The organism is Streptomyces sp. NPDC030893, assembly GCF_055571535.1.
In genome coordinates, this window is record NZ_JBVIFC010000016.1 from 54520 (window position 1) to 108794 (window position 54275).

Consider the following 54275-nt stretch of genomic DNA (forward strand, 5'->3'; position numbering starts at 1 on the left):
GCCGGACTCACCGCGGCCATCACCGCGGCGGAGGCGGGCGCCGAGGTCACCGTCCACGAGGCCCACCACACGCTCGGCGGCCGCGCCCGCACCGCCGGGGGCCCCTACCGGACGAACGACGGACCCCACGCCCTCTACAACGGCGGCCCGCACTGGACCTGGCTCCGCCGGCGCGGCCTCATCGGCCCGCTCGCCCCGCTGCCGCCCCTGGAGGCGACCCGGCTGCGCCTCCGCCACCGGGGCACCCTGCGCCGCACCCCGCCCCTCGCGATGCTGAAGCTGCTGCGCCGCGCCGCCACCCGGGCCCCCGTCGACACCGACTTCCTCACCTGGGCCACCAAGGTCGCCGGCGAGGAGGGCGCGCGGGCCGCCGCCCACTACGCGGCGGTCGCCCTGTTCCACCACGACCCGGGCTCCCTGTCCGCCGCGTTCGTGCAGGAGCGCCTGCGCCGCGCCACCACACTCCCCCCGGAGGCCCACTACCCGCGCGGCGGCTGGGGCGGGCTCATCGACCGGATGGCCGCCCGCGCGTGGAACCTGGGCGTACGGATGGAGACGCTGTCCCGCATCGACACCGTGCCCACCGACACCCCCGTGGTCGTCGCCACCTCGCTGGACTCCGCCCGCCGCCTCCTCGGCGACACCTCACTGACCTGGCCGAGCGGCCGTACCGTCCTGATCGACCTCGCCGTACGCACCCGGCGCGGCGACGCGTTCGCCGTCTCCGACCTCGACGCCCCCGGCTGGCTGGAACGCTTCACCGCCCAGGACCGCACCCTCGCCCCGGCCGGCGAACAGCTGATCCAGGGCCAGATCCCCATCGCCCCGCACGAGTCCAAGGCGGACGGCACCGCCCGCGCGGAGGAACTGCTGGACCTGGCCTACAAGGGCTGGCGGGAGCGGGTCACCTGGCGGCGGCAAGCGGTCGCGAACGGCCGCACCGGCGCCGTCGACCTGCCCGGCACCAGCTGGCACGACCGGCCCGCCGTCGACCGGGGCGACGGCGTCTACCTCGCCGGCGACCAGGTCGCCGCACCCGGCGTGCTCTCGGAGGTGTCCTTCAACAGCGCCCTGACGGCCGTCTCACTCGCACTCGGCCGGAACACCCTCGACCTCGAGCACGCTTGAGCCCGCACCCTGGAAGCCGCTACGCCGCCCACCGCACACCACTACCGTGCGAGAAGTGATCGACATCCCGGCGGAACTCGCCGCCGCCCAGGAGAAATACAACAAGGAAGCCGGCCGCGCCTTCATCGCCGCCCTCCCCGACCTCACCGCCACCTTCCTGGACCGCTGGAACCTGCGCCTCACCGGCACCCCCATGCACGGCGTCAGCGCCCTCGTCCTCCCCGTCGACCGCGCGGACGGCACACCGGCCGTACTCAAGCTCCAGATCCGCGACCACGAAAGCGAGGGCGAACCCACCGCCCTGCGCCTGTGGAACGGCGACGGAGCCGTCCGCCTCCTCGACCACGACGAACCCACCGGCACCATGCTCCTCGAACGTCTCGACGCCACCCGGATGCTCGCGCACCGGCCCGACGTGCACGAGGGCGTCCTGGTGATCGCCCGCCTCCTCGCCCACCTCCACACCACCCCGGCCCCCGACGGCATGCGCCACCTCCGCGACATCACCGCCTCCATGCTGGAACGCACCCCCGCCGCCCTGCACCGCATCCCCGACCCGGCCGCCCGCCGCATCGTCGCCGACTGCGCCGCCGCCGTGCGCGAAGTCGCCGACGAACCCGGCGACCGCCTCCTCCACTGGGACCTCCACGACGAGAACGTCCTCGCCGCCGACCGCGCCCCCTGGCTCGCCATCGACCCCAAACCCCTGGCCGGCGACCCCGCCTTCGACCTCTGGCCCGCCCTCGCCAACAACTTCGACCCCGACGACATCCTCTGGCGCTTCGACGCCATGACCGACGTCCTCACCCTGGACCGCGCACGGGCACGCGCGTGGACGTACGGCCGCGTGCTCCAGAACTGCCTGTGGGAGACCGAGGACGGCCGCCCGCTGGACGAGGCGGACCTGGAGATCGCACGTCGGCTGCACGGTCGTACGACATGAGGAATCCCGGGCAGGAACGGGTCCCGCCCGGGATCTGATGGAGCCCCCTGTCGGATTCGAACCGACGACCTACGCATTACAAGTGCGTTGCTCTGGCCAACTGAGCTAAGGAGGCACCGCGCGGCGCGCGCGAAGGCTGGTCCACTGTACACAGTGGCAGTTTCGCCGAGCCACGCACTTGTGGGAGTGGCCCCCCTCGCTCACTCCACGTCGTATTCGAAGGTGTACGGCACCTTCGTCTCCCCGTGCCGGTAGGTGAACCCGCCCCTGCCGCGCAGCCCCGTCAGCTCGTCGGTGCCCGAGCCCTCGACGACTTCCAGGGTGCAGTGGACGGTGCCGTCGCTCTCGAAGCGGCCGCGCTCCTCGAGGGCGAAGGTGCCCGCGCGGCCGTCGACGCGGCCGGTGAGGAGTTCCATGCCGGCGAAGCCGCCGGTCGTGTCCGTCAGGTAGCTGATCGAGTAGTCGCACGTCGTGGCCTCGGCCTCGATGCCGCCCGAGAAGGCGTTGGTGACCGTGGCGTGCGCGAGCCGGGGGAGGGTGCCCTCCGCGGTGACGGGCTTCTCCTTCCAGTCGGTGAAGGTGAAGTGGCCGGTGACCCTGGTGGTCGGCATGGGTGTCCCCTTCCGAGGTGACGGATGACGGATGCGCCTGACGGCGTCCCCCACCCTCCCCGCCGTACCTGACACCTTCTGTCAGGTACGGCCGGACAATGGCCCCATGCGTGCCGACCGTCTCCTCTCCCTGCTCCTGCTGCTGCAGAACCGCGGCCGGATGACCGCGCCCGAGCTGGCGGCCGAGCTGGAGGTGTCGGTGCGCACCGTCTACCGGGACATCGAGGCGCTCGGCGCCTCCGGGGTTCCCGTACGGGCCGAGCGCGGGCCGGAGGGCGGCTACCGCCTGATGGAGGGCTACCGCACCCGGCTGACCGGGCTGACCGACACGGAGGCCGGTTCACTGGTCCTGGCGGGGCTGCCGGGAGCGGCCAGGGACCTGGGACTGGGTGCCGTGCTGGCGAGCGCCCAGCTGAAGATGGAGGCGGCCCTGCCGGGAGAACTCGCCGAGCAGGCACGGCGGGTACGCGAGCGGTTCCATCTGGACGCGCCGGCCTGGTTCCGGGACGCCGACCCCGTGCCGTACCTGGAGCCGATCGCGCGGGCGGTGTGGGAGCGGCGGGGGCTGCGGACCCACTACCGGCGCTGGCGCGGCGAGGTGCACAGGGAGCTGGGTCCGCTGGGGCTCGTCCTGAAGGGCGGCCTCTGGTACCTGGTGGCGCTGGCGGAGGACACCGTACGCACCTACCGGGTGTCGCGGTTCCTGGCGGTGACGGACACGGGTGAGGAGTTCGTCCGCCCCGCCGGGTTCGACCTGGCCGCGTACTGGACCGAGTCCTCCCGGCGGATGGAGGCGGCGACACGGCAGGGGACGGCCCGGGTGCGGCTGTCACCGCGAGGGCAGAAGCTGCTGCCGATGCAGTTCGGGGCGGCGGGGGTGCGGGCGCTGGCGGACGCGGGGCCGGCGGACGGGCGGGGCTGGGTGGAGGTGGAGCTGTCCGTGGAGTCGGAGCAGGTGGCGACGGGCGATCTGCTGCGGCTCGGCGTCGAGGCGGAGGTGCTCGGGCCCGAGCGCCTGCGGCAGGCGGTCGCGGCGGCGGTGGCGGTGCTCGCGCACCGGTACGCGGGCGAGCGGTGATCGACCGGGAAGCCGCACGACCACACGCGTGGTCGAAAGTTTTCGCGAAATTCACAGCCCGGGAACTGCTGACAACCAGGTGAACGCCAGGTACCGTCCTGTGCCAGTTCACCCATGTGGACCTCACCACAACGGAACACCCGTCGTGGCATCACCTTCCTACTCGGATCGTCCGGCACGTTCCTGCCGGTAGAAGGGGACCATTCACCATGGCCACTGTCACGTTCGACAAGGCGACCCGGGTCTACCCCGGCTCCACGAAGCCCGCCGTCGACGCCCTGGACATCGAGATCGCGGACGGCGAGTTCCTCGTCCTCGTCGGCCCGTCCGGCTGCGGCAAGTCCACCTCGCTCCGCATGCTCGCGGGGCTCGAGGACGTCAACGGCGGTGCGATCCGCATCGGCGACCGCGACGTCACCCACCTGCCGCCGAAGGACCGGGACATCGCCATGGTGTTCCAGAACTACGCGCTCTACCCGCACATGACGGTCGCCGACAACATGGGCTTCGCGCTCAAGATCGCCGGCGTCAACAAGGCGGAGATCCGGCAGAAGGTCGAGGAGGCCGCGAAGATCCTCGACCTCACGGAGTACCTGGACCGCAAGCCGAAGGCGCTCTCCGGTGGTCAGCGTCAGCGTGTCGCCATGGGCCGGGCCATCGTGCGTGAGCCGCAGGTGTTCCTCATGGACGAGCCGCTGTCGAACCTGGACGCCAAGCTCCGTGTGTCGACCCGTACGCAGATCGCGTCGCTCCAGCGCCGTCTGGGCATCACCACCGTGTACGTCACCCACGACCAGGTCGAGGCCCTCACCATGGGCGACCGTGTCGCGGTCCTCAAGGACGGTCTGCTCCAGCAGGTCGACACCCCGCGCAACATGTACGACAAGCCCGCGAACCTCTTCGTGGCCGGCTTCATCGGCTCCCCCGCCATGAACCTGATCGAGGTCCCGGTGACCGACGGCGGCGTGAAGTTCGGCAACTCGGTGGTGCCGGTGCAGCGTGACGCGCTCTCCTCGACCAGCGACAAGACCGTCACCGTCGGCGTCCGCCCGGAGCACTTCGACGTGGCGGGCCCCGACTCCGACCTGGGTGTCGCGGTCACCGTGAACGTCGTGGAGGAGCTGGGCTCCGACGCGTTCGTGTACGGCACCGCGCGGATCGGCGGCGAGGCCAAGGACGTCGTGGTCCGCGTCGGCGGCCGTGACGTCCCGGAGAAGGGCAGCGAGCTGCACGTCGTGCCGCGTCCGGGTGAGACCCACGTGTTCTCGACGTCGACCGGTGCGCGCCTGTCCGACTGAGACCGGTACCGCTGAGGCGTCGTATTGACGTGAAGGGCCCCGCAGTGCGTCTGCGGGGCCCTTCACGTTGTCGACAAATACCCCGGCAATACGGGCATTTCGAGCGCGTACGTCAACACGCTGCCCGGAATCCCGCGTTCCCCGTCCCCCGTAACGGTGACGGAATGTTTCCCTTCCGCTACCGGGCGCTACCCTCACACGCGTGAAGCACTCCACTAACCCTCAGACGCGTCGCGGCCGGGGCCCTGCCCGTCGGATCGGCCGTTCCCTCGCCCTCGTCCTGCCCGTCGTCCTGGTGCTCTCCGGGACTCTCGCGGTCGCGGGGGTCAACTGGTCGGGAGCCCCCGCGAGTCCGGTGCTCACCTCCGCGGACACCGCCGCGTCCGGCGCCTCGTCGCGGGGCGGTGCCCGTGCCCCGCAGGAGGTCCTGCGGGACAAGCTGCTGGTCGAGCTGCAGAAGGAGAACCCGGGTGTGGCGCTCACCCATCTCCAGGAGGCGGTGAACGACCGTCCGTCCCTGGCGAAGCACTGCGCCTGGATCGCCCGCTCCCTGGGCCGGGCCGCGGTCCGCGTCTACGGCCCCAACCAGGCCCAGTCCTACGCCCGCCCCGTCTGCGACACCTCCTTCGCCACAGGAGTAACCACAGCCAACAACTGACCCCACCCCGCCAAACTCCGGCCCCCCTGCCGCCCCACGGCGGGCCCCAGGCTGCCGCCCCACTGCGGGCAATCGTGCCTCCCCCAGAGGAGGTGCCCCCAGGGCGGCACGGGTGGGCGGTGGGGGCACCTCCCGCTCGAGCGAAGCCGAGAGTGGGGGAGGCACCCCGCCGACGCCGGGCTGCGCAACATCCCCCCGGCCCACCCCGACACCGCGCACCGGCACCACAGACCTCCGCCGGCCCAGCGCCGCGTAAAGTGCCGCACATGACCGACCCACGTGCCGCCACCCGCCCCACGCAAGCCGTCATCCTGGCCGGCGGCCAGGGCTCCCGGCTCCGCCCGTACACCGACGACCGGCCCAAGCCGATGGTCGAGATCCCCGGCACGGGAACCCCGATCATCGGCCACCAGCTCACCTGGCTCGCCGAGGAGGGCGTCACCGACGTCGTCGTCTCCTGCGGCCACCTCGCCGAGGTGCTCCAGAAGTGGCTGGAGAGCACCGAGCTGCCCGTCTCCGTCACCACCGTCGTCGAGACGGAACCCCTCGGCCGCGGCGGCGGCCTGAAGTACGCCGCCGCGCACCTCCCGCACCCGGACGAGCCCTGGTACGCCACCAACGGCGACATCTGGACCCGTTTCTCGCTGCGCGACATGGCCGACTTCCACACCGAGCGGGACGCCGTCGCCACCCTGGCCCTGGCCCGCCCGCGGATCCCGTGGGGTGCGGTGCGCACCGACGGGTTCGGTCACATCACCGACTTCATCGAGGCCCCGCCGTCGACGTTCGAGATCAACGCGGGTGTGTACGTGTTCTCCTCCGCGTTCGCCGGTCTGCTGCCGGACCGGGGTGACCATGAGCGCACCACGTTCCCGCACCTCGCGCGTGAGCGGCGCCTCGCCGGGTTCCCGATCCCCCAGGGCTCCTACTGGCGGGCGATCGACACCGCGAAGGACCTGACGGAGGCGGCGAAGGAACTCGCGGCGCTGGGCCGCTGAATCCTTCCTTCCGCCCCCTCCCACCGCCCAGGCACGACAGTGGGGTCCCGCACGGACACTCCGTGCGGGACCCCACTGTCGTACGCGCCGGAGCGCGTCACCCCAGGAGGCCGCCCACCAGGCCGGGCCTCCCGGAGGAGCCGCCGCCGTCGCCGCCGGGGGCGCCGCTGCCTCCGGAGGTGCCGCCGCCGGAGGTCGGGCCGGTGGTGGTGCTCGGGGCCTGGCCGGCCGGGGAGGACTGCTGCGGCGGGGCCTGGCCCGCGCTGCCCTGGGTCTGGCTGGGCGTACCGGTGGCGGACTCGGCGCCCTGGGTGGCGCCGGGGGTGGTGGTGTCGGCGGACGGGCCGGCGGAGCCGGAGGTGGCTCCCTGGGTGGGTGAGTCGGAGGCGGACGGGCTCTCCTTCTCCTCCTGGGTTTCGCCGGAGTCCTCCGGCAGCGGTGATCCGGGGAGTTCGTTGCGCGGGGCCTCGCCGGGGCCGGGGACGACGACCCGGTCGGCGTCGCGGACGGCTCCGCCGAGGAGTGAGCCGACGAGCATGCTGAGTCCGCACACCATGAAGGTGATGAGGACGCCGCGCCGCAGGACGTAGCTCCGCAGGTCCCAGATGTCGGCGCGGGGGCCGAGGCGGCGCCAGGCCGCGCCGGCGAGGCGGCCGTCGACGGAGTAGACGGGGGCGCCCGCGATGATCAGCGGGGACCAGGCGGCGAGGTAGATGATGTCGGGCGTCTCGTAGACGGGGACGCTCTTCCAGCTGACGGTGACCAGCAGCGCGGCCGAGAGCGTAGCGCCGACCGCGGCGGCCAGGCGCTGCCAGCAGCCGAGGACGGTCAGGACGCCGACGACGATCTGGGCGAAGGCGATGGCGAGGCCGGAGCCGATGGGGTGTTCGAGGGCGAACTGGCGCAGCGGCTCGGCGGCCTCCCAGGGGTGCAGGGTGTGCAGCCACTTGACCATGGAGCCGCGGGTGCCGCCCTCGAAGTAGAGGGGGTCGCAGAGCTTGCTCATCCCGGCGTAGATCGAGATGCCGCCGAGGAAGACGCGCAGCGGGAGGAGGACGACGCCGAGGTTCATCCGGCGGCCGGGGTAGTAGGCGTGCCGGGCCGGGTCGTCGCCGTGCCGTCGGGCGCGGCGGCCGGTGGGCTCGGCGTCGTCGTCGGGGAGGGGTTCGTCGTAGCCCTGGTAGGGGTGGTCGTAGCCGGGTTCCTCGTAGGCGCTGCCGGCCTGGCGCATGGGGGGCAGCAGGGGCCCGTCGGGGTGGCGGCGCTGGGCGCCGACGAACGGGGTCTCGATGGGCTGGGTGTCGGGGCCGTCGTCGTAGCCGTATCCGGTGTCCGTGTGGGGCAGGAGCCGGGTGGCCGCGGAGTCGGTGAACAGGTCGTCGGCGTGGCGGACGCCTTCGTGCTGCCGCACGGCCTGGAGCAGTCGGTGGGCGCCGGTGTCGTCGGGGGCGGACCGGCCGCTCCAGACGACGGGGCGGCGGCGGGCGGCGGCCGGTCCCGGCGCGCCCATGCTGGTGACGACGGGGATGCGGGCGGTGTCCTCGGCGGCGCCCGCGTACCGTGCGATCCGCGGCGAGGAGGCGCGCCGCGCCGAGACGCCCAGCTGCACGCGGAAGCTGGCGTGATTGACGATGACCTGCGCCGGATCGCTCGGCACCTTCACCATGCTCAGCGCGGGAGCGTCGTCGAGTCCCGACGAGCGGTCCCCCGTGGGAGTGCGGGGTGTTCTGGTGTCCACACTCATCTAACCGAGTGACATGGCGTTAGGACACTGCCTTGACCCGCCGGATGTGTCCGGACCGCGTCAAGCCGGTCCGGACCGCCCGGAATCCTCCATCCGGGTGACATGACCGTACACCCGTTCGCCCCCCGCCGTGGCGTCGGCGGTGCGTGCTCACCCGCGCCGGCGGGCCGCCTCGTACAGCACGATCCCCGCCGCGACACCGGCGTTGAGCGACTCCGCGCCGCCCGGCATGGGGATCCGGACGCGGACGTCGCAGGTTTCGCCGACCAGGCGGGACAGGCCCTTGCCCTCGCTGCCGACGACGATGACGACCGGGCCGTCCAGGGCCTCCAGCGCGCCGAGTTCGGCCTCGCCGTCTGCGGCCAGGCCGACGACGGTGATCCCGGCCTTCTTGTACGCCTCCAGCGCGCGCGTCAGATTGGTGGCGCGGGCGACGGGCGTACGGGCGGCCGTGCCCGCGGACGTCTTCCAGGCGCCGGCGGTCATCCCGGCGGCCCGCCGCTCGGGCACGACGACACCGTGGCCGCCGAAGGCCGAGACGGAGCGGACGACCGCGCCGAGGTTGCGCGGGTCGGTGACCCCGTCGAGGGCGACGATCAGCGGGTCCTGGCCCTCGTCGTGGGCGTTCGCGACGAGGTCCTCGGGGTGCGCGTACTCGTAAGGCGGGACCTGGAGGACCAGGCCCTGGTGGTTCAGGCCGTTGGTCATGCGGTCGAGTTCGGGGCGCGGCGCCTCCATGAGGTTGATGCCGCCGCGCTCGGCCGCGAGCTGGAGCGCCTCGCGCACCCGCTCGTCGTTGTCGATGAACTGCTGGACGTACAGCGTGGACGCGGGCACGCCCTCGCGCAGCGCCTCGACGACCGGGTTGCGGCCGACGACGAGTTCGGACGTGGAGCGGCCCCCGCCGCGCCGCGGCTGCGGACGGCCGCCCTGGGCGCGCCGTGCCTTCGCCTGGGCGGCGCGCTGCTTGGCGTGCCCCTTGCGCATCTCGGCGGGCGGCGTGGGCCCCTTGCCTTCCAGGCCCCGGCGCCGCTGGCCGCCGCTGCCGACCTGCGCGCCCTTCTTGCCGGACATGCGGCGGTTGTTCGCGGCCATGAGGTACCCGTCTCCTTGACTCCTCCCCCGGCTGAATCAGGGGGATTGCTGGCTCACGCTGCCTGCGGATCAGCGACCCGGCAGGTCTTCCACGATCAACACCAGCCGGGTTGAAACCAGCCCGGTTCGATACCGCAAAGCGTGGAGGTGCATGTGCTGTCCTGGCTCTCGATCAGCACGGTGTACGCGCTTGGCTCTCGCGACGCACAGCACTCACCCTACTCGATCGGGCGGACCGCGTTTTCCCGCGAGGGGAAAACACCGGGACCGGCAGGGGCCGGTCTCAGCGGGGGCCGAGGCTCCAGCGCGGCCCCTGCGGGCTGTCCTCGATCACCAGGCCGGACTGGCCGAGCTGGTCGCGGATGGCGTCCGCGGTGGGCCAGTCCTTGCGGGCGCGGGCGGCCTCGCGCTGGTCGAGGACCATACGGACCAGGGTGTCGACGACGCCGTGGAGGTCCTCGCCGCCGTCGCCGTCGCCGGCCCACTGCGGGTCCAGCGGGTCGAGGCCGAGCACACCGAGCATGGCGCGGACCTCGGCGAGCCGGGCGACGGCCGCTTCCTTGTCGTCGGCGGCCAGCGCGCTGTTGCCCTGGCGGACGGTGGTGTGCACGACGGCGAGCGCCTGGGGGACGCCCAGGTCGTCGTCCATCGCCTCGGCGAAGGCGAGCGGCACCTCGTCGGCGGGCTCGACCGGCCCTCCGGCGAGTTCCACGGCGCGCTGCACGAAGCCCTCGATCCGCGCGAACGCGGACTCGGCCTCGCGCAGGGCCTCCTCGCTGTACTCGATCATCGAGCGGTAGTGCGGGGTGCCGAGGTAGTAGCGCAGCACGATGGGCCGCCAGCGCTTGACCATCTCGCTGACCAGGACGCTGTTGCCGAGCGACTTCGACATCTTCTCGCCGCTCATGGTGACCCAGGCGTTGTGCACCCAGTAGCGGGCGAACTCGTCGCCGTAGGCCTTGGCCTGGGCGATCTCGTTCTCGTGGTGCGGGAAGATCAGGTCGAGGCCGCCGCCGTGGATGTCGAAGGCGCTGCCGAGGTACTTGTGCGCCATCGCCGAGCATTCCAGGTGCCAGCCGGGGCGTCCGCGGCCCCACGGCGTCTCCCAGCTCGGCTCGCCGGGCTTGGCCGTCTTCCACATGGCGAAGTCGCGCGGGTCGCGCTTGCCGGTCTCGCCCTCGCCGGAGGGCTGGAGCAGGTTGTCGAGCTCCTGGTTGGACAGCTTCAGGTACTCGGGGAACGAGGTGACGGCGAAGTACACGTTGCCGTCGGCCTCGTAGGCGTGTCCGCGCTCGATGAGGCCGCGCATCATCTCGACCATCTCGGTGATGTGGCCGGTGGCGCGGGGCTCGTAGGTCGGGGGCAGGCAGCCGAGGGCCCGGTAGCCGTCGTTGAAGGCGCGCTCGTTCTCGTAGCCGATGGACCACCAGGGGCGGTGCTGCTCGGCGGACTTGGCGATGATCTTGTCGTCGATGTCGGTGACGTTCCGGACGAACGTCACCTCCAGGCCGCGGTACTCGAACCAGCGGCGCATGATGTCGAAGTTCAGGCCCGAGCGGATGTGCCCGATGTGGGGTGCCGCCTGCACGGTGGCACCACACAGGTAGATCGAGACGCAGCCCGGCCGGAGCGGGGTGAAGTCACGGATCTGCCGGGCGCTGGTGTCGTACAGGCGAATGGTCACGGCACCAGGGTAGTAGGCGCGGGGGTGTGCGGTGCGCCTCTGGCGGTTTGGACGTCGTATGTCACGCGCGGGCCGGAGGGGGCTTGTCGCGCCCACGCGGCGGAGCCGCATATCGACACGGCCCCGCGCCCCTGTCAGGTCGGACGGCTCACCCTTCTTGCAGGACCAGCGCTGTTGCCACTGCCATGAGGCCTTCCCCCCTCCCCGGGAAGCCCAGGCCGTCCGTCGTGGCGCCGGAGACCGAGACCGGGGCCCCCGCTGCCTCGGAGAGGAGCTTCTGGGCCTCTTCCCGGCGCTTGCCGATCTTCGGGCGGGGCCCGACGACCTGCACGGCGATGTTGCCGATGCGGAAGCCGGCGTCACGGACGATGCGGGCGGCCTCGGTCAGCAGGGTGACGCCGGAGGCGCCGGACCACTCGGGGCGCCCGGTGCCGAAGTGCTGCCCCAGGTCCCCGAGGCCGGCGGCGGAGAAGAGGGCGTTGCAGGCGGCGTGGGCGACGACGTCCGCGTCGGAGTGGCCGGCCAGGCCGGGGCCCTCGCCGTCCCACTTGAGGCCGGCGCACCACAGTTCGCGGCCGTCCTCGAAGGCGTGGATGTCGGTGCCGATGCCGACCCGGGGCAGGGGGTACGGCTCAGAAGCCATCGTTGAGCCTCCTGCGGGCCAGGACCGCCTCGGCGAGGACGAGGTCGAGGGGACGGGTGACCTTGAAGGCCTCCTCGTGCCCGGGGACGGTGACGACGGTGAGGCCGAGCTGTTCGACCATGCTCGCGTCGTCGGTGACGTCGTCCTTCACGCTGTCGTGGGCGCGGACGAGGGTGGCGCGGTCGAATCCCTGGGGGGTCTGTACCGCGCGCAGCAGGGAGCGGTCCGGGGTGGCGACGACGGGTTCCGGCTCGCCGGGTTCGCCGGCGGGCTCGACCTGCTTGACGGTGTCGGCGAGGGGCAGCGCGGGGACGACGGCGGGCGCTCCGTCGCGTACGGCCTCGATGACGGCGTCGACGGTGTCGACGGGGACGAGGGGGCGGGCCGCGTCGTGCACCAGGACGATGTTGTAGCCGGGCGGCAGGGCGTCCAGGCCGAGTTTCACGGACTCCTGGCGGCTGTCCCCGCCGGGGACGACGACGAAGTCGGTGCGGTCGGGCAGCGCGTGCGCGTCGAGCAGCGTCCTGACCTCGGCGGCGCCGTCGGGCGGGGCCACGACGACGACCAGGGAGACGGCACGGGAGTCGGCCATCGCGCGGACGGCGTGGATGAGCATGGGCGTGCCGCCCAGTGCGCGCAGGGCCTTGGGGGCGCCCGGTCCGAGGCGCACTCCACGGCCGGCGGCCGGGATCACGGCCGCCGTGCGGGTCGCCGGGCGGCCGGTGGCGGGGTTCGGGGACGGCGGAGGGAGCGGATCGGCAGACATCGGTTCCTGTCAGGTTTGTGTGCTCGGCCTACGTGGGTATGGCCTGGGCGTACCCCCTGCTCCCGGAGCGGGGGGAGTGCCGGGCGTGACGCCTTGACCAGCCCCTTCCGTGACTCTGGTCGAGTCGACCGCCCGGGCCCGGCACGCCAGGGGTGGGACGTGGGTGATGCCCCGTCCCTCACCACGACGCAGGAGCAGCGTACGTACGGTGTCGGGGTACGAAGATGCCGCAGCGCCCGGCGACATTCATGACGTCATCGGGCACCGCGGCATTCCGGTGTGCTGAGGGTCGGCTGCTGCGCTCCGCCGAGCGCGCGAAGCCGTGCCTCAGGAGGCCGGCCTCAGGAGGCGAGAACCTCGTCGAGCAGGGCCTCGGCCTTGTCCTCGTTGGTGTTCTCAGCGAGGGCGAGTTCGCTGACCAGGATCTGACGCGCCTTGGCGAGCATGCGCTTCTCACCGGCGGAGAGTCCGCGCTCGCGCTCGCGACGCCACAGGTCACGCACGACTTCCGCGACCTTGATGACATCGCCCGAGGCGAGCTTCTCGAGATTTGCCTTGTAGCGGCGGGACCAGTTCGTGGGCTCCTCCGCATACGGTGCGCGCAGCACCTCGAAGACCCGGTCCAGCCCGTCCTGACCGACCACATCACGTACGCCGACGAACTCCGCATTGTCCGCTGGCACACGTACCGTCAGGTCACCCTGGGCGACCTTCAGCACCAAGTAGGTCTTGTCCACGCCTTTGATCTGGCGAGTTTCGATAGCCTCGATCAGCGCGGCCCCGTGATGGGGATAGACCACGGTGTCGCCAACCTTGAACGTCATGTGACAGGTACCCCTTCCGTGGCTATCCAGGGTAACACGGATACGGCGTCTTCTGAATGGCGTTTTCGCAGGTCAGGGCCATTCTCGGGGCTTGACAACTGCAACAGGAACGTGCTGCGGGCGCCTAACGGAAGCAGGTATTCGCAGGTCGGAGCGGCTGTTCGGCGTGAGCGAATCGCGCATGTCACACGCTTCCGGAGCCCCGCGCAGGCGGTTGAACGTCCCTGTATGTCCGGTTCCGCGTCTTCGAGTTCCGCTACTCCGTTCGGTGAGCCCGGCCGGGTTCCGGCCGAATCCGGAATTGATCACACGGTGTGAGGATCGACGCCCCGGTGATCAATTCCGCGGCCGTCCGCTCATTCCTTCACGGGAAATCCGGGACGGGCCGAATGAAGGTGTAGTGGCGAGGTTTACCAATGAGTCACTTGTGGCTCATGGGGCTGATGGGACGCGACCCGACGCGACCCCGATGTGACGGGACCGGCCGGGCCGCGGCGACCGGTGATCGGGTGACGGCGCCGGCCGCGCACACGGCTTCCCGGGCTAACCCGCGCCGCTCGGGGAGGGTCGGGTGCGGCACCGCGGGGACGGCTCGGTAACCTGAGGCCGCTGACAGACACTTAGGGCGGCTTTACCCGAGTCGCCAAACGCTCGAGTCAAGGAGTTGCCGCCGCCGTGAGCAGCAGCCTTCGACGCGGCGCACTCGCCGCCGCCGCCATCGCGTTCTCGATCGCCTCGCTCTCCGCGTGCGCGGCCGGCAACAACGCCCAGACGCTCCAGATCCAGCCGGACAACGCATCGACGACCGTCGGACCCATCAAGGTCCAGAACGCCATGATCGTCACCCAGCCCGACCTGGAGTCGACCGGTCCCGCCGTCATCGCCGCAGCCCTCTTCAACGAGGGCCGCACCGACCAGACGCTGGAGTCGGTCACCCTGCCCGGCACCGGAAAGACCGCCGAGCTGTCCCCCGCCGAGGGCGGCAGCCTCACCATCCCGGCCGGCGGTTCGCTGATCCTCGGCGGCGAGGGCAACGCCTCGGCCGTCCTGCCCAGCAGCCGTGAGGCCGTCCAGGACGGCAACGCGCAGCGGGTCACCTTCACGTTCAGCGAGACCGGCGAGGTGAGCCTGCGCGCCATCGTCTACCCGGCCGAGAGCTTCTTCGAGAAGTGGGGCCCGAGCGACATCCCGGCCGCGCCGGGCGCCTCGGAGGAGTCGTCGGAGAAGCCCTCGGACGAGCCGTCGGCGGAGTCCTCCGACCAGCCGGCCGACGACAGCACGGACGACGGCCGGACCTCCGACACCGACACCCCGACGGACGCGGCCTCGGCCAGCCAGTCCTCCGACCACTGACCAACCCCCCACACCAAAGGGCGGGCCCCCACCGGGGACCCGCCCTCCACATTTCCACACCGCCGCGCCCGCCGCGCCTCCGCGTGCCTCGCGCCGCCGCGCCCGCCGCGTACCCCGCGTGCCTCGCGCACCCCGCCTGCCGCGCCTCCGCGCCCTCGCGCACCCCGCCTGCCGCGCCGCCGCGGCCTCCGGCCCCCCGCGCCTCCGCGCCTGCCGCGCCTGCCGCGCCAGCCGCGCCAGCCGCGCCAGCCGCGGGCAATCGTGCCGCAGGGCGGCACGGGTGGGCGCGACGGCACCCCGCAAACGCCGGGCTGCGCAACACCCCCCGCCCGCACCCACGACTACGGGCAGCCGACGCACACCACGGCCCGCGGCCCAAGGCCCAGACCGCGGCCACGGCCTACGGCTCGAACTTGTACCCCAACCCCCGCACCGTCACGAGATACCGCGGCGCCCCAGGATCCGGCTCGATCTTCGCCCGCAACCGCTTCACATGCACATCGAGCGTCTTCGTGTCACCGACGTAGTCCGCCCCCCACACCCGGTCGATCAGCTGCATCCGCGTCAGCACCCGCCCCGCGTTGCGCAGCAGCATCTCCAGCAGGTCGAACTCCTTCAGCGGCAGATCCACCTTCGTGCCACCCACGGTGACCACATGCCGGTCGACGTCCATCCGCACCGGCCCGGCCTCCAGGGCCGCCGGCGCCACCTCCTCCGGCTCCCCCCGCCGGCGCAGCACCGCGCGGATGCGCGCGACCAGCTCCCGGGAGGAGAACGGCTTGGTGACATAGTCGTCGGCGCCTATTTCCAGCCCGACAACCTTGTCGATCTCGCTGTCCTTGGCGGTCACCATGATGACGGGAACGTTGGAGCGGCCGCGCAGCTGGCGGCAGACCTCGGTGCCCGGCAGACCGGGCAGCATCAGGTCGAGGAGGACGAGGTCGGCGCCGTTGCGCTCGAACTCGTCGAGTCCGTCGGGCCCGGTGGTCGCGACGGCGACCTCGAAGCCCTCCTTGCGGAGCATGTACGACAGGGCGTCGGAGAAGGACTCCTCGTCCTCGACGACGAGCACACGGGTCACGGAAGGACCTCCGGGGAGGGAAGCGTTTCGTACGCGGATGAATCGGAAGAGTGGGGGGATGAGGGTGACGCCCGCCGGGCCTCGGCGTCGAGGCCTTCGTGGTCGTCGTCCCGGTGGGACATCTCGTGGTCGCGGTCGCGGGCCGCACGGCCCTCCGGCAGCCGCAGGGTGAACGTGGAGCCCTGGCCCTCGGCGCTCCACACGGTGACTTCCCCGCCGTGCGAGGCGGCCACGTGCTTCACGATCGCGAGGCCCAGTCCCGTACCGCCGGTGGCACGGGAGCGTGCGGGGTCGACACGGTAGAAGCGCTCGAAGACGCGCTCCTTGTCCTTGTCGGAGATGCCGATGCCCTGGTCGGTCACGGCTATCTCGATCAGGTCCCCGCCGGGCTGGGCGACCGTACGGGCCGCGATGCCCACGCGGGTGCGGGCGGGTGAGTAGTTGACGGCGTTCTCGACGAGGTTGCCGAGCGCGGCGGCGAGCTGGCCCCGGTTGCCCCAGATGCGCAGGTCGTCGGCGCCGGCCGCGGCCATCGTGATCTCCTTGGTGCCCGCCGCGTGCCGGCAGCGGTCGATGGCCTCGGCGACCAGTTCGTCGACGCGGATGGGTTCGGCGTCCTCCAGCGGGTCGTCGTTCTGCACCCGGGAGAGGTCGATGAGCTCCTGCACGAGGTTGGTCAGCCGGGTCGCCTCGATCTGCATGCGGCCGGCGAAGCGCTGTACGGCCTCGGGATCGTCGGAGGCGTCCATCACGGCCTCGGAGAGCAGCGAGAGCGCCCCGACGGGGGTCTTGAGCTCGTGGCTGACGTTGGCGACGAAGTCGCGTCGTACGGCCTCGATGCGGCGGGCCTCGGTGAGGTCCTCGACGAGCAGCAGGACGAGCCGGGAGCCGAGCGGCGCCACCCGCGCGGACACCGCGAGGGCCTCGCCGCGTCCGGTCCCCCGGCGGGGCAGGTCCAGCTCGACCTGGCGTATCTCGCCGTCGCGGCGGGTGTCGCGGGCCATCTTCAGCATGGGCTCCACGGCGAGCTTGCCGCCGCGGACCAGGCCGAGGGCGTACGCGGCGGAACTGGCCTTGACCACCGCGTCGGCCTCGTCGAGGACGACGGCGGAGGAGCGCAGCACGGACAGTACGGTGTCCACGCCCGGCGGGAGCACCGGGTCGGTGTGCAGGGAGGTGCGCGTGGGGCGCCGCTGTTCGCGTTCGCTGAAGCGGACCGCGAGCATGGCGATGACGCCGGTGAGCACTCCGGCGATCGCAGCCACTGCGGCGACCGCCGCGTTCACGTCCATGAGTCCAGGTTAGGCATGGGGCGGCCGGTGCCCACAGCCGTCGGAGGGCGAGCTCGAACACTCGTCGCCCAGAGTTCACCTTGGCGCCAGGGGTGGTTCATTCCGGGTGACGGAACCGGACGCGTAAGGGGCGGAACGTGGCACCGTGGGCAGGAGCCCGGGTCCCTGAAGCCCGGACGGACGTACGAGAGGAACCCTGATGCGGGACGCGTACCACGAGGAACTGGATTCGATCGGCGACGGTCTGGTGGAGATGGCCCGGCTGGTCGGCTCGGCGATCGGGCGCGCCACGACCGCCATCCTCGACGCCGATCTGAAGCTGGCGGAGAGCGTGATCGAGGCGGACCAGAAGGTCGACGACCTCCAGCACGACCTGGAGGCGCGGGCCATCGCCCTGCTGGCACGCCAGCAGCCGGTGGCGACCGACCTGCGCATAGTCGTGACCTCCCTGCGGATGTCGGCCGACCTGGAGCGCTCCGGCGACCTCGCCCAGCATGTGGCGAAGCTCGCGCGGCTGCGCTACCCGGAGCGCGGGGTTCCGCGCGATCTGCACGCGACGATCCTGGAGATGGGCCAGCTCGCGCAGCGCCTGATGGCGAAGGCAGCCGAGGTGATCATCACCAAGGACGTGGACCTGGCGCTCCAGCTGGAGCAGGACGACGACGCGATGGACCTGCTCCACCGCACCCTCTTCCAGCACCTGATGGACGACCGCTGGAAGCACGGCATCGAGACGGCGGTCGACGTCACGCTGCTGGGCCGCTACTACGAGCGTTTCGCCGACCACGCGGTCTCGGTCGCCAAGCGGGTGGTCTACCTGGTGACGGGCGAGCACGCGGACGAGATCCAGGCGGACCTCCAGACGGAGATCCAGACGGTGCCGGGCACGGAAGGCGCCTGACCGCCGGCGGCTCGACGGCCGTACGCGGGCCGGTCCGGGCGCGTTCAGCGGGCGCGCACGGGCCGGCCGGGGCCCGTACGAGCCCCAATGCGCCGTTGATGCGCCCGGCGGGGCGGGCATGCAATGGGCACAGGTGTGCGCAGGCCCCAGCCCCGAGGAGGGACCCATGGCCGAAACCCCCGGCACGACGCCCGACCCCGCGCAGGAGCGCGAGACCGAGCGGCCGGCCGAGATCAGAAACCTCACCCTGATCGCCGCCTGCGGCTGCGGCTCGGGCTGCGGCTGCGGCTGCCAGTCGGGCAACCCGTGCCAGTGCGGCTGATGACGCGAGACGTCACCTGAGGTGAGACGTCACCGAAGGCCCCGGCGCCGTCGCTCTTCCGGCCGCCGGGGCCTTCTCCGCCCTGCCTCCTGCCTTCCTGCCTCAGGACGCCTTCACCTCGGGCGCCGCCGTCTCCACCCGGTGCGCGACCGGCTGCTCGCCCGCTCCCGGCAGCCGGCGCATCAGCAGCCCGTACCCCAGAGCCGCCACCGTCCCGACGACGGCGCACAGCCCCCACAGCCACTCGGCACCCCAGCGGTCGATGACGAACCCGGACATCAGCGGGGCGACGAGGGCGGCGACCGCCCAGGACATGGTGTACATGCCCTGGTAGCGGCCGCGCCCGTGCGCCGGGGAGAGCATGACGACGAGCCCGGTCTGGGTCGGCGCGTTGACGATCTCGGCGAGGGTCCACACGCACACGGTGAGGGCGAAGACGGCGACCGACCCGGCGAAGGCGGTGAGCCCGAACCCGTACCCGGCCAGCAGGGACGAGGCGATGAGCAGCTGCCGCGGGTCCCGCTTCTCGATGAACCGGGTGACGGGAAGCTGAAGGACGACGATCAGCACACCGTTGACGGCGATGGCCATACCGAAGTCCGCGGGCGAGAACCCGGCCTCCCCCATCGCGACCGGCAGCCCCAGATAGCCCTGCTGGAAGACGAGGGCGACGAGGAACGACAGCCCGACGACACCCATGTACCGCCCGTCCCGCAGCACGGTCCCCAGCGAGACGGACTCGCCCTCCGCGGAGGCGGGCCCCGAGGCGTCCTTCTCCGGCCGGGACTCGGGCAGCTTGACGAAGACGAGGACGGCACAGACGAGCGTCATGACCGCCTCGATCAGGAACCCGGCGAGATAACTGACCTCGGCGATGAACCCGGCGCCCGCGGAGGAGATCGCGAAGCCGAGGTTGATGGCCCAGTAGTTGAGGGAGAAGGCGCGGATACGGTCCTCGGGCCGCACGATGTCCGCCATCATCGCCTGCACCGCGGGCCGGGAGGCGTTGGAGGCCATGCCGACGAGGAAGGCGACGGCCGCGATGGCGGCGGGGTCCTTCATGAAGCCGAGCAGCGCGACGGACAGCCCGGTGGCGGTCTGGGAGACGAGCAGCGTGGGCCGCCGCCCGAGCCGGTCGGTCATCACTCCCGCGCCCAGCGACGAGATCACCCCGCCGAGCCCGTGCAGCGCGACGACGAGTCCGGCGTAGGAGGCGGAGTACCCGCGGTCCAGCGTCAGGTAGAGCGCCATGAAGGTGGCGACGAACGCGCCGAGCCGGTTGACGAGGGTGCTGGTCCACAGCCACCAGAACGCGGGAGGAAGCCCCGAGACGGACTCGCGCAGGGCACCTCTGACTCCGGCGACCGACATGGAAGACCCCCGTGGATGTAAGCGGCTGATACGGCGAGCACAACTTACAAACCCGGCGATCCGGGAGGCCACCCGATTAACAGATCCCGTCAACCGTCCGCCCATCGGGCGGGGCGCGCGACGCCCGCACGGCGTCGATTACGCTCGGGCGCATGGCCGACGCACCGTACAAGCTGATCCTCCTCCGCCACGGCGAGAGCGAGTGGAACGAGAAGAACCTGTTCACCGGCTGGGTGGACGTCAACCTCACCGCAAAGGGCGAGAAGGAGGCGACGCGCGGCGGCGAGCTGCTCAAGGACGCCGGCCTGCTGCCCGACGTGCTCCACACCTCCCTCCAGAAGCGCGCGATCCGCACCGCGCAGCTCGCCCTGGAGTCCGCCGACCGCCTGTGGATCCCGGTGAACCGCAGCTGGCGCCTGAACGAGCGTCACTACGGCGCCCTCCAGGGCAAGGACAAGGCGCAGACCCTCGCGGAGTTCGGCGAGGAGCAGTTCATGCTCTGGCGCCGCTCCTACGACACCCCGCCGCCGGCGCTCTCCAACGACGCCGAGTACTCCCAGTTCTCCGACCCGCGCTACGCGACCCTCCCGCCGGAGCTGCGCCCGCAGACGGAGTGCCTCAAGGACGTCGTCGTCCGGATGCTCCCGTACTGGTTCGACTCGATCGTCCCCGACCTCCTGGCCAACCGCACGGTCCTCGTCGCCGCCCACGGCAACAGCCTGCGCGCCCTGGTCAAGCACCTCGACGGCATCTCGGACGCCGACATCGCAGGCCTGAACATCCCCACGGGCATCCCCCTCTCCTACGAACTCGACTCCGACTTCAAGCCCCTCACCCCGGGCGGCACGTACCTCGACCCGGAGGCCGCGGCAGCGGCCATCGAGGCGGTCAAGAACCAGGGCAAGAAGAAGTAGCCCCGCAGCCACAGGTCCCCTCCTGCGGTTTTCCGCCGGTAGGGGACCTGTCGTGTGCGCTGAGACGGAGGTCCCGGGCTGCGCGTTCTGTCTGCCCGTCGTCTCAGCGCCCGGCATGCTCCTGGCTGGTCGGCACGGGTGCGGCCGGACGGACGGCGGTGAAGAGGTCCTGGTACTCGTCGCGGGTGGCGGAGAGCAGTAGCAGCCATTCGTCGCAGCCCTGCCACGGAGAGAGGTCGCCGCCGCCTCCGCGCACCACTCGCGGTCCGTCGCCGGTGCGGGGGCGTGCGTCGGTGGGCGCGTCCGTGAAGTGCGGGATCCACACGTCGGCGCAGATTTCGCTCGCCGACCCCATCGCGGCCGGCCCGAAGGCGTTCTCGGCCGCGGCGGTGCGCTTCTCGTCGGAGAAGTCGCCGAGCACGTGGTCCTCGTCCGGTCTGCCGTTCCCGCGGAAGGTCAGGGTGGTCGTGCCCGCCCGGGCCGCGTACTCCCACTCCGCCTCGCTGGGCAGCCGGAAGGGAAGTGTTCCGAGCAGGTCGTCCACGTCGTCCTCGAGCCGGGCCGTGCTCGTGTCCGTTTCGGCGAAGCCGTCCTCGTACTCGGGCAGCCAGTACCGTACTTGCGCCACCGTGAGCGGATGCCGGGCGATCAGGAACGGCTCGACCCGCACTTCTCGTACCGGCCGGGCCTGGACGGCCCATGTGAAGAACGATTCGAGGTCGTCGTCGTAGTCGCCGGCTCGCTCGATGGCGCGAACGGCGTCCAGTTCCTCGTCGGACAGACCCATCCGGAACGTCCCGCCGGGGACAGCCCGGAAGACCACTCCGGAGGGGGTGTGCCGCCAAGCCGGTCGGCCGGCCACCGTCTCCTGAGCCCACATGGCGCCGGACGCTAGCAGTCGTGCGGCCTCCATCGGTGGGGTCGGGCTGCGTCGGGTATCCGTTCTCCGGCCGTCCTAGCGATCGCTAGTCATCCTTTTCGTGAGCTGCGCGGCAGTCCGAGATGTTGTCCGGGCGGCGCTCCTCAGACTTCCTCTACCTCTGCTTCTCTGCTTGATAGGTCGTCACTCCACTCGCGTCGCCAGTGTTGACGCCCTTCTCCGGCCCTTCTACGTTGACCTAGCGCTCGCTAAGTAGAGGCGAGTCCTCAGGCACGGACACCGCACCGAGGAGAGACCATGCGCAGAGGCAGCTGGGTTCTGACCGGATCGGCCGTGGTCCTCGTGGCCGCCTCGGCCGTCACCCGGTTCACGGTCTATCCGGCCATGCACCAGATACCGGACGACACCAAGACCACGTTCCGGTTCGAGGGCACCGCGACGCTGCTGAACCCGGCGGCCCTGGAGAAGGGCGACTTCGGGCAGGCGTTCATGGCGGGCCTGCCGGTGCATCTGGACCGGACCGTCGAGGTGCGGGACACCGACGGCGGGACCGCCGTCATCTCCGACAGTGCCGCGCTGGCCGGGCGCGACGGCACGAAGCTGAACACCACCGAGAGCGTCTGGGCGGTGGACCGCCGCGACCTGACGGAGCGGCCGGCTCCGAAGGGGTCCGGTGCGGCGAAGCACGAGGGCCTGGTCGTCTCCTGGCCGCTGGAGCCCGAGCGGCGGGACTACCGGTTCTGGGACACCGGCACCCAGAAGGCGGTCCCGGCGACGTACGAGCGGACGGAGACCGTGGAGGGCCGGGAGACCTACGTCTACGCCGTCGAGGCCTCCGGCCCGCTCGCCGACCCCGCCACCGTCGAGTCCCTGCCTCCCGCGCTGCCCCGGCAGGCCGTGGCGGGCCTTGTCGCCGCGCTGCCCGCGGACCAGCAGCCGCCCCCGGAGGCACTGGCCGCCCTGCCGGAGACCGTGCCGCTCACCTACACCTCCACCACCGAGCGGACCGCCTGGATCGACGCGGACACCGGTCTGTCCCTCAACGGCGACCTGCACCAGACGGTGGTCGCCCGGACCGCGGGCGAGGGCGGGCCGGTGACGCTGTTCCCCGTGACCGACGTCGAGGTCCAGGGCGCGAAGGCGTCCGTGGAGAAGCAGGCCGACGAGGCCGCCACCACCGCGCGCCTGCTGTGGCTGCTGAGCACCGGCGGCCCGGTCGGTCTGCTCGTCCTGGCCCTGCTGCTCGGTCTCCTCGCGGTCCGCAGCGCCCGCCGCGGCGGCGGCCCGGCCGGCGACGGCGGGCGGTCCGGGCAGGCCCCGTCCGCGGAGCCCCGGACACACGCGGGCTGAGGGGGGCCACCGGCTCAACGGCCGTGGGTGGAGCGGTTGTTCTATTCTCTCGGCGTGAACAGACGGTGGGTGTCGATGCGGGCGGTGGACCGGGCCCTGGGTGGGCAGGAGCCGCCGAGCCGGTTGCAGCGGTGGGCGGCCCGGCATCCGGTGCGGGCGGGGCTCTGGGCCGGCGTTCCCTTCGGGGTCTTCTTCGCGGTGATCGGGCCCGGGGAGGCGGCCGACGGGCTGTGGGCCGCGCTCGGCGGGCTGGTGATGGCGTTCTGCTTCGGTGGCTTCGCCTACGTGGAGCGGCTCCGGCAGCGGCGGCTCTCGCGGCCGGGCGCGGGGGAAAGAGCCTGAGCGGGTGGGGCGGCGCGTCTCCTGGGGTGAGGTCCTGCTCGTCGTGCTGGTCTGCTGGCTGGTCAGCTGCCTGGGGTACGCCGTGTTCGCCGCGCTGGACGAGCCGGGGCTCGCGGTCGCGCCGTTGCTGGGGGTGGGACTCGTGCGGTGGTTCTGGGCGCGCCACCGGGACGTGCCCGCCGCGGTCGCCGCGGCCTGCGCGGGGGTCGTGGTCCTGTTCGGGGCCGTCGACGTCCTGCGTCCGGACCGGGGACGGTACGTCGGCGACGCGCTGGCCACCGGACTCGGCGCGACGGCGGCCCTGGTCGTCTTCGCCCTGGTCTGCCGCGTCCGCGTGCGCCGCGGTGGCCGGAAACGCTGAACCGCCGGGGAAACGGTGTTTCACTGACGTACATGTCGACGACTCTCGGTGTGTCCACGCCCGACCAGGCCTCCTACATGCTGCGCGCCGCCGCGGGTGACGCCGGCCGGGCGTACAAGGGACGGATGCTCGACCTGCTGGACATCCGAGCCGGGCACACCGTCCTGGACGCGGGGTGCGGTCCCGGTACCGACCTGCCGGCGCTGGCGGAACGCGTCGGGGACGGGGGCACCGTCATCGGTGTGGACCGGGACCCGGCCATGCTGGACCGGGCCCGGGTGCGCACGGACGGTCTGCGTCAGGTGGAGCTCCGTGAAGGGGACGTCCACGCGCTGCCCGTCGCGCCGGGGACGATCGACCGGGCGAAGGTCGACCGCGTGCTCATGCACGTCGACGATCCCGCGGCGGCGCTCGCCCAGCTCCACCGCGTCACCCGGCCCGGGGCCCGTATCGGGCTGGCGGAACCCGACTGGGACACGCTGATCGTCGACGCCGGGGACCTGGAGACCAGCCGCGCCTTCACCCGGTACACCTCGGCGGAAGTGGTCCGCAACGCGACCGTCGGGCGGGGTCTCGCACGCCTTGCCGAGCAGGCGGGCTTCCGCGTCGAGACCGTGTACGCCACGACCCCCGTGTTCCGCGACTTCGAGGACGCGGACCACACCCTCGGTCTCGGCCGCAATCTGCAACGGGCCATCGACGACGGGCACATCGACCGGGACCGCGGCCGTGACTGGTTCGCCGGTCTGTCCCGGGGGAACGGGGGGACCGGGCCGGACGGGGGGCCCGGGGGGCCCGGGGGGCCCGGGGGGAGCAGGGGGGCCGGGGCCTTCTACGCCTCGTTCACGCTGATCAGCGTGGTCTGTTCGCGTTGACGCGCCGCCCGGGTGCCCCGGACGGCCATCGGGCCACGCGTGCATCGTGGCGCCCTTCAGGCCTTGCCCACCGCGTTCCTCGGACCGTGGACGGCCAGGCCGGTCACTCCGGGGCGTTACCGGGCGACGGGCGCTGCAGCAGGTGGGTGAAGGCGTCCAGGTTGCGGGTGGATTCACCGCGTGAGACGCGCCAGTCGTACTCCTTGCGGATCGCGGAGGCGAAGCCGAGCTCCAGGAGGGTGTTGAAGCTGCCGTCGGCGGCTTCGAGGACCTGGCCGAGGAGCCGGTCGAGTTCCTCGGCGGTGACGGCGGCGAGGGGCAGGCGGCCGGTGACGTAGATGTCGCCGAGCGGGTCGACGGCGTAACTCACGCCGAAGAGCTTGAGGTTGCGCTCCAGGAGCCAGCGGTGGACGCCGCTCTCGTTCTCGTCGGGGTGGCGGATGACGAAGGCGTTGAGGGAGAGCGTGTGCCGTCCGGCGATGAGGGAGACGGTGGTGGAGAGCTTGCGGGTGCCGGGGAGCTTCACGACGTACGAACCGGGGTCGGGGTTCTCCCACTCCAGCTCGGCGTCCTTCAGGACGCCCTCGATGACCCGCGTCGCCTCCGTCACCCTGTCAGCCATGGTGCGAGCGTACGGCACGGCGGTGGGCCTGGGTCGCGGCCGTGTAGACGTCGGCGGTGGCGGCGGCCGCGGTGTCCCAGCCGAAGGACTGGGCGTGCCGGGCGGCGGCCTCGCCCATGCGGTCGGCGAGGTGCGGGTGGTCGGCGAACTCGCGCAGCACGCGCGCGTAGGCGCCGGGGTCGTGGCCCTGGACGAGGAAGCCGGTGCGGCCGTCCCGTACGGCGACGGGGAGGCCGCCGACCGCGGCGGCGAGCACCGGGGTGCCGGCGGCCTGCGCCTCTATGGCGACCAGCCCGAAGGACTCGCTGTAGGAGGGCATGACGAGCACGGACGCCGCGCGGAACCAGTCCGCGAGCTGTTCCTGTCCGACGGGCGGGTGGAAGCGGACGACGTCGGCGATGCCGAGCCGCGCGGCGAGCTTCTGCAGGCCCTCCGGCTTGGCGAGGCCGCTGCCGCTGGGGCCGCCGACGACGGGGACGCAGAGGCGTGAGCGCAGCTCGGGGCGTTCGTCGAGGAGGGCGGCCACCGCGCGCAGGAGCACGTCGGGGGCTTTGAGGGGCTGTATGCGTCCGGCGAAGAGGGGGATCAGGGCGTCGCCGGGCAGGCCGAGGCGGGCCCGCGCGGCGGCGCGGCCGTCGGCGGGGCGGAAGCGGCCCAGGTTCACGCCGGGGTGGACGACGGCGACCTTGCCGGGGTCGGCGGCGTAGTGCGTCACGAGTTCGCCGGCCTCCTCGGCGGTGTTGGCGATCAGCCGGTCGGCGGCCGTGACGATCTGGGTCTCGCCGATGACGCGGGCGGCGGGCTCGGGGGTGTCGCCGTCGGCCAGGTTGGCGTTCTTGACCTTGGCCATGGTGTGCATGGCGTGCACCAGCGGGACGCCCCAGCGCTGCGCGGCGAGCCAGCCGACGTGGCCGGAGAGCCAGTAGTGGGAGTGGACCAGGTCGTAGTGGCCGGGGCGGTGTCCGGCCCAGGCCTGCATCACGCCGTGGGTGAACGCGCACAGCTGAGCGGGCAGCTCCTCCTTGGCGAGGCCCTCGTAGGGGCCCGCGTCGACGTGCCGGACGAGGACGCCGGGGGCCAGCTCGACGGTGGGCGGGAGGGCGGCGGCGGTCGCGCGGGTGAAGATCTCGACCTCGATGTTGATCGCTGCGAGGCGCTGCGCGAGCTCCACGATGTAGACGTTCATGCCGCCGGCGTCGCCGGTGCCCGGCTGGTGGAGCGGGGAGGTGTGCACGGACAGCATCGCCACGCGACGGGGCCTGCGGTGCAGGCGCAGCCGCGCCGGGGCGGTGGGGGAGCGCCGCCCGAGCCTCGCGATGTACTGGCTCACGTGCGTTCCTCCTCGCCTGCGGACATGGCTGTCGGAGGGTCGTGCGGGCCCTCCGGTGAGCCTCAACGCCGGAAGGTTCGGTTCCCATTTCCGGCGGGGCTGCCCGGTTCCGGTCTTTGCCGAATCATTACCGACTGTCGCTCAACCGTTCGAGGCGCGGGGTGTGTGGCGGCCGCGCACCCGTCCCGGCACCCCGCGCGGGTACCCCCTTACCCTCGTCGGTATGACTGTCCGCGCCGCCTCCCGCCCCGTCGTGGGCACGGTGACGCGCGGGACCACCAACCCCAACCGGCTGCGCCGCATGGACCGCTGGATCGCGGCCACGCACGGCGCGGAACTGCGCCGCGCGGGAGATCCCCTCGCCGTCGACCTCGGGTACGGCGCGGCGCCCTGGACGGCGGTCGAGCTGCTGGACCGGCTGCGCACCGTGGCGCCGCGCGTGCGCGTGACGGGCGTCGAGATCGAACCCGCGCGGGTCGCGGCGGCCCGGCCGTACGAGCGCGAGGGGCTGTCCTTCCTCCGCGGCGGATTCGAGATCCCGGTACCGGGGCGGCCCGTGCTGGTCCGCGCGGCGAACGTGCTGCGCCAGTACGACGAGGCCGAGGTGGCCGCCGTGTGGGGGAGGCTGTGCGCGCGGCTCGCGCCGGCCGACCCGGCGGCGGGCACGCGCGGGGGGCTGCTGGTCGAGGGCACGTGCGACGAGATCGGGCGCCGGCACGTGTGGGTCGCGCTCGGGCCGGAGGGCCCGCGCACCGTGACCTTCGCGACCCGGCTGGGCTCGCTGGAGCGCCCCTCGGACCTGGCGGAACGGCTCCCCAAGGCGCTCATCCACCGCAACGTCCCCGGCGAACCGGTGCACGCCTTCCTGCGCGACTTCGACCGCGCGTGGGCGGCCGCCGCGCCCTACGCCTCGTACGGCGCACGCCAGCGCTGGATCCGGACGGTACGGTCCCTCACGCCCGACTGGCCGGTGACGGACGGCCCGGCACGGTGGCGGCAGGGAGAGATCACGGTGCGCTGGGAGGCACTGGCACCGCGCGACTGAGGGGGCCCGCCCCGGCGGACACCGCTGACACCGCACGGCTGAGCGGGCAACACCCCGACGGGCACCGCTCCCGACGGTCGCCGCTCCGCCCGGCCCCGCCCACCGCGTGCCACCTCCCAGCACCCCTGCCGGCAGGCGCCACCCCGCCGATAGCCCACCCGGCAGGCGCACCCCCGACGGGCGCCACTCACCACGGACCACCCTCCCGGCGGGCGCCACCCCGGCAGCGCACCCACCGCAGGCGGCCCACCCGCCCCGGAGGGCGACCCACCCGGCGGCTGCCCTTCCCAGCAGACGAGGCCCCGCCCGGCGAGCGCCCCACCGCAGGCGACCCACCCCACCCCGAAGGGCGACCCACCCGGAGGCTGCCCCACCCAGCAGACGAGGCCCCGCCCGGCGAGCGCCCCACCGCAGGCGACCCACCCCACCCCGAAGGGCGACCCACCCGGCGGCTGCCCCACCCAGCAGGCGACGCCCCGCCCGGCACGCGCCACCCGGCGAGCACCCCACCCGCAGTGCACCCCCGGCGGTTGCCGCGCACCCCAGACGTCCCTCCCGGCGGGCGCCACCCCGGCAGCACCACCCACCGCAGGCGGCCCACCCGCCCCCGGAAGGCGACCCACCCGACGATTGCCCCACCCAGCAGCCGACGCCCCGCTCAGCAGGCGCCACCCGGCGAGCACCCCACCCCGAAGGGCGACCCACCCGGCGGCTGCCCCACCCAGCAGACGAGGCCCCGCCCAGCAGGCGCCACCTGACGAGCACCCCACCCGGCAAGCGCACCCCCGACGGGCGCCACTCACCACGGACCACCCTCCCGGCGGGCGCCACCCCGGCAGCGCACCCACCGCACGCGGCCCACCCGCCCCCGGAAGGCGACCCACCCGGCAAGCACACCCCCTGCGGTGCACCCCCGGCGGGCGCCACCCCGGCGGGCGCACGGGCGCACCCCCGGCAGGCGCCACCCCGGCAAGCGCACCCCCGGCGGTTGCCGCTCGCCACGAGCGGCGCTCCCGGCGGATGACCGCCCCGGCGGGGAACGATCTCCGTGAGTCGTTCGTCACATGGGCGGGGCGATCGTCGTGCCGGGGAATGGCGGGTGGGGAGGGGCGGGAAGTACTCCCTCTGTCGTTTCGCGCGCCGGCATGGCAGCATCCCCCTGGCGACCAAATGTTACTGACGGTTAATCAGGCGGGGGTGGCGTCATGGGGGCAGGCAAGCGCGGGTTGCTCACGGCGGCCGTGACCGTGGTCTGCGCGGTCACCGTGCTGGCCGCGCCGGGTACGGCGTTCGCGGCACCCGCTCCCCCACCGCCCCCGGGCGCGACCGCGAGCGTCACCGTGGTCGTCACCGACAAGGACCTCGAAGACGTACGCAAGAAGCTCGAGAAGCTCTACCGCGCGGCGGCGGTGGCCACCGAGGAGTACAACACGGCCGAGGAGAAGGCGCGGAAGCAGTCCGCCGAGATCGTCCGGCTGGCGGAGAAGATCGCCGAGGGCCGGGAGAGGCTCGACGACCTGAAGGACCGCGCGGGCGCCGCGGCCGCCGCCCAGTACCGCGGTGGCGGGCTGCCGCCCGAGGCCCGCCTCATGCTGAGCGACAGTCCGCAGGCGTTCCTCGACGGCGCGGACCGGGTCCGGCGGGGCGAGCACGCGGCCAAGGGGCTGCTCGGGGAGATGACCCGCACCCAGCAGGACCTGGAGCAGTACGCGAAGGACGCGGACGCCCAGTGGAAGAAGCTGGAGGCCGGCCGCAAGGCCAAGGCCGAGGCCCAGAAGAAGATCGAGAAGCAGATCGAGGCGGCCGAGAAGGTCGAGTCCGAGCTGGAGCAGGAGGAGAGGGAGCGCCTGGCCCGGCTGGAGCGGCAGGCCGCCGACCGGGCCCAGGCCAGCTGGCTGGGCTCCGGCATCCTCGACGAGATCGACGGCAAGGCGACGCCGCAGGGCAAGAAGGCCGTGGCGTACGCCACCGCGCAGATCGGCAAGCCGTACCAGTGGGGCGCCGAGGGCCCCAACACGTACGACTGCTCCGGACTGACCTCGCAGGCCTGGATATCGGCCGGACTGGCCATGCCGCGCACCTCGCAGGCGCAGTGGCAGCAGTTGGAGCGCGTCGCCGTGAAGGACATGCGGCCCGGTGACCTCATCATCTACTTCGGCGACGCCAGCCATGTGGGGATGTACGTCGGCGACGGCGTCATGGTGCACGCCCCGCGCCCCGGACGGTCGGTGACGCTCGCGGGAGCCGGTTCGATGCCGATCCTCGGGGTCGTACGGCCGGACGCGACGGCGGAGTGAGCCACGCGACCGCGCGCCGCCCCGTGCCGTTCCGCACCACCCCGCGCCACCGCTCTTCCGCTCAACACCCCGACACCCGGGGCAAAGTGACCCAAAGCACGTCGATCTTGCGGCCGGGCGCCACGCGGACGTGACGTTCGTCATCCGCGCGGCGTCTCCGTCCTGTCCAACTGCGGTAGCAAACGCGGCATATGACAGCGGCCGACGGCGCGGCTGCGTGGTCCACGGCATTCCGCTGCGGCGCCGTCAACCGCTATCGTCCCCGTTCGAAGGGGCGTCCCCTGCTCGCACACCGAGCTGAGAGCCGGGGACAGGGCCGAGGCCCGTCGCCCCCGCCATGCCCTCGGGGGGAGGGAAGGAACCCGGAACAATGCCCGCACCCGTACCGCGGCAGAGAGCGATCCCGGCCGCGGAAGGTGGTCAGGCGCCGGCCGCTGCACAGCACACAGGCTCCGCCCAGGACTCCTCGGAGGCCAGGACGGCGGTCCCCCGCGCGGCCGCCCCGTCCGAGAGCGGCGCCACGGTCCGGCCCGGCACCGCGCCGGACCGGCCCGGGACGGCCGCGCCCACCAACCTCACACTGCTGCTGATCGAGAACGATCCCGGCGGCTCGCCGATCGTGCCGGATCTGCTCGACCAGTCCGGCAGGCCGATTCGCATCCGCACCGCCCGCAATCTCACCGAGGCCGAGCGGCTGCTGACCGACGACGTCCACTGCATCCTGCTGGACCTCGCGCTGCCCGCACCCGGCCGCGCCGGTGACGGTGACGGTGACGGCGACGAGCTCGCCGTGCTCGAGCACGTGCTGGAGCTCGCGCCCCGGCACGCCGTCCTCGCCCTCACCGGCGCCGACGACACCGAGCGCGGCGCGGAGGCCGTCCGGGTGGGCGCGCAGGACTACCTCGTCCGTGACGAGCTGGACGGCCGGCTGCTGAGCCGGGCGATCCGCTACGCGGTGGAGCGCAAGCGGTCCGACTCGGCCGAGCGGCGGCTCGCCGAAGGCCGGGTGCGCGCCCAGGAGAACCGCCGGCTGGAACGCGGGCTGCTGCCCACGCCGCTGCTGGACGGCTCCTCGCTGCGCTTCGCCGCCCGTTACCGGCCGGGCCGCTCGCGCGCCCTGCTCGGCGGCGACTTCTACGACGTCGTCCGCACCCCGGACGGCACCGTGCACGCCATGATCGGCGACGTCTGCGGGCACGGCCCGGACGAGGCCGCCCTCGGCGTGGAGCTGCGCATCGCCTGGCGCGCGCTGACCCTGGCGGGACTCTGCGGGGACCAGCTCCTCGGCACCCTGCAGGAGGTGCTGGAGCACGAGCGCTCGGACGAAGAGATCTTCGCGACCCTGTGCACCGTCGACATCGCCCCGGACGGCCGCCGGGCGGGCCTGTGCCTGGCCGGTCACCCCTCACCGCTGATCGCCCGCCCTGGGATGCCCGCGCGCCTGCTGCCGCACGACAACAACGGCCCGGCGCTCGGACTGCTGCCGCGCGCCCGCTGGCCGCGGACGCAGGTGGAGCTGGGGGCCGAGTGGAGCCTGATGCTCTACACCGACGGCCTGATCGAGGGCCGGGTCGGCGACACCGGCGAACGGCTCGGCCAGGAGGGCATGGTCGACATGATCCGCAGGCAGCTCTCGCAGGGCCTGAGCGGCGAGGAGCTGCTGCGGACCGCCGTGAACGAGGTGCGGGACCTCAACGGGGGCGAGCTGACGGACGACGTGGCGGTCCTGCTGCTGGACCGGGGCGTGTGAACCGGCCCCCGCGCCGTCACCCGGCGCGGGGCCGGCCCGCCGTGGATCAGCGGCCGCCGTTGTACGGGCCGTAGGGGCCGTCGCTGCTGGAGCCGCCCCTGCGGCCCGCGCGGCCGCCGCCGGGCAGGCCGCGCAGGGCCGGGCGGACGTCGACCATGTACACGATGGTCGCGATCAGGCCGATGATCGGCAGGAACGACAGGATGTTGAAGATCAGGTTCACCACGAAGGCGAGGGCCAGAATGATCAGCCAGAACGGCTTGGTCTTCTTGTCCGCCGCACGGTAGGCGTCCTCACGGCGCGTGGCGGCGTCGATCAGCGCGAAACCGCTGAACACGATCAGGGCCATGCTCAGCAGCCACATGAAACCCGCGAAGCCCTGCATCAGCACTACGTCCACCACCCGACTCGGCTCGTCATCTACGCCGTCACCGTACCCGCATCCCCCGGCCGGCTATCCGGACAACGGGCCGGGCATCCCGTAAGTGCCCGGCCCGTCCCGTCCGTCCCGCCCTGCCGCTACTTCGCGGGCGGGGTCGTCTTCTTGGCGGTGGTCCTGCGCGCCGGGGCCTTCTTGGCGGCGGGCTTCTTCACCTCGGTCGCCCCGGCCGCGGCCGTGGCGGGCTTGCCGTTGCTGACCTCGACGGGCTCGGGCCGGGGCGAGGCCGCCTTCGGCTCGGTGACCGGCTCGGGAGCCGGCTCGACGGCCACGGCGATGTCCTCGATGCCCTCGGCGGCCTCGCCGCGCCAGGTCTTCACGGTCTGCTCACCGCGCTCGGCGACCTTCTCGTACGTCTCCCGGGCCTTGACGGCGTACTCGGCGGCGATGCCGACGCCCCGCAGGGCGAGGTCCTGGGCGTTCTCGCCGAGCTTCTTCAGGTCGGTGTCGATCGAGCCGATCAGCTCGCCGACCTTCGCCTGGAGGCTCTCCTGCGTCTCGCGGACCCGGACGGTCGCCCGCTCCTGGACGGCCTTGGGGTCGGTGTTGCGCACGGCCTCGATACGGGCCGGGGCCTCGGTGCGCAGCTGCTCCACCAGGGCGGGCACCTTCCTGGCCTGCTGCAGCGCCAGGTCGGCGGTGCCGGCGGCGAAGTAGAGCGGGGTCGGGTCGCTGAAGGTCTTGCGCAGGTCGTCGGTGATGGCCATGGTGATGGTCCTCCCGGATGTCGTTTCGGCTGAGGGTTGTGTGAGTGATCCGCGGTGGGCGGCCGGTGCCCTGGTCCGGCTCAGCCGGCCGACCGCCGCGGATCGCTGTCGCTGTCGCTGTCGCCGGCCGCACGGGGCCGGCCCTTTCCGGACGCACCGCCGCGGGCCGTACGGCTCCGGCGTATCACGGCATCGCCGTCCGGGACGTCCACCGCGCGGTCGCTCCCGTCGACGCCCCCGGACACCACCCCGGCCGCTTCCGCCGCCCCGGGGTCCCCCGTCGCCTCACCGTCCTCGGCACCGCCAAACCCGTTCTCCTTGCGGAAGGACTCGTAGATCTGGAGCAGCACCTGCTTCTGACGCTCGGTCAGCGTGGGGTCGGCGAGCAGCGCGGCGCGGGTCTCCACCTCGTCCCGGTCCCGCTCCGCGTCGAGGATGCCGGCCCGGACGTACAGCGTCTCGGCGGAGATCCGCAGCGCCTTGGCGACCTGCTGCAGCACCTCCGCGCTGGGCTTGCGCAGCCCGCGCTCGATCTGGCTGAGATACGGATTGGACACCCCGGCGGCGTCGGCGAGCTGCCGCAGCGACAATTGCGCGCTGCGCCGCTGCTCGCGCAGGTACTCACCGAGATTGCCGACGTTGAGCGATGCCATGCCTCCACCGTGCCCCACCCCGCTAACTTTTGCAAGCACCCGCTTGCAAAAGTGCACCGCGCCACACGAGCGACACCCGGAAGGCCGAGCAACGCACGAGCCGCCCCCGTCCGCCCGGCACCCGGCCGGTGTTCCGGAAGCCGCCGTCGTCCGACAGCGGTTAGCGTGACGGCAGTTGGCCGGGGGATGCGCCGGCCGCCGATTCGTCGGAGGGGAACCATGACGGACGTTCCGCCGCCCCGCGGACTCGAGGAGAGACTGCGGGACACGTACGCGAGGCTGGAGCACGACGTCGACCTCTGGGTCGCGACGTCGGGCACGCCGGGCGGCGCGCACCTGATCCCGCTGTCGTTCCTCTGGGACGGGACCGCGTTCCTGGTCTCCACGGCGCGCGCCTCGGTCACCAGCCGCAATCTGCTGGCGGACCCCCGGGTACGGCTCAGCCTCGGACCGACCCGGGACGTCGTCCTCGTCGAGGGCACCGCCGAGCCGGTGGAAGTCGCCGAGCTGGGCGCCGCTACCGGCGACGCGTTCGCGGAGAAGACCGGGTTCGACCCCCGCCGGATCGACGAGCCCTACCAGTACTTCCGCATCCGGCCGCTGCGCGTCCAGGCCTGGCGCGAGGTGAACGAGCAGGCCGGGCGCTTCCTCATGCGCGACGGCCGCTGGCTCGGCGGGCCGACGACGGCGGACGGACGCGTATGAGCGCCGCGGCCGGCACCGCCAAGTCCGACCTGCACCGCTATCTCCAGGAGGCCCGCGACGCCCTGCTGTGGAAGCTCGAGGGCCTCTCCGAGTACGACATCCGTCGCCCGATGACACCGACCGGCACGAACCTGCTGGGCCTGGTGAAGCACGTGGCCGGTATCGAGCTGGGCTATCTGGGCGACACCTTCGGCCGCCCGTCCGGCGAGGACCTGCCCTGGCTCGCGGACGCCGCCGGGACCAACGCGGACATGTGGGCCACCGCCGGGGAGTCGCGCGCGTTCGTCGTGGAGCTGTACCGGCGGGCGTGGGCGCACGCGGACGCCACGCTCGACGCCCTGCCGCTGGAGGCGACCGGCAGGGTGCCGTGGTGGCCGGACGGCAGGGACGAGCTGACCCTGCACCACGCCGTGGTCCGGGTGATCGCCGACACCCAGCGCCATGCCGGCCACGCGGACATCCTCCGCGAGCTGTTGGACGGCGCCGCGGGCGAGCTGCCGAGGGCCACCAGCGTGCCGTCGGCCGACCCCGCCTGGTGGGAGGCGTACCGGGAGCGCCTGGAGCGTACGGCACGGGAGGCCGGGCGGCAGGCGTGACGGGCGCGGCGACACCGGTGCCCCCGCCCTTACTATGGGCACGTGCGTTCGAATAGAGAGACCCGACCGGAGCCGAGCCCGGCGCTGACCGGCGACGAGCTGGCCCGCTGGTACTGGACGCTGGCCGAGCTGACCGCGCTCGCCCGCGAACTCGGGGTGCCCGCGGGAGGCGGGAAGACGGCGCTGACCGAGCGGCTGCGGGCCGCGCTGGACGGCGCCGCCCTGCCGGCCGCGCCTCCCACCAGGCGCGCCCCCGGCCGTCAGCTCAGCGCGCCGGTGGACGGGTCCACCGTGATTCCCGAGGGCCAGCGGTGCAGTCAGGTGCTGCGCGCGTACTTCCGTCGCGAGATCGGCCCCGGCTTCCGCTTCGACGCCCCCATGCGGACGTTCGTCGCCGAGGGCACGGGGCGCACCCTGGCCGACGCCGTTGCCCACTGGCACGCCACGCGCGAGGCCGCCGCCCGGCCCCGGGAGATCGGCCCGCAGTTCGAACTCAACCGCTTCCTGCGCGACTGGCACACCGCACATCCGGCCGGCACCCGGGCCGAAGCCCTCGCCGCCTGGCGCGCTCACCGCGACCGGCCCCGTGGCCCGGCCACGGGGTGACCGCGACCGGACCCGACGACCGCCCCGCCGGCCGCACCCCGCCGGCCGGAGCCGCGCCCGTCACCCCTTCACCGCCCCCGACGTGAGCCCCTGCACGACGTGCCGGCTGGCGAAGGCGAAGAGGATCATCGTGGGGAGGATGGTGAGCACGGCCGCCGCGGACATCGAGCCCCAGTCGATGTTGAAGCTGGAGATGAAGCCGTTCAGGGCCGTCGGCACGGTCTTGTTCTCGTCGCTGTTCATCAGCGTCACCGACAGGAACAGCTCGTTCCAGCAGTTGACGAAGTTGAAGATGAACGCGGCCACGATCCCGGGCCGCATCACCGGCAGCAGCACCCGGATCAGCGCCCCGAGCCGGGACAGGCCGTCGATCATGGCGGCCTCCTCCAGCGCGTCCGGGATGTTCGCGAAGAAGCCGCGCAGCATCACCGTGCAGAAGGGGATGCACACGGCGATGTAGACGAGCATCAGGCCGAGCCGGTTGTCGACCAGCCCGAGGTCCGTCATCAGCAGGTACAGCGGGCCCAGCGCGATGAAGGACGGGATCATCTGCGTGACCAGCGCCGCCATCAGCAGCGCGGACTTCGTACGGAACTCGAAGCGCGCGAGAACGTACGCCGACAGCGTCGAGATCGCCGTCGCGACGACACCCGCGACGGTCGCCACCACCAGGCTGTTGACCAGGTACGTCCCGAAGTCCGCGGTGCCGAACAGGCCCTTGTAGTTGTCCAGGGAGAACCGCTCGGGCCAGTAGGCGAGGGGGAAGGTGAAGATGTCGCCCGGCGCCTTGAGGGAGGTGACGGTGATCCAGTAGAGGGGGAAGAGGGAGAAGACCAGCCACAGGCCCAGGAAGGTGAACTTCGTGGCCCGTCCGGCCGTGGTTTCCTTGCCGATCACGCCCGTACACCTCGCTTTCCGGTGCCCCGCGCCATGCCGGTCCGGTCCCGCGTCGCCAGCAGGAAGAACACGGCGAAGACCAGCAGGATCGCGACGACCAGGAGGCCGAGGGCGGACGCCTTGCCGTAGTCGCCCTGCTGCGTGATCTTGATCATCCAGGTGGTCACGATGTGGGTCTCGTCGTTCGGCCCGCCGCCGGTCATACCGAAGATCAGGTCGGGGAAGTTGAAGATCCAGATGACGCGCAGCAGCACGGTGAGCGCCAGCGTCGTACGGATGGAGGGGATCGTGATCCGGAAGAGGGTCCGCGTCCGGCTCGCGCCGTCCAGCGCCGCCGCCTCGTACAGCTCGTCGGGGATCGACTGGAGCGCGGCCAGGATCATGATCGCGAAGAAGGTGACGCCGTACCAGACGTTGGCGATCAGCACGGCGATCATCGCGGTGTCCGGGTCGGCCAGCCAGGCGATCGGCGCGTCGATGAGCCCCGCCTTCTGCAGCAGGTCGTTGACGACGCCGAACTCGCTGTTGAACAGCCAGCGGAACAGGATGCCGATGAGGAACCCGGAGATCGCCCAGGGGAAGAAGATCAGCGCCTGGTAGAGCCCGCGGAACCGGAACCGCCGGCGCAGCCACAGCGCGATCGCGAACCCGATCACCAGTTGCGGCACGATCGAACCGGCCACCCACAGCAGGGTGTTGCCGAGCACCGTGCCCCACGCGGGGTCGGTGAAGACGTCGCGGAAGTTCTTCAGGCCCACCCACGAGGTGTCGGTGAGGTCGGTCAGGTTCCAGTTCCGGAACGCCATCTGGCTGCCGGCGACCATCGGGTAGTAGGTGAAGATCGCCACGAAGACGGCGGCCGGTGCCATGAAGGCGGCGACGACCAGGCCGCGCCGGGTGGTGAACTCCCGCCGCCGGCGCCTTCCGGGCGGGGCGCCCCCCTTCCGCGCGGGGGGCGCCTTGCGTACGCCGGACGGGGGCGTGGACGTGGACGTGGTGGACATCGCTACTTCTTCCACTTCTCGGTCCAGTACGCGTCCCAGCCCGCCAGCAGCTCCTTCGGCGTCAGCTTGCCGAGGACCATCTTCTGCACGTCCGTGTCGGCCCGCTGCTGCCACTCCGCCCACCAGGCGACCCCGCGCGGCTGCGTCACGACGAGGTACTGGTCCGGGTTCTCCGTCATGGTGACGTAGCTGGCCCACGGGCCCGTCCGGTAGAACTCGTCCTCGGCCGCCGACTTCAGGATCGGCACCAGGCTGTTCCTCTTGCTGAACTCCGCCGACGCCTCCCCCTCGGAGAGGAACTCGACCAGCTTCACCGCCGCCGCCTTGTTCCTGCTGCCCTCGGCCACACCCCACCCGGCGGTGGCCAGCGGCTGCACGGTCTTCCCGCTGGGCCCCGCCATCAGCGGCGCGGTGCTCCACTGCTCCGGCCGGATCGACTTGGACTCCGAGACGGTGGCGATGACCTCGGGGTCCTGGAGCAGGAAGGCGGTGGAGCCGTTGGAGAAGCCCTCGACCATCTCCGGATAGCCCCACGCCACCGACGACTTGGGCGAGGCCTCCTCGAACAGCTTCAGGTAGGTCTCCATCGCGTCGAGCGCCTCGGGCGCGGAGAAGATCGTGCTGCCGTCCTTCAGCCGGTAGCCGTTGGCCGGGTCGATGTCGTCGGCGACGTACGCCTCGATCGCGGCGGTGGCGTTGCTGTGCGCGTTGGCGCCGCCCCGGAAGGCATAGCCGTACCGCCGCTCCGACGGGTCGTGGATCTTCGCGGCCTGCTCGAGGAGTTCCTCCCAGGTGGCCGGGGGCTTGTCGAAGCCGGCCTCCTCGATCAGGTCGGTGCGGTGGAAGAGGCTCAGCCCGTAGAAGCCGTAGGGGACGAAGTACGTCCTGCCCTCGCCGTTTTCGGAGGCCTCGACGGCGTTGTCGGTGAGGGCCTGCCGGCCCTTCCAGTCGGCGAGGTCCTTCTTCATGTCGTACAGCCAGCCGTTGTTGGACCACGGTCCGACGGTGATGTCCCGCACCTCCAGGACGTCCACGCCGCTGCCGGACTGGAGCATCTGCTGGATCTTCTGGTCGGCCTGCTCGGTGGGCGGGGAGACCAGGTTGACCTTCGTCTTCGGGTTCCGCTTCTCGAAGTCGGCTATCAGCTCCTTCAGCAGGTCGGTGCGGGCGGGGTTGGTCAGGCTCTCGACCATGTTGAGGGTGACTGTTCCGCTCTCACCGGGGCTCATGGTGGAACAGCCGGTGAGGACCATCGCGGCGGCGGTGCCGAGCGCGAGGGCTGCCGTCCTTCTTCTCATCGTGCTGACCTCTTCCTTGGGTGTACGGGGATGCGGCCGGCCGTGCCTCAGGCGGTGCGGTGCCGCTGTGCGCGCGCGGCGCGGGCCCACTCGCCGAGCGCGGGAACGCACCGCTCGGCGAAGTACTCGTAGTCCTCGGCGGTGTTGTAGACATGCGCGGACAGGCGCACGTAGCCGAGGCCGTCGAAGCTGGTGAACGCGGCCTCGACGCCCAGTTCGGCGGCGGCCCGGTCGCGCAGGGCGTCGGCGGCCAGGCGGCTGTCGGCGAGGCCGTCGGGCAGCCGCACCAGCCGCATCCCGGGCACCGGCATGCCGACGTCGACCGAGGCGTCCTCGCCGGTCAGGGCGGTGAGCGCGGCGCCGACGACCCGCTCGGCGTACCCGGCCAGGTCGTCCATGTAGCGGCGGGCGGCGGGCCAGCCCCAGGTGGACTCGACGAAGTCGAGGGAGGTCTGCGCGGCCAGGTACTGGGTGGCGTCCACCGTGCCCTGCTGGTCGAAACGGTCCGGGTAGGGATCGTGGGCGCCCCAGGAGTCGATCAGCGGGTACAGGCCGTCCCGCAGCGGTCCGCGGGCCACCAGGGCGGCCGTACCGCGCGGCGCGCAGCCCCATTTGTGCAGGTTCCCCGCCCAGAAGTCGCAGGTCAGCCCGTCGAGCGGGGCGGCGATCAGGCCGGGCGCGTGGGCGCCGTCCACGAGCAGCGGGATCCCGCGCCGCCGCAGCTCCGCCCCGATCCGCTCCACCGGCAGCCGGCGGGCGGTCGCCGAGGTGATCTGGTCGGCGACGACGAGGGCGGTGCCCTCCCCCACCTCCGCCGTCACGGCCTCGTACGCCCGCTCCTCGTCCGCGTCCAGCGGCACCCTCGCCGTGCGCACCCGGCCGCCCCAGCGGCGGGCGAGCCGCTCGGCGCCCATCGTGACGGCGCCGTAGCCGTGGTCGGTGACCACGATCTCCCCGGCTCCGCGCCGCTCCAGCCCGGCGTACACGGCGCTCACCCCGGCGCTCGCGTTCGGCACCAGGGCGAGGTCGCCGGGGTCCGCGCCGAGGAACGACGCGAGGCCGACCCGGGCCGCCGCGAGCCGCCCCGGCAGCTCGGGGAACCACACCACCGGGGCGCGTTCCATCTCCGTACGCAGCTCCCGCTGCCGCTCCTGGGCGGCCAGCGGTACGGCGCCGAAGGAGCCGTGGTTGAGGTGGCGCAGGGCGGGGTCCAGCGACCACGCCCCGGCCGCCGGCCGGCCGTCGGCCAGCAGCAGGGGACGCGGTGCGGTGGTGACCTCGGTCTCGCTCACATGACTCCCATCCGCGAGGGACATCAGACCCTCAGGCCGAGACGTATGATGAGTCGGGATGGTGCCACGCGTTTTTCGGCCAGGACAAGCCCTCTGCGGCGAAAGAAGTCGGATGACTTATGGCCGACACATGCGAGACATCCGATGACCTGCCTCGCTACAGTGCAGCGAGGGCCGACGGCGCCGCCGGCTCCGTCAGGGGAGGAAACGGATGTCCGCAGTCGACAAGGCGTTCCACGGCCTACGGCACATGATCGCGACGGGGCGGCTGGGCGCCGGGGAGCGCATGCCGCCGGAAGCGGATCTCTGCGAGGAGCTGGGCGTCTCGCGCGGCTCACTGCGCGAGGCGGTGCGGATGCTCGCCGCCCTGGGCGTGCTCGAACCCCGCCACGGCTCCGGCACGTACGTCTCCCCGCTCCGGCCGGAGGACCTCATCGGCAGCCTCTCGCTGACCCTGCAACTCCTGCCGCTGCCCGGCCTGCTGGAGCTCTACGAGATCCGGCGCGTCCTGGAGGCCCACGTCGCCGCCAAGGCCGCCGCCCGCGCGACGCCCGGCACGATCGAGACGCTCTTCTCCCTCATCGAGGCGATGGAGGCCACCGAGGACCCCGCCGAGGCCTCCGAACTCGACCACCGCTTCCACGCCGAGATCGCCCGCGCGGGCGGCAACCCCACCCTCGCCTCCCTGCTCGCGGTCTTCCGCGCCCGCTCCCGCAAGTACCAGGTCTTCACCCTCCCCGAGGGCCCCGAGCTGCGCCGCAGGAGCGACGCCGACCACCGCGTCCTGGCCACCGCCATCGCCGACCGCGACCCCGGCGCGGCAGCGGGCGCGGCCGAGGCACACGTCGCCCAGACGGAACGCTGGCTGCGCGCGCTGATGCCGCCGGTCGAGGAGGACGACACCACCACCGCCTGACCGGACCGGCGCGCGCCGGGGCCCGGGGCCGGCCCCCTACACCAGCGCGCGGGCGAGGTAGGGGTTCGCCGTGAAGCGGACCGGCAGGCCCAGGGCTCCCGTGGCGACGACCAGGGTCACCGCGTAGGAGTCCACCGCGCGGCGGACGTTCGGCGCGTCCAGGCTCGCCCCGGTCGCGATCCGGTACAGGTCGATGTACGCGGAGCGGACCACTTCCAGGCGCCGGTACACCTGCCAGTCCTCGCGCCAGTCACGGGTGTGCTCGGACGGCAGCCGCCGCTCCCAGCGGCGGAACATCCGGTCCCGGATCTCCGGCCGGGTCGGGGTGAGGTGCATGTGCCGGACCAGGTCGTACAGGGGGTCGCCGATCAGGGCCATCTCCCAGTCGATGATCGTCAGCGCGTCGGAGTCGTCCCGGCGCACCAGGTTCCAGGGGTTGAGGTCGCCGTGCAGCAGGGACGGCGCACGGTGACTCACCTCCTGCCGGGAGAGGATCTGGTCCAGACGCGCGGCGTCCGGCAGCCCGAGCTGCCGGGCCAGTTGCTGGGTCTTCCTGGGCAGCTCGCCGACCAGGCGGACGAGCTTGTCCTTGAGCCACAGGTAGAAGCCCCGCTCCCCGGCCAGCGGATCGAGCTGCCGGTAGTCCACCCCGGACAGCGCGCCGAGCTGATCCACGAGTGCGTCCGCCTCGTGCGGCAGCAGGCCGTTCACGGGGTGGTCGGGAAGGCGGTTGACGTCGAGCGGTCCCTCGTAGGTGTGGATGGCGAACCGGTCGTCCGGGTAGGTCTCGCCCAGCGCCAGCGCCCTCGGCGCCGCGACGGCCACGGACGCCTCCTCGATGGCGCGCAGCACCGCGTGTTCGCTGAGGAAGCGGGGCTCCCGCCGGCAGACCTCGGGGAGTCTGCGCCGTACGACGACGGGGTACTCCACGCCCGGTACCCGCACCACGGTGTTGAGGTGGGCGGTGCCCTTGAAGACACGGCCCGCCGGAGCCGCGCCCTCGACCGCCAGGGCGCCGAGCACGGCGGACTCGGGGAAGTCGCCGGGCAGCGACAGCCGGCGGTCCGGCTGCCAGCCGACCGCCAGGGGGCCCGGACCGCGGCCCCGGTCCCGGCGGGACGTCAGCCAGCGGAACAGGGCCCGCTCGATCTCCTGTTCACCGGGCACGTTCCTGAGCCGCAGCGGCGGGGCGGCCGCCTCCAGCGCCCGGCTCACCTCCGCCGTCGCCTCGTCCAGGTTCTTCTGGGAGAACGATTCCTCCAGGGACCGCGCCGCCCTCATGACGTCCGGATAGACCGACTGCGCACGCTCGAAGGCCAGGTAGTGGCCCAGGTCCTTCGCCAGCCCGTTGACGGCGGCGGGCCGGATGCGCCGCATGGCCTCCTCCCACGCGTCGATCACCTCGGGCCACTGGTGGGACGGGTACCGCATCCGCACCAGATGGGTCGCCAGATCGTGGAGCGGGTCGCCGTAGGTCGCCAGCTCCCAGTCGACGCAGATGAGCGGGAGCGCGCCGCCGTAGGAGACGATCAGATTGTCGCGGTGCAGGTCCGCGTGGAGCAGGCTGTACGGCCGCCGCGCCATGACGGGCACTCTCCCGGCCAACCCGGCCAAGGCGTCCTCGGGGATGCCCAGGGCCGCGAACAGTCCACCGAAGGCAGCCCAATTGGGCTGACGGATCTGCTGGTCCGCCAGGTGCGCCAGCGTCCGCAGAAAGCCCTGGCTGTCGGTGTCGTTGCGGGGCCAGAGCGCCGGCAGGGGCGGCAGCGCGCTGCGCCGCACCTGCGCCATCTGGGCGAGCAGCCCGGCCAGCGCCTTGATGAGCAGCGTGTCCAGGGGCTTGCCGTTCCCGCAGACGGCGGAGAGCGGTACGCCCTCCACATAGCTGTGGATCGCGAAGCCGGGTCCCTTGGCGAGGCACTGCGGCACATGCTGCAGGATCCCCTTGACCGCGCCCAGGATCTCGTCCTCGTTCTCCCAGGTCCGGATCACGACCGGCAGCGCCTCGGCCCGGCGGATCCGCACCGTCACGGAGGTGCCCGCCTCCCGGCCCAGCAGGCGGGCCGGCTGCTCGGTCAGCGGCAGCACGTAGTTCTGGTTGTGGTGGCCGCTGCTGGTCTGTCCGCGGCGGGTCGCGAGCTCCACGAACTGCCGGAGCGGATCGGGCGCGGTGGGTGGTCCCCCGAGGGCCGTTCGGGGAAGAGCTGGTGCGCCCACGGGCCGCTCCGGGAGGTACGAGGGGAGTCACAACTGAAGGTAGGCACGCAGCCTCCTCCCCCGCGCGCGGAGTACCGCATGCGGGGCCGCGTCGGGCACGGTGTCACCCGTCTGCCTGAGGTTGCGGAAGCCCGTTCGAGTTGGCTGATGTGCCCCTTGATACGAACGGAGGTGAGCGCTTGCTCAATCGGTGCGCGAATGCTACAGCATGCCGTTCCGGCCGGAAGCGGACCTCACCGGAGAGCGGTAACGGGTTCTCGTTGCCGAGCAGCTTCTCCTTGCCGAACGGCTTCTCCTTGCCGAGCGGCTCTCACTCCGGCATCGGGCTGTCCCCCGAGAGCAGGTTCCACACCGAGTCGAACCACTGCTGCATGGAATCGACGAAGACCGATCCCGGAGCGGTCGGCGTCGCGGTCTTCACATGGTGGGTGAGGGTGGCGCCGAGGCCCAGGACGTCCAGGGCCCGGACCACCTCGCCGCGTTGCAGGGCCAGCGGCCGCTCGATGACCTCGTACATGCCGTGGAGCACTTCCACGGCGTTGAGCAGGTAGAGCTTGAAGGTGGGCGTGAGCGGGGTGTGCCGGATCCGCACGTCGACCGAGGGCACCAGGCCCTCCGTCCGCAGGTCCGTGAGCGCGCCCACGAGCGACGCGGTGTGCGACTCCGTGATGGTGCGCAGCCGTTCCCGCAGGCGGGTGTCGCTCCGGTCGTCCTTGACCCGGGGGTAGGGCAGCGGGAGCGAGGCGTCCGGCAGGAGCATGCGCAGGGTGATGCGCTGGGGTGCGATGAAGCCGCCGCGGATGCGTTCCGACTGGAGCCGGATGTGCGCGTCGAGCGACTCGGACGTGAGCGTGTAGACGTCCAGGGTGACTTCCGGCCGCTCGAAGGCCTCACTGATGAACGGGGCGAGCGTCACCTGTCCCCGCAGCCGCGTCGCCTTGGCGGCCGAGGACTGAATGTGCTGGGTCTTGATCACCCGCGAGCCGCTGCCCTGCCGGGTCCGGATCCAGCCCTCGTTCTCCAGCTCGCGCAGCGCCCGTTGCAGCGTGTCGCGGGATACTCCCAGCTCCTCGGCCAGGGCTCGCTGTGCGGGCAGGTAGGAGCCCAGCGGATAGGGGCCCCCTATCCGCCCGCGCAGCTCGTCGACGACCCGCTGGAACTCCCTGCCGCGGCCTTCGCCCGCCCGGTGTCCTGCCACGAGCGGAACCTACCGCTTTCGGTCCGCCAGCAAACCAGCATGTCAGGCCAACCAGGCGGGCCCGTACGTTCCCGTGGGTTAAGGGATCAATCGGGCCGGGCAGACCACCATCAGCACAACCAGTCCAATTGGACTGCAAGTTGAGCACTTACGGAGAAGTGGAAGGCGGCGGGTCGGAATGCCCCTGTTTCGCGTGCTCATGACCTTCGGTGATCCGGCCCTCGGCCTGCTCGCCCGGACGTCGGCCCCCGTGGTCCTGGTACTCCTGATGCTGATCGCCCTGGGGATACGGATCAGGCGCGAAGGGCTCGCCGTCGGGGCGGCGGTGGTGCTCACCGTGCTGATGATTCAGGCCTGATACAGGTCCCGCACCAGCCGGAGCAGCGGCTCCAGGGACTCCACGACCGTCTCGGCACCGGCGTCGCGCAGCAGCTTGCCCTTGCGGTCGTTGCGGGCGTAGCCGAGGAACGGGACGCCGGCCGCGCGGGCGGCGAAGAGGTCGGAGGGGGTGTCGCCGATCATGAGGGCGGTCGTGGGGGCGGCGCCCATCGCGTTCAGCGCGCGGTGGATGCAGTGGGGGTCGGGTTTCAGGTGGTTCAGCTGCTGGGTGCGGCCGTAGAGGTGGGGGGCGAAGCACGGGAGGAGGCCGCGGGAGGCGAGGTACTCGCGCACCACCCGGGGGGAGTTGTTGGTCGCGATGGCCAGGCGGGCCCCCACCGCGGTCCAGGTGCGGACCAGCGGGTCGGCGTAGGGGGTGGGCATGGCGGAGGCGGTGGCCTTCAGCTCCTCCTGGGTGAGGCGTTCCTCCAGCTCCGCGACCAGGTCGCTGCCGGGGTGGCGGCGGTCGACGGCGCGCAGGACGACGTGCGGGTCGAGCGACTCGCGTTCGTCGTCCGTGAGCAGACCGCGCAGTCCCCTGCCCTCCAGCCAGGACGCCAGGTCGTGCGCCACGCGTTCCGCCGAGTGCCCGGCGAACAGGCGGCAGACGGGGCCGTCGAAGTCCCACAGCACGACACGGGCGTCCTCGATCAGCTCCCGCAGCGCATGTGGTTCCGTCCCGGTCCCGGCCGTCGCCGCGTCAGTCTGTGTCGTCTCAGAAGTCACTAGGAGAGTGTCAGGTCCGTCGTGATGGTTTCCCAGAGGGCGTCGAACCACTTCTGGGATTCCTCCACGAACGCCTGGTCCCGCTGTCCCGCCTGCCGTGCGAAGGAGAAGAGCAGGGACGCCGAGCCGAGGACGTCGTACATCTCCAGGTTCTGGCTCTCCCACTCCTCCTCGCGCCGGGTCAGCATGTAGTAGCCGAGCAGCGCCTCCTCCGCGTTGAGCAGGTACAGCTTCACCGGCGGGGTGAGGGGCAGCGCCCGGAACGACACCCGTACGTCGATGCCGTGGGTGGCGCGCAGGGCGAGGAGGTTGTGCTGGAGGACGCGGGCCTGGGCGTTGCGCATCGCCAGCCAGCGCTCGTGCACCGGGTTGTCGCCGGCGCCGTCCTCCTCGACCGGGACCGGGAAGGCCAGGTTGATGTTCCGTGACGGGAGGAGGAGGCGGACGTCGACGGCCTCGGGACGGATGCGGCCCTCGTGGATGTGGCGGAGCGGCTCACCGAGCGCCAGCATGAGGCTCTCCGAGGTGAGGCACACCGCGTCGATGCGGACCCGCTGCCTTTCGAAGGCGTCCGTCAGGCGCGGCGCCAGCCCGACCATGGTGGGCTGGGGCTCGTCCCGGGCCGGCGCGGGGGCGGGTGCGGCGATCCTCGGCGGGCTGCCCTTGCTGACGTTGCTGAGCAGGCCGTCGTCCTGGAGCGCGCGCAGCGCCTGGCGGACGGTGCCGCGCTCCACGCCGAACTCCTCGGCGAGTTCGGCCTGGGTGGGCAGCCGGTCGCCGGCCTTGAGCTCGCCGGCCCGGATGCGTTCCCGCAGGATGTCGGCGATCTCCTGGGGCGAGTGCCTGCTGCTGCCGTTCACTGCCGCGTTCTCCTGGGTCACGACCAAACGCTACAACTTTGATCCATCTAAGGGGAGTTGTTTGGAAGTTGTTTATGGATAGCAACCAAGTGGGGACAACTCTTTCAGAGTTGGTTGCCAACTTTCCCGAGTTGGCGTTCCTGCCAAGGGGGAAACACCATGCAGTTCCTCGCTCTGTTCTCCGCCGTCCTCGTCATCTCCGTCCAGCAGCTCGTCGAGTGGAAGTTCGGCGTGGCCGGCCTCGTCGGCCTGCTGCTGCTCACCATAGGCATCAGGGCCAACAGGCCGGGGATCAGCTCCGCCGGGGCGGTGCTGCTCGCGCTGCTCGTGGCGAGGCCCGCCCTGTGAGGGGCGGCCCCCGGGCCGATGGACCGCGGAGGCGTCAGCTCGTGAGCACCAGCTCCGAACTGATCGTCTCCCACAGTGCGTCGAACCACAGGTGCGACTGCTCCACGAACATGGTGTCCCGCAGGCCCGGGCCCTGCTGGAAGGGGAAGAGCAGGGACCGTATGCCCTGCGCGTCGTAGGTCTCCAGGCTCTCCTGGTCGATCTGCGCCTCGCTGCGGGCCACGGTGTAGTAGGCGAACAGCGCCTCCTCGCGGTTGAGCAGATACAGCTTCACCGGCGGGGTGAAGGGCAGCGCCCGGAACCGCACCCGCACGTCGATGCCGTGCGTGGCGCGCAGGGCCTGCAGATTGTGGCGGAGCACCTGGCCCTGGGCGTTGCGCATCGACAACCACCGCTCGTGCAGCGGGTCCTCGGCGTCCTCGCGCCCCCCGACCGGCACCGGGAAGGCGAGGTCGATGTGCCGGCTGGGCAGCAGGACCCGGACGTCGACCTTGGCCGGTTTCAGTCGCCCCGCGTGGATCTGGCGCAACGGCTCCCCCATGGCGAGCGTGAGGGAGACGGCGGTCAGGCAGACGGCGTCGATCCGGACGTGCTCCGCCTCGAAGGCGGCCGCGATCCTGGGCGCGAGGCCCGCCGTGGTGGGCAGCGGCGGGGCCGCGGCGCCGGTCGGGGGCCCGCCGGGCCGGGGGGCGACGGTCGCCGGGGCGCCCTTGGAGACGTTGGTGAGCAACTGCTCGGACTGCAGGATCCGCAGCGCCCGGCGGATGGCGGGGCGCTCCACGCCGAACTCGGCGGCGAGCCGGGCCTGGGTGGGCATGCGCTCGCCCGGCCGCAGCGCACCGGTCCGGATCCGGGCGCGCAGCTCGTCGGCCACCTCGCGATGTGTCCTCTGTGGCCGCTGCGGCTTCTCCCGCCCATTGACGGAGGCATGTTCCGGGTCCACAGCCGAACACTACAACTTTTCGCCATCTTCCGGCAGTTCACCGAAGGGTGGTTATAAGCCTCTTCCAAGTGGAGATAACTAAGAACAAGTTGGTCACCAACTCGCACAACCTGGTCGCTCGACAAGGAGGTTGGCCACCAGGGAAGCGGTGGAGGCCACGGACAAAGGGGGACCGCCATGCCGCTCATCGCCATCGCCCTCGCGGCCCTGGCCATTGGATTCGAACAGCTGGTCCAGTGGAAGTACGGCCCGATGGGGATCATCGCCTTCGTCGCCCTCACCGTGGGCATCAAGGCGCGGAGCACCATGATCAGCGGCATCGGCGCGGTCATCCTCGTGATGCTGTTCGCCCAGTCCGGCTGAGCAGCACCGCACAGGCCGCCGGCCGGGCTCCCCTCCGGAGGGGAGCCGGGAGCCCGCCGGCAGAGCACCACCCGCACAACAACCACAACTGAACAGCTCGCTACGGATGAGCGCTCACCCGTCGTCGGCGGAAGGAGACAGCAGCAGGGCGCGCACGCGAACCGCGCTCAGAAGATGTCCGGGCACCACGGTCGCCTGGACGTACGCAGCAGGGCGTCGGCCTGACGGGCGGCGCCCGCTCGTTCTTCCCGCACCCGGCCCAGCGCCGCCAGCCGCACCGCCGACTCGTCCCCCAGCCACAGCACCGCCAGCTCGGCCACGTCCAGCGTCAGATCGGCGCTGTCGGTGGTCGGCACACAGGACCCGGCCCCGTCCACCGAGGCCTCCAGCCGGAAGCGCCCGCCGGTCAGTCCGGCGCCGTCGGCCACCTCCAGCACCAGCGAACCCGCCGCCTGGTACGTCCGCGCCTCCAGCGCCCGTACGACGTCCAGGATCCGCACCCAGAGCCAGTCCGCCTGGGTGGTGACGGCCGCGGCGCGCGGGTCCGGCAGGAAGTGCGGAAGCAGATCGTCGGGGGCCCGCCAGCCACTGCGCACCCGCACCACCCAGTCGACCGAGCACAGGTAGTGCCACAGCGCACGCTCGGCGGCCGGGGTCACCCCGATCAGCCACTTCACCCGCGCCGTGTTCAACGGCTGCTTGGCGTCACCCCAGTTGTCGTCCGCCGTGTAGGCGACCATGCCCTCGACCTCGCCGCCGGCCGACCGGTACACCGCGTGGAACGGCTCGTGGAACGCCGGATGGAAACGCACGGCCCCGGTGGCGGTCCGCCACCACAGCTCGTCCCGGTCGACGGCGCCCGGCTGGGCCCGCCGCAGCCGCTCGTGCAGCTCGGGGCCCAGCTTGCGGACCTCCTCCCCGTCCACGAGATCGATCCGCCCGCCGTCCTCCGGCCCGGCCCACCGCGGGTCGAGACCGGCGCGCGGCACGTCGATCGTCCACTCGGTCGCCGAGGTCGCCGGGCCGAAGCCGTAGCGCCCGTAGATCGGGTACTCGGCGGCGATCAGCGTCGCGACGACGTCACCCCGCTCCTTCGCCGCGGCGAGGTCCCGCTCCATCATGCGGCTGAGCAGCCCGCGCCGCCGGTGGGTGGGGGCGACGGTGACGTTGGTGACGGCGTCGGCCGGCACCGTCGCCCCGCCGACCACGGTCAGCTCCTGCGCGAAGGACCGGAACGTCGCCACACAGCGCCCGCCGTCGAAGGCCCCCGCCGTCCGGCCGGGCGTGAACTGCTCCCGGCGCGCGTCGACGATCTCCTGGGGGAGCGTGGGTTCGCGCAGGAACCCGATGTTCATGGCCCGGGTCCAGTCGGCGATCTCGGACTCGGTGATGGGCCGTACGTCGATGGCGGCGCGGGAGGTCATGGACACACGGTAGGTCGGCCGCGCACCGGGTGTCGACGAGGTTTCCCCCTTCCCCCCGCCCCGCCGCGACTCACGCCAGCAGGTCCTCCACCTGCGCCTCCCCCTCCCGGTACCGGCGCGCGATCTCGGCGCTGCACTCGTCGGCCGTACGCTGCAGGCGCTGCCGCCGCCGGGACACCTGCTGCTCGTACCGCACGAGCCGCCCCATCGCGGTGTTCAGCTCCCCGTCCGTGCGGGCGCCCAGATCGGACAGCTCCACCTCGCCGAGCATCTCGGCGGCCAGCCGCCGGTACTCCTCGCCGCGCGGCGTCCCCAGCGTCACATGACGGGCCGAGGAACGGTGCCGGGCCGGACCGTCCCGCAGGATCTCCGACAGCCGCGCCACGACGGACGCGTCCCCCGCCGCGACGACCGGCGGCACGCCCCCCGGCACCCGCCGGGCCAGTTCCGCCCGCAGGATGTCGATCCGTCCCTGGAGCAGCCGCCGCACATAGCTGAGGTCGGCCTCGTCCCGCTGTGCGTCACGGCGCACCGCGCGCAGCTCCGGCAGACCGAGCACGCTCAGCTCCGCCGCTCTTCTCTCCTCGGGCAGCACCGGACTGTCGGTGCGCTGTGTGGGCGGCCGGTGGAACTCCCGCTCCCCGATTCCCGCTTCGGCGGGCGGAACAGCCGTGACCGGCTGCCCGCTTCCCGGTGTGCTCATGTGCCTCAACCGTCCCCTCGACCGGCATGTGCCAGCATCGTGTCACCCCATGCGGCCGCTATGTGAGCGAGTGTCCCCGATCCGCCCCAGATGGGCGCTAAGGAGTAAAAATAGCCCGACCGGGGTCCCGCGCGGGCCGCCGTCGGCCACCTGTTCGCCGACCGGCATGATGGCCGTATGCGTGCAGTGGTGCAGAGGGTCGACGGCGCGAGCGTCGTCGTGGACGGCGAGACGGTGGGCGCGATCGAGGGCGAGGGACTGTCCGTCCTCGTCGGCGTCACCCACGAGGACACCAAGGAGCAGGCGGCCCGGCTCGCCCGCAAGCTCTGGTCGATCCGGATGCTCCAGGACGAGCGGTCGTGCAGCGACATCGGCGCCCCGCTCCTGGTGATCAGCCAGTTCACCCTTTACGGCGACGCCCGCAAGGGCCGCCGCCCCACCTGGAACGCCGCCGCCCCCGGCGACCTCGCCGAACCGCTGGTCGACGAGGTGGTCGCCCACTTGCGCGCCCTGGGCGCGACGGTGGCGACGGGCCGCTTCGGCGCGAAGATGAGCGTGTCGCTGACCAACGACGGCCCGTTCACCGTCCTGCTGGAGATCTGACCGGGCTGGAGATCCGGCCGGGCTCAGGGCTCGACGACGGTCTCCTGCGCGGCCGCCGTGTCCCCCGCGATGAGCGGCGCGTCCACCGGTACGTTCCGCTTCACCAGCGCCAGCGCCACCGGACCGAGTTCGTGATGCCGTACGGACGTCGTCACGAAGCCGATCTTCCGGCCGTCCGGGCCGTCGTCCGCCAGCCGCAGCTCCGTGCCCGGCACCGGCAGGTGCACCTCGCTGCCGTCGAGGTGCAGGAAGACCAGCCGCCGCGGCGGCTTGCCGAGGTTCTGCACCCGGGCGACCGTCTCCTGCCCCCGGTAGCAGCCCTTCTGCAGATGCACGGCACCGCCGATCCAGCCCAGCTCGTGCGGGATGGTGCGGTGATCGGTCTCGAACCCGAGCCGCGGCCGCTGCTGCTCGACGCGCAGCGCCTCGTGCGCCAGGAGCCCGGCGGGCGGCCCCGCCTTCTCCGCGTACGACTCCAGGTCCGCGCGGGGCAGGAACAGCTCCCGCCCGTACGGCGTCTCGCGCACCACGACGCCCTCGGGCACCTCCGTGATGGACCCGGCCGGCAGCTGCACCACCGCGAAGTCGGCGGTGCGGTCGGCGACCTCCACCCGGTAGAAAAACTTCATCGACTCCAGGTACGCGATCAGCGCCTCCTGGGTGCCGGGCTCGACGTGCGCCCAGACCGTCTCGCCGTCGTCGACGAGGTACAGGGCGTGCTCGATGTGGCCGTTGGCGGAGAGGATCAGGGCCTCGGTGGCCCGGTGCGGCGGCAGATCGCTGACGTGCTGGGTGAGCAGCAGATGCAGCCAGCCGAGCCGCTCCGGCCCGGTGACGGTGACGACCCCGCGGTGGGACAGGTCGACGAAACCGGTGCCGTCGGCGAGGGCGCGCTGCTCGCGGAACAGGTCGCCGTAGTGGGCGGCCACGCCTTCGTCCACGCCCTCGGCGGGGACGGCGCCGGGCAGGGTCAGCAGGGGGCTCTTCATACGCCCAGCCTACGTCCCGGCGGCCGAGGCCTTCCGGGCGCAGTCCTCGCACCGGCCGAAGATCGCGAAATGCTTCAGGTCGGTGTCGAAACCGAAGGTCTCCCGCAGCTTCGCCGTGAAATCGGCGGCCACCTCCACGTCCGCCTCGATGACGTCGGTGCAGTCACGGCAGACCAGGTGCAGATGCTGGTGCCGGTCGGCGAGGTGGTAGGTCGGGGCGCCGTGCCCGAGGTGGGCGTGGCTGACCAGGCCCAGCTCCTCCAGCAGCTCCAGCGTGCGGTACACGGTGGAGATGTTGACCCCCGAGGCGGTCTTCCGCACTTCCGCGAGGATGTCGTCGGGGGTCGCGTGCTCCAGGGTCTCCACGGCTTCGAGCACGAGTTGACGCTGCGGCGTCAGCCGGTAGCCGCGCTGCCTGAGATCACTCTTCCAGTCGGTGCTCACCACACCACGAGTCTAGGCCGTCCGTGGAAGCGGGCCGGAATCACTTGAAGAACGCGATCCCGTCGTCCGGCATGTCGTCGGGCAGGGCCTTCGCCCAGCGCTCGACGTCCTCCGGCGTGACGACCTTCTTCAGGTGCGCCGACATGTAGGGGCGCAGCTCCACCTCGGGGGTCTGCTTCTCGCCGACCCACATCAGGTCGCTCTTGACGTACCCGTACAGCCGCTTGCCGCCGCTGTACGGGGCCGAGGCGGCGGTGCGCGCGACGGCGTCCGTGACCAGGTCGATCTGCGGCTTGCCCTCGGCCATCTCGCCGTACCAGATCTCGATGACGCCGTCGTCGCGGGTCATCGTCACCTCGACCTTGCGGTCGGCGTCGATCCGCCAGAAGCCGTGCTCGGACTCCAGGGGCCGGACCTTGTTGCCGTCGTTGTCCAGCACCCAGGTGTGGGAGCTGTACTCCAGGAAGTCCCGGCCGTCGTGGGTGAAGCCGACCTCCTGGCCGAAGTTGCACTTCTCGGCGCCGGGGAAGTCGTGCACGCCCGCGCCCGCCCAGTTGCCGAGCAGGAAGGCGAGCGGGACGAGGTCCTTGTGCAGGTCGGACGGGATCTCGATCATGAGCGGAACTTCCTGGCGTCGGTGATCAGCGCTGGCCCTGGTACAGCTTCTTCACGGTCAGCCCGGCGAAGGCGAGAACGCCGACGGCGACCAGGACCAGCAGGGCTTCGAAGAAGATAACCACGGGGTGCTCCTTGAGCGGGGGATGCGGTAGTGCACAGGGCCGGCCCCCAGCTTACGCGGCCGGGGCCGGCCCCTGTCGTGCGAGGTGCCGCCTCGCCGCGCCTCAGCCCAGCAGCTGGCTCTGCAGCACCACCGTCTGCTGGAACGGCACGGTGTGCGCGGTGCCCTTCCGGGACTGCAGCACGACGGCGAGGACGTCACCGGCGGCGAGGTAGGCCTGACGGTCGTGTTCGGTGCCGTAGGGCTTGGACTCGACGTAGGCGATGCGCTGGACACCGGCGACTGCCGCGTCCGACGAGAACGTCTCGTCGTTGACGACGCTCTCCGTGCCCAGCACCCTGTGGACCGGGCTGTGGTACGGGAAGAGCACTCCGTAGAAGTGATCCTCCACCATGGCCGCGGTGTCGAACCGCAGCAGGTAGATCCGCGTGCGGGTGCCGTCCTCGGTGGTCCAGCCGCGCGCCGCGATGTGTCTGAGGCCGCCGTCGACGAGCCGCTGCCCCAGCTCCTCGCGGTCCGTCCGTTCCGCGAACTCCTTCAGGAACTCCCCGGCCGGCAGCCAGCCGTCCGTGCCGCGCAGTGCCGGGTTCTCCTCGGCCCCCTTCGGGGCGGGCAGCAGGAGAGCCCGCAGGTCGGCGTGGTGGGTGCCGGCCGGATTGGACTCCGCCTGCGGCCCGGGGCTGCCGGACGGCAGCGGCGGCTTCGTCAGTCGCGGGTACTCCCACCGGCCGTCGGACTCCGTCGCCAGGCCGGGTACGTCCGTACGTTCCATCCGGGTGATCCCGTATGCCGTGCCCGCGCCGGCCACGGCGAAGACCACGACGGCGGCCGTCCAGCGCAGGGCGGCGCGCAGGACTCGGCGGTCCCTGGGCGGTTCGAGGGCCTGCTGCTCGCTCATACGGCCTTCCCCGGTTCGTCGATACGGTCGAGCTGCTCGCGGAGCATCTCGGCGACGCTCGCGGTGTCGATGGGCGCCACACCGTCCACGGTGACGGTGACCAGGACGTTCCCGGCGTACGCGGAGCAGAACATGCCGTCCAGGACCCGGTCCTCGTCCTTGGGCAGCAGGAAGCAGGCGGCGTCCTTGTGTCCCTGGACCTTCGGCCCCTTGCGCAGTGCGTCCACCGAGTCGAGGGCCCGCGTCCGCGTGCGGGCCAGATCACGCACGGCGGCCCGGTTCTCCATCCGGGCGAGCACGATGCGTGCCGTGTAGATCTCCTCGGACTGGTAGATGGACGCCGATCCGCTGGCGTAGCTGCGGATGGCCATGCCGGTGATGCGCTGCCTGTCGACCTCCTTCTCCAGCCGCTTGCGCTGAGCGCGCGGCAGACCACGCAGCGACTCCTTCTGCAGTGCGGTGGCCCGGGCACCGCTGAGCTGCGCGTCCGCGCCGAACTCGGCGACGTCCGGCCCGCGCAGCCGTCCGTCCTCGCCGTACGGCAGGAGCATGCCCGCGAGCCCCTGCGCCGGTGCGGACCGTTCCCCCTCGGCCACGGCCTCGGGGAGTTTCCAGGTGGGGGCACCGGGGTCGCGGTCGGCACCGTCCACCCTCACCGCGGTGACGGCCACGGCGGCGGCGACGGCACCGGCCAGCAGCAGGGACCCGGTGACGGCGGCGACGCGGCGGCCACGCCGTGCGGGTCGCCGGGCCGGCTCGCTCGGCAGACCGGG

General features: G+C 72.3%; 57 protein-coding genes and 1 tRNA gene (2 of these 58 only partly in view). 25 read left to right on the plus strand and 33 right to left on the minus strand.

What is annotated here, in order from left to right:
• Both ACZ434_RS26240 and ACZ434_RS26245 read left to right on the plus strand, forming a co-directional pair.
• Positions 1-1128: the 3' portion of an NAD(P)-binding protein gene (locus ACZ434_RS26240; protein ID WP_468459955.1), read on the plus strand. 33 nt of this gene lie to the left of the window's left edge; 1128 of the gene's 1161 nt are visible here — the last part of the coding sequence; the start codon falls outside the window, past its left edge; it ends in the stop codon at positions 1126-1128.
• 46 nt (positions 1129-1174) lie between these two features.
• On the plus strand, positions 1175-2071 hold the full coding sequence (locus tag ACZ434_RS26245) for an aminoglycoside phosphotransferase family protein (RefSeq protein ID WP_468459957.1): 897 nt from the start codon (positions 1175-1177) through the stop codon (positions 2069-2071).
• A 38-nt stretch (positions 2072-2109) separates the two neighbouring features.
• Here ACZ434_RS26245 and ACZ434_RS26250 read toward each other — a convergent pair.
• Together ACZ434_RS26250 and ACZ434_RS26255 are read right to left on the minus strand one after the other, a co-directional pair.
• Positions 2110-2186: transfer RNA gene (locus ACZ434_RS26250), tRNA-Thr, on the minus strand.
• Between the two features lie 85 nt (positions 2187-2271).
• Positions 2272-2682: a DUF3224 domain-containing protein gene (locus ACZ434_RS26255; protein WP_468459959.1), complete on the minus strand. Its 411-nt coding sequence runs from the start codon at positions 2680-2682 to the stop codon at positions 2272-2274.
• 106 nt (positions 2683-2788) lie between these two features.
• On the opposite strand from ACZ434_RS26255, the gene ACZ434_RS26260 reads away from it, so the two are divergent.
• From ACZ434_RS26260 to ACZ434_RS26275, 4 genes are all read left to right on the plus strand, one after another.
• Positions 2789-3760: a helix-turn-helix transcriptional regulator gene (locus ACZ434_RS26260; protein ID WP_468459961.1), complete on the plus strand. Its 972-nt coding sequence runs from the start codon at positions 2789-2791 to the stop codon at positions 3758-3760.
• 209 nt (positions 3761-3969) lie between these two features.
• Positions 3970-5058, plus strand: a complete 1089-nt coding sequence (locus ACZ434_RS26265; protein WP_468459963.1) for an ABC transporter ATP-binding protein — start codon at positions 3970-3972, stop codon at positions 5056-5058.
• Positions 5059-5260: 202 nt separating this feature from the next.
• Entirely contained in the window at positions 5261-5716 is a 456-nt protein-coding gene (locus ACZ434_RS26270) for a hypothetical protein (RefSeq protein ID WP_468459965.1), read from the plus strand.
• Between the two features lie 266 nt (positions 5717-5982).
• The gene (locus tag ACZ434_RS26275) at positions 5983-6714 is read left to right on the plus strand and encodes a nucleotidyltransferase family protein (RefSeq protein ID WP_468459967.1); all 732 of its coding nucleotides are present in this window, start codon (positions 5983-5985) and stop codon (positions 6712-6714) included.
• Between the two features lie 97 nt (positions 6715-6811).
• Here the strand turns inward: ACZ434_RS26275 and ACZ434_RS26280 are convergent, their stop codons facing one another.
• The 6 genes from ACZ434_RS26280 to ACZ434_RS26305 form a co-directional block, all read right to left on the minus strand.
• On the minus strand, positions 6812-8458 hold the full coding sequence (locus ACZ434_RS26280) for a DoxX family protein (protein WP_468459969.1): 1647 nt from the start codon (positions 8456-8458) through the stop codon (positions 6812-6814).
• A gap of 150 nt (positions 8459-8608) precedes the next feature.
• The gene (rlmB, locus tag ACZ434_RS26285) at positions 8609-9553 is read right to left on the minus strand and encodes a 23S rRNA (guanosine(2251)-2'-O)-methyltransferase RlmB (protein ID WP_468459971.1); all 945 of its coding nucleotides are present in this window, start codon (positions 9551-9553) and stop codon (positions 8609-8611) included.
• A gap of 283 nt (positions 9554-9836) precedes the next feature.
• Entirely contained in the window at positions 9837-11237 is a 1401-nt protein-coding gene (gene cysS / locus ACZ434_RS26290) for a cysteine--tRNA ligase (RefSeq protein ID WP_468459973.1), read from the minus strand.
• A gap of 148 nt (positions 11238-11385) precedes the next feature.
• Entirely contained in the window at positions 11386-11880 is a 495-nt protein-coding gene (gene ispF / locus ACZ434_RS26295) for a 2-C-methyl-D-erythritol 2,4-cyclodiphosphate synthase (protein WP_468459975.1), read from the minus strand.
• Positions 11870-12646 (minus strand): 2-C-methyl-D-erythritol 4-phosphate cytidylyltransferase, encoded by a 777-nt coding sequence (ispD, locus tag ACZ434_RS26300; protein WP_468459977.1) that lies wholly within the window; start codon positions 12644-12646, stop codon positions 11870-11872. The genes ispF and ispD overlap by 11 nt, the downstream gene beginning before the upstream one ends.
• A gap of 341 nt (positions 12647-12987) precedes the next feature.
• On the minus strand, positions 12988-13470 hold the full coding sequence (locus tag ACZ434_RS26305; protein WP_003953493.1) for a CarD family transcriptional regulator: 483 nt from the start codon (positions 13468-13470) through the stop codon (positions 12988-12990).
• A 675-nt stretch (positions 13471-14145) separates the two neighbouring features.
• On the opposite strand from ACZ434_RS26305, the gene ACZ434_RS26310 reads away from it, so the two are divergent.
• On the plus strand, positions 14146-14823 hold the full coding sequence (locus tag ACZ434_RS26310) for a copper chaperone PCu(A)C domain-containing protein (RefSeq protein WP_468459979.1): 678 nt from the start codon (positions 14146-14148) through the stop codon (positions 14821-14823).
• A gap of 400 nt (positions 14824-15223) precedes the next feature.
• On the opposite strand, the gene phoP is transcribed toward ACZ434_RS26310, so the two are convergent.
• Together phoP and phoR are read right to left on the minus strand one after the other, a co-directional pair.
• The gene (phoP, locus tag ACZ434_RS26315) at positions 15224-15904 is read right to left on the minus strand and encodes a two-component system response regulator PhoP (protein ID WP_030829297.1); all 681 of its coding nucleotides are present in this window, start codon (positions 15902-15904) and stop codon (positions 15224-15226) included.
• Complete coding sequence (gene phoR / locus ACZ434_RS26320; RefSeq protein ID WP_468459981.1) at positions 15901-17196, minus strand: two-component system sensor histidine kinase PhoR; 1296 nt, start codon at positions 17194-17196, stop codon at positions 15901-15903. Before phoR ends, phoP begins: the two co-directional genes overlap by 4 nt.
• A gap of 199 nt (positions 17197-17395) precedes the next feature.
• Here phoR and phoU point away from each other — a divergent pair, with 199 nt between their 5' ends.
• Together phoU and ACZ434_RS26330 are read left to right on the plus strand one after the other, a co-directional pair.
• Positions 17396-18097 carry a phosphate signaling complex protein PhoU gene (gene phoU, locus ACZ434_RS26325; RefSeq protein ID WP_468459983.1) on the plus strand — a complete coding sequence of 234 codons (702 nt, stop codon included), beginning with the start codon at positions 17396-17398 and terminating at the stop codon, positions 18095-18097.
• A 166-nt stretch (positions 18098-18263) separates the two neighbouring features.
• Positions 18264-18419, plus strand: a complete 156-nt coding sequence (locus ACZ434_RS26330; protein ID WP_468459985.1) for a hypothetical protein — start codon at positions 18264-18266, stop codon at positions 18417-18419.
• A 102-nt stretch (positions 18420-18521) separates the two neighbouring features.
• Here the strand turns inward: ACZ434_RS26330 and ACZ434_RS26335 are convergent, their stop codons facing one another.
• Positions 18522-19790 (minus strand): MDR family MFS transporter, encoded by a 1269-nt coding sequence (locus tag ACZ434_RS26335; protein WP_468459987.1) that lies wholly within the window; start codon positions 19788-19790, stop codon positions 18522-18524.
• A gap of 152 nt (positions 19791-19942) precedes the next feature.
• Between ACZ434_RS26335 and ACZ434_RS26340 the strand changes: the two genes are divergently transcribed.
• Complete coding sequence (locus ACZ434_RS26340; protein ID WP_468459989.1) at positions 19943-20704, plus strand: phosphoglyceromutase; 762 nt, start codon at positions 19943-19945, stop codon at positions 20702-20704.
• Between the two features lie 103 nt (positions 20705-20807).
• On the opposite strand, the gene ACZ434_RS26345 is transcribed toward ACZ434_RS26340, so the two are convergent.
• Entirely contained in the window at positions 20808-21584 is a 777-nt protein-coding gene (locus ACZ434_RS26345; protein ID WP_468459991.1) for a formylglycine-generating enzyme family protein, read from the minus strand.
• A 297-nt stretch (positions 21585-21881) separates the two neighbouring features.
• On the opposite strand from ACZ434_RS26345, the gene ACZ434_RS26350 reads away from it, so the two are divergent.
• The 4 genes from ACZ434_RS26350 to ACZ434_RS26365 are packed head-to-tail and all read left to right on the plus strand — an operon-like array spanning position 21882 to position 24512.
• Positions 21882-22934 carry a porin PorA family protein gene (locus ACZ434_RS26350; protein WP_468459993.1) on the plus strand — a complete coding sequence of 351 codons (1053 nt, stop codon included), beginning with the start codon at positions 21882-21884 and terminating at the stop codon, positions 22932-22934.
• 54 nt (positions 22935-22988) lie between these two features.
• Positions 22989-23276, plus strand: coding sequence for a hypothetical protein (locus tag ACZ434_RS26355; protein ID WP_468459995.1), 288 nt, complete (start codon positions 22989-22991; stop codon positions 23274-23276).
• Between the two features lie 4 nt (positions 23277-23280).
• Complete coding sequence (locus tag ACZ434_RS26360) at positions 23281-23637, plus strand: hypothetical protein (protein ID WP_468459997.1); 357 nt, start codon at positions 23281-23283, stop codon at positions 23635-23637.
• 32 nt (positions 23638-23669) lie between these two features.
• Positions 23670-24512, plus strand: a complete 843-nt coding sequence (locus tag ACZ434_RS26365) for a methyltransferase domain-containing protein (protein WP_468459999.1) — start codon at positions 23670-23672, stop codon at positions 24510-24512.
• Between the two features lie 103 nt (positions 24513-24615).
• Here ACZ434_RS26365 and ACZ434_RS26370 read toward each other — a convergent pair whose 3' ends face one another.
• The gene (locus ACZ434_RS26370; RefSeq protein WP_468460001.1) at positions 24616-25134 is read right to left on the minus strand and encodes a type III secretion system chaperone family protein; all 519 of its coding nucleotides are present in this window, start codon (positions 25132-25134) and stop codon (positions 24616-24618) included.
• Positions 25127-26464: a D-inositol-3-phosphate glycosyltransferase gene (mshA, locus tag ACZ434_RS26375; RefSeq protein ID WP_468460003.1), complete on the minus strand. Its 1338-nt coding sequence runs from the start codon at positions 26462-26464 to the stop codon at positions 25127-25129. Before mshA ends, ACZ434_RS26370 begins: the two co-directional genes overlap by 8 nt.
• A gap of 223 nt (positions 26465-26687) precedes the next feature.
• On the opposite strand from mshA, the gene ACZ434_RS26380 reads away from it, so the two are divergent.
• The 3 genes from ACZ434_RS26380 to ACZ434_RS26390 all read left to right on the plus strand — a co-directional run bounded on the left by ACZ434_RS26380 (position 26688) and on the right by ACZ434_RS26390 (position 31556).
• Complete coding sequence (locus ACZ434_RS26380) at positions 26688-27509, plus strand: class I SAM-dependent methyltransferase (protein ID WP_468460005.1); 822 nt, start codon at positions 26688-26690, stop codon at positions 27507-27509.
• A gap of 1205 nt (positions 27510-28714) precedes the next feature.
• The gene (locus ACZ434_RS26385) at positions 28715-29806 is read left to right on the plus strand and encodes a C40 family peptidase (RefSeq protein WP_468460007.1); all 1092 of its coding nucleotides are present in this window, start codon (positions 28715-28717) and stop codon (positions 29804-29806) included.
• 370 nt (positions 29807-30176) lie between these two features.
• The gene (locus ACZ434_RS26390) at positions 30177-31556 is read left to right on the plus strand and encodes a PP2C family protein-serine/threonine phosphatase (protein WP_468460009.1); all 1380 of its coding nucleotides are present in this window, start codon (positions 30177-30179) and stop codon (positions 31554-31556) included.
• A gap of 46 nt (positions 31557-31602) precedes the next feature.
• On the opposite strand, the gene ACZ434_RS26395 is transcribed toward ACZ434_RS26390, so the two are convergent.
• From ACZ434_RS26395 to ACZ434_RS26405, 3 genes are all read right to left on the minus strand, one after another.
• Positions 31603-31941, minus strand: coding sequence for a DUF2516 family protein (locus tag ACZ434_RS26395; RefSeq protein ID WP_468460170.1), 339 nt, complete (start codon positions 31939-31941; stop codon positions 31603-31605).
• A 134-nt stretch (positions 31942-32075) separates the two neighbouring features.
• Positions 32076-32702 (minus strand): hypothetical protein, encoded by a 627-nt coding sequence (locus ACZ434_RS26400; RefSeq protein WP_468460011.1) that lies wholly within the window; start codon positions 32700-32702, stop codon positions 32076-32078.
• 80 nt (positions 32703-32782) lie between these two features.
• Positions 32783-33355: a helix-turn-helix domain-containing protein gene (locus ACZ434_RS26405; RefSeq protein WP_468460013.1), complete on the minus strand. Its 573-nt coding sequence runs from the start codon at positions 33353-33355 to the stop codon at positions 32783-32785.
• A 219-nt stretch (positions 33356-33574) separates the two neighbouring features.
• Between ACZ434_RS26405 and ACZ434_RS26410 the strand changes: the two genes are divergently transcribed.
• The 3 genes from ACZ434_RS26410 to ACZ434_RS26420 are packed head-to-tail and all read left to right on the plus strand — an operon-like array spanning position 33575 to position 35262.
• Complete coding sequence (locus tag ACZ434_RS26410; protein WP_468460015.1) at positions 33575-34060, plus strand: pyridoxamine 5'-phosphate oxidase family protein; 486 nt, start codon at positions 33575-33577, stop codon at positions 34058-34060.
• On the plus strand, positions 34057-34656 hold the full coding sequence (locus ACZ434_RS26415) for a DinB family protein (protein WP_468460017.1): 600 nt from the start codon (positions 34057-34059) through the stop codon (positions 34654-34656). Before ACZ434_RS26410 ends, ACZ434_RS26415 begins: the two co-directional genes overlap by 4 nt.
• Before the next feature lie 42 nt (positions 34657-34698).
• The gene (locus tag ACZ434_RS26420; protein WP_468460018.1) at positions 34699-35262 is read left to right on the plus strand and encodes a DUF6434 domain-containing protein; all 564 of its coding nucleotides are present in this window, start codon (positions 34699-34701) and stop codon (positions 35260-35262) included.
• A gap of 60 nt (positions 35263-35322) precedes the next feature.
• Here the strand turns inward: ACZ434_RS26420 and ACZ434_RS26425 are convergent, their stop codons facing one another.
• From ACZ434_RS26425 to ACZ434_RS26440, 4 genes are read right to left on the minus strand one after another with little or no spacing between them, the layout of a single operon-like run.
• Positions 35323-36159 (minus strand): carbohydrate ABC transporter permease, encoded by an 837-nt coding sequence (locus ACZ434_RS26425; RefSeq protein ID WP_468460020.1) that lies wholly within the window; start codon positions 36157-36159, stop codon positions 35323-35325.
• Positions 36156-37163, minus strand: coding sequence for a carbohydrate ABC transporter permease (locus tag ACZ434_RS26430; protein WP_468460022.1), 1008 nt, complete (start codon positions 37161-37163; stop codon positions 36156-36158). The genes ACZ434_RS26425 and ACZ434_RS26430 overlap by 4 nt, the downstream gene beginning before the upstream one ends.
• Positions 37164-37165: 2 nt before the next feature.
• A complete protein-coding gene (locus ACZ434_RS26435; RefSeq protein WP_468460024.1) occupies positions 37166-38461 on the minus strand; it encodes an ABC transporter substrate-binding protein in 1296 nt (431 codons plus the stop codon).
• Between the two features lie 47 nt (positions 38462-38508).
• The gene (locus ACZ434_RS26440) at positions 38509-39753 is read right to left on the minus strand and encodes an aminotransferase class V-fold PLP-dependent enzyme (RefSeq protein ID WP_468460026.1); all 1245 of its coding nucleotides are present in this window, start codon (positions 39751-39753) and stop codon (positions 38509-38511) included.
• Between the two features lie 211 nt (positions 39754-39964).
• Between ACZ434_RS26440 and ACZ434_RS26445 the strand changes: the two genes are divergently transcribed.
• Positions 39965-40669 carry a FadR/GntR family transcriptional regulator gene (locus tag ACZ434_RS26445; protein ID WP_468460028.1) on the plus strand — a complete coding sequence of 235 codons (705 nt, stop codon included), beginning with the start codon at positions 39965-39967 and terminating at the stop codon, positions 40667-40669.
• A 36-nt stretch (positions 40670-40705) separates the two neighbouring features.
• Here the strand turns inward: ACZ434_RS26445 and ACZ434_RS26450 are convergent, their stop codons facing one another.
• A complete protein-coding gene (locus ACZ434_RS26450) occupies positions 40706-42814 on the minus strand; it encodes a phosphotransferase (protein ID WP_468460030.1) in 2109 nt (702 codons plus the stop codon).
• 382 nt (positions 42815-43196) lie between these two features.
• Positions 43197-44084 (minus strand): winged helix-turn-helix domain-containing protein, encoded by an 888-nt coding sequence (locus tag ACZ434_RS26455; RefSeq protein WP_468460032.1) that lies wholly within the window; start codon positions 44082-44084, stop codon positions 43197-43199.
• A gap of 178 nt (positions 44085-44262) precedes the next feature.
• On the opposite strand from ACZ434_RS26455, the gene ACZ434_RS26460 reads away from it, so the two are divergent.
• Positions 44263-44442, plus strand: a complete 180-nt coding sequence (locus ACZ434_RS26460) for a hypothetical protein (RefSeq protein ID WP_468460034.1) — start codon at positions 44263-44265, stop codon at positions 44440-44442.
• On the opposite strand, the gene ACZ434_RS26465 is transcribed toward ACZ434_RS26460, so the two are convergent.
• Both ACZ434_RS26465 and ACZ434_RS26470 read right to left on the minus strand, forming a co-directional pair.
• A complete protein-coding gene (locus ACZ434_RS26465) occupies positions 44433-45188 on the minus strand; it encodes an HAD family hydrolase (RefSeq protein WP_468460036.1) in 756 nt (251 codons plus the stop codon). The genes ACZ434_RS26460 and ACZ434_RS26465 overlap by 10 nt on opposite strands.
• Complete coding sequence (locus ACZ434_RS26470; protein ID WP_468460038.1) at positions 45188-46075, minus strand: GntR family transcriptional regulator; 888 nt, start codon at positions 46073-46075, stop codon at positions 45188-45190. The genes ACZ434_RS26465 and ACZ434_RS26470 overlap by 1 nt, the downstream gene beginning before the upstream one ends.
• 132 nt (positions 46076-46207) lie before the next feature.
• Between ACZ434_RS26470 and ACZ434_RS26475 the strand changes: the two genes are divergently transcribed.
• Positions 46208-46396, plus strand: coding sequence for a hypothetical protein (locus tag ACZ434_RS26475; protein ID WP_468460040.1), 189 nt, complete (start codon positions 46208-46210; stop codon positions 46394-46396).
• A gap of 34 nt (positions 46397-46430) precedes the next feature.
• On the opposite strand, the gene ACZ434_RS26480 is transcribed toward ACZ434_RS26475, so the two are convergent.
• The gene (locus ACZ434_RS26480) at positions 46431-47339 is read right to left on the minus strand and encodes a FadR/GntR family transcriptional regulator (protein ID WP_468460042.1); all 909 of its coding nucleotides are present in this window, start codon (positions 47337-47339) and stop codon (positions 46431-46433) included.
• A 177-nt stretch (positions 47340-47516) separates the two neighbouring features.
• On the opposite strand from ACZ434_RS26480, the gene ACZ434_RS26485 reads away from it, so the two are divergent.
• Positions 47517-47702 (plus strand): hypothetical protein, encoded by a 186-nt coding sequence (locus ACZ434_RS26485; protein ID WP_468460044.1) that lies wholly within the window; start codon positions 47517-47519, stop codon positions 47700-47702.
• Between the two features lie 167 nt (positions 47703-47869).
• Here ACZ434_RS26485 and ACZ434_RS26490 read toward each other — a convergent pair whose 3' ends face one another.
• Positions 47870-49126, minus strand: a complete 1257-nt coding sequence (locus tag ACZ434_RS26490) for a GNAT family N-acetyltransferase (protein WP_468460046.1) — start codon at positions 49124-49126, stop codon at positions 47870-47872.
• Between the two features lie 70 nt (positions 49127-49196).
• Positions 49197-49829 (minus strand): RsiG family protein, encoded by a 633-nt coding sequence (locus ACZ434_RS26495; protein WP_468460048.1) that lies wholly within the window; start codon positions 49827-49829, stop codon positions 49197-49199.
• A gap of 177 nt (positions 49830-50006) precedes the next feature.
• On the opposite strand from ACZ434_RS26495, the gene dtd reads away from it, so the two are divergent.
• Positions 50007-50432 (plus strand): D-aminoacyl-tRNA deacylase, encoded by a 426-nt coding sequence (gene dtd / locus ACZ434_RS26500; RefSeq protein WP_468460050.1) that lies wholly within the window; start codon positions 50007-50009, stop codon positions 50430-50432.
• Positions 50433-50455: 23 nt separating this feature from the next.
• On the opposite strand, the gene ygfZ is transcribed toward dtd, so the two are convergent.
• The 5 genes from ygfZ to ACZ434_RS26525 form a co-directional block, all read right to left on the minus strand.
• The gene (gene ygfZ / locus ACZ434_RS26505; protein ID WP_468460052.1) at positions 50456-51421 is read right to left on the minus strand and encodes a CAF17-like 4Fe-4S cluster assembly/insertion protein YgfZ; all 966 of its coding nucleotides are present in this window, start codon (positions 51419-51421) and stop codon (positions 50456-50458) included.
• 9 nt (positions 51422-51430) lie between these two features.
• Positions 51431-51868: a Fur family transcriptional regulator gene (locus tag ACZ434_RS26510; RefSeq protein ID WP_468460054.1), complete on the minus strand. Its 438-nt coding sequence runs from the start codon at positions 51866-51868 to the stop codon at positions 51431-51433.
• A 37-nt stretch (positions 51869-51905) separates the two neighbouring features.
• Positions 51906-52481, minus strand: a complete 576-nt coding sequence (locus tag ACZ434_RS26515) for a heme-binding beta-barrel domain-containing protein (RefSeq protein WP_468460056.1) — start codon at positions 52479-52481, stop codon at positions 51906-51908.
• A gap of 226 nt (positions 52482-52707) precedes the next feature.
• The gene (locus ACZ434_RS26520; RefSeq protein ID WP_468460058.1) at positions 52708-53502 is read right to left on the minus strand and encodes a hypothetical protein; all 795 of its coding nucleotides are present in this window, start codon (positions 53500-53502) and stop codon (positions 52708-52710) included.
• Positions 53499-54275, minus strand: partial view of a hypothetical protein gene (locus ACZ434_RS26525; protein WP_468460060.1) — the 3' portion only. The gene runs 36 nt beyond the window's last position; 777 of the gene's 813 nt are visible here — the last part of the coding sequence; its start codon lies off the right edge, out of view; it ends in the stop codon at positions 53499-53501. The genes ACZ434_RS26520 and ACZ434_RS26525 overlap by 4 nt, the downstream gene beginning before the upstream one ends.

Bases quoted from the DNA above. Each gene is read 5' to 3' on its own strand.
- ACZ434_RS26515 (WP_468460056.1), bottom strand. From the start codon at position 52,481: ATGATCGAGATCCCGTCCGACCTGCACAAGGACCTCGTCCCGCTCGCC.
- ygfZ (WP_468460052.1), bottom strand. From the start codon at position 51,421: ATGAAGAGCCCCCTGCTGACCCTGCCCGGCGCCGTCCCCGCCGAGGGC.
- phoU (WP_468459983.1), top strand. From the start codon at position 17,396: ATGCGGGACGCGTACCACGAGGAACTGGATTCGATCGGCGACGGTCTG.
- ACZ434_RS26340 (WP_468459989.1), top strand. From the start codon at position 19,943: ATGGCCGACGCACCGTACAAGCTGATCCTCCTCCGCCACGGCGAGAGC.
- ACZ434_RS26435 (WP_468460024.1), bottom strand. From the start codon at position 38,461: ATGAGAAGAAGGACGGCAGCCCTCGCGCTCGGCACCGCCGCCGCGATG.
- ACZ434_RS26365 (WP_468459999.1), top strand. From the start codon at position 23,670: ATGTCGACGACTCTCGGTGTGTCCACGCCCGACCAGGCCTCCTACATG.
- ACZ434_RS26275 (WP_468459967.1), top strand. From the start codon at position 5,983: ATGACCGACCCACGTGCCGCCACCCGCCCCACGCAAGCCGTCATCCTG.
- dtd (WP_468460050.1), top strand. From the start codon at position 50,007: ATGCGTGCAGTGGTGCAGAGGGTCGACGGCGCGAGCGTCGTCGTGGAC.
- ACZ434_RS26460 (WP_468460034.1), top strand. From the start codon at position 44,263: ATGCCCCTGTTTCGCGTGCTCATGACCTTCGGTGATCCGGCCCTCGGC.
- ACZ434_RS26475 (WP_468460040.1), top strand. From the start codon at position 46,208: ATGCAGTTCCTCGCTCTGTTCTCCGCCGTCCTCGTCATCTCCGTCCAG.
- ACZ434_RS26370 (WP_468460001.1), bottom strand. From the start codon at position 25,134: ATGGCTGACAGGGTGACGGAGGCGACGCGGGTCATCGAGGGCGTCCTG.
- ACZ434_RS26390 (WP_468460009.1), top strand. From the start codon at position 30,177: ATGCCCGCACCCGTACCGCGGCAGAGAGCGATCCCGGCCGCGGAAGGT.
- ACZ434_RS26280 (WP_468459969.1), bottom strand. From the start codon at position 8,458: ATGAGTGTGGACACCAGAACACCCCGCACTCCCACGGGGGACCGCTCG.
- ACZ434_RS26405 (WP_468460013.1), bottom strand. From the start codon at position 33,355: ATGGCATCGCTCAACGTCGGCAATCTCGGTGAGTACCTGCGCGAGCAG.
- ACZ434_RS26410 (WP_468460015.1), top strand. From the start codon at position 33,575: ATGACGGACGTTCCGCCGCCCCGCGGACTCGAGGAGAGACTGCGGGAC.
- ACZ434_RS26260 (WP_468459961.1), top strand. From the start codon at position 2,789: ATGCGTGCCGACCGTCTCCTCTCCCTGCTCCTGCTGCTGCAGAACCGC.
- ispD (WP_468459977.1), bottom strand. From the start codon at position 12,646: ATGTCTGCCGATCCGCTCCCTCCGCCGTCCCCGAACCCCGCCACCGGC.
- ispF (WP_468459975.1), bottom strand. From the start codon at position 11,880: ATGGCTTCTGAGCCGTACCCCCTGCCCCGGGTCGGCATCGGCACCGAC.
- ACZ434_RS26265 (WP_468459963.1), top strand. From the start codon at position 3,970: ATGGCCACTGTCACGTTCGACAAGGCGACCCGGGTCTACCCCGGCTCC.
- ACZ434_RS26490 (WP_468460046.1), bottom strand. From the start codon at position 49,126: ATGACCTCCCGCGCCGCCATCGACGTACGGCCCATCACCGAGTCCGAG.
- ACZ434_RS26430 (WP_468460022.1), bottom strand. From the start codon at position 37,163: ATGTCCACCACGTCCACGTCCACGCCCCCGTCCGGCGTACGCAAGGCG.
- phoR (WP_468459981.1), bottom strand. From the start codon at position 17,196: ATGGACGTGAACGCGGCGGTCGCCGCAGTGGCTGCGATCGCCGGAGTG.
- ACZ434_RS26485 (WP_468460044.1), top strand. From the start codon at position 47,517: ATGCCGCTCATCGCCATCGCCCTCGCGGCCCTGGCCATTGGATTCGAA.
- ACZ434_RS26395 (WP_468460170.1), bottom strand. From the start codon at position 31,941: ATGCAGGGCTTCGCGGGTTTCATGTGGCTGCTGAGCATGGCCCTGATC.
- ACZ434_RS26445 (WP_468460028.1), top strand. From the start codon at position 39,965: ATGTCCGCAGTCGACAAGGCGTTCCACGGCCTACGGCACATGATCGCG.
- ACZ434_RS26255 (WP_468459959.1), bottom strand. From the start codon at position 2,682: ATGCCGACCACCAGGGTCACCGGCCACTTCACCTTCACCGACTGGAAG.
- ACZ434_RS26495 (WP_468460048.1), bottom strand. From the start codon at position 49,829: ATGAGCACACCGGGAAGCGGGCAGCCGGTCACGGCTGTTCCGCCCGCC.
- ACZ434_RS26415 (WP_468460017.1), top strand. From the start codon at position 34,057: ATGAGCGCCGCGGCCGGCACCGCCAAGTCCGACCTGCACCGCTATCTC.
- ACZ434_RS26385 (WP_468460007.1), top strand. From the start codon at position 28,715: ATGGGGGCAGGCAAGCGCGGGTTGCTCACGGCGGCCGTGACCGTGGTC.
- ACZ434_RS26380 (WP_468460005.1), top strand. From the start codon at position 26,688: ATGACTGTCCGCGCCGCCTCCCGCCCCGTCGTGGGCACGGTGACGCGC.
- ACZ434_RS26345 (WP_468459991.1), bottom strand. From the start codon at position 21,584: ATGTGGGCTCAGGAGACGGTGGCCGGCCGACCGGCTTGGCGGCACACC.
- ACZ434_RS26400 (WP_468460011.1), bottom strand. From the start codon at position 32,702: ATGGCCATCACCGACGACCTGCGCAAGACCTTCAGCGACCCGACCCCG.
- ACZ434_RS26520 (WP_468460058.1), bottom strand. From the start codon at position 53,502: ATGAGCGAGCAGCAGGCCCTCGAACCGCCCAGGGACCGCCGAGTCCTG.
- ACZ434_RS26350 (WP_468459993.1), top strand. From the start codon at position 21,882: ATGCGCAGAGGCAGCTGGGTTCTGACCGGATCGGCCGTGGTCCTCGTG.
- rlmB (WP_468459971.1), bottom strand. From the start codon at position 9,553: ATGGCCGCGAACAACCGCCGCATGTCCGGCAAGAAGGGCGCGCAGGTC.
- ACZ434_RS26330 (WP_468459985.1), top strand. From the start codon at position 18,264: ATGGCCGAAACCCCCGGCACGACGCCCGACCCCGCGCAGGAGCGCGAG.
- ACZ434_RS26335 (WP_468459987.1), bottom strand. From the start codon at position 19,790: ATGTCGGTCGCCGGAGTCAGAGGTGCCCTGCGCGAGTCCGTCTCGGGG.
- ACZ434_RS26305 (WP_003953493.1), bottom strand. From the start codon at position 13,470: ATGACGTTCAAGGTTGGCGACACCGTGGTCTATCCCCATCACGGGGCC.